Origin of the sequence: Kitasatospora sp. NPDC051170 (assembly GCF_044455705.1) — a bacterium.
In the GTDB taxonomy this organism is placed as follows: Bacteria; Actinomycetota; Actinomycetes; order Streptomycetales; family Streptomycetaceae; genus Kitasatospora.
The window spans coordinates 223,483-280,609 of the sequence record NZ_JBITFA010000010.1 but is presented as its reverse complement, the minus strand read 5'-3'; the positions used below and the strand labels follow the sequence as shown (position 1 = coordinate 280,609).

General features: G+C 72.5%; 50 protein-coding genes and 7 tRNA genes (1 of these 57 cut by a window edge). 17 read left to right on the top strand and 40 right to left on the bottom strand.

The genetic code is table 11. The features are described from left to right. The 3 genes in view from alaS to ACIBCA_RS22365 are tightly spaced (at most 4 nt apart) and all read right to left on the bottom strand, a layout consistent with a single transcriptional unit that may run on beyond the window. Positions 1-988, bottom strand: the 5' end (the start) of a protein-coding gene (gene alaS / locus ACIBCA_RS22375) for an alanine--tRNA ligase (RefSeq protein ID WP_396284692.1). The gene continues 1,682 nt to the left of window position 1, outside the view; only the first 988 of its 2,670 coding nucleotides appear in the window; the start codon lies at positions 986-988; its stop codon lies off the left edge, out of view. Beyond that, positions 988-1,449: a DUF6167 family protein gene (locus ACIBCA_RS22370; RefSeq protein WP_396284691.1), complete on the bottom strand. Its 462-nt coding sequence runs from the start codon at positions 1,447-1,449 to the stop codon at positions 988-990. Before ACIBCA_RS22370 ends, alaS begins: the two co-directional genes overlap by 1 nt. A gap of 4 nt (positions 1,450-1,453) precedes the next feature. Next, positions 1,454-1,933 carry a DUF948 domain-containing protein gene (locus tag ACIBCA_RS22365; protein WP_396284690.1) on the bottom strand — a complete coding sequence of 160 codons (480 nt, stop codon included), beginning with the start codon at positions 1,931-1,933 and terminating at the stop codon, positions 1,454-1,456. 422 nt (positions 1,934-2,355) lie between these two features. Between ACIBCA_RS22365 and ACIBCA_RS22360 the strand changes: the two genes are divergently transcribed. Together ACIBCA_RS22360 and ACIBCA_RS22355 are read left to right on the top strand one after the other, a co-directional pair. Further along, the gene (locus ACIBCA_RS22360) at positions 2,356-4,578 is read left to right on the top strand and encodes an ATP-binding protein (protein WP_396284689.1); all 2,223 of its coding nucleotides are present in this window, start codon (positions 2,356-2,358) and stop codon (positions 4,576-4,578) included. 48 nt (positions 4,579-4,626) lie between these two features. After that, positions 4,627-4,944, top strand: a complete 318-nt coding sequence (locus ACIBCA_RS22355; RefSeq protein WP_396284688.1) for a tetratricopeptide repeat protein — start codon at positions 4,627-4,629, stop codon at positions 4,942-4,944. 85 nt (positions 4,945-5,029) lie between these two features. On the opposite strand, the gene rpsD is transcribed toward ACIBCA_RS22355, so the two are convergent. From rpsD to ACIBCA_RS22315, 8 genes are all read right to left on the bottom strand, one after another. Further along, on the bottom strand, positions 5,030-5,644 hold the full coding sequence (rpsD, locus tag ACIBCA_RS22350) for a 30S ribosomal protein S4 (RefSeq protein WP_031072556.1): 615 nt from the start codon (positions 5,642-5,644) through the stop codon (positions 5,030-5,032). Positions 5,645-5,950: 306 nt separating this feature from the next. Continuing rightward, the gene (locus ACIBCA_RS22345; protein WP_396284687.1) at positions 5,951-7,405 is read right to left on the bottom strand and encodes a replication-associated recombination protein A; all 1,455 of its coding nucleotides are present in this window, start codon (positions 7,403-7,405) and stop codon (positions 5,951-5,953) included. A 32-nt stretch (positions 7,406-7,437) separates the two neighbouring features. Beyond that, entirely contained in the window at positions 7,438-8,052 is a 615-nt protein-coding gene (locus ACIBCA_RS22340; protein WP_396284686.1) for a hypothetical protein, read from the bottom strand. Positions 8,053-8,144: 92 nt separating this feature from the next. Beyond that, positions 8,145-8,951, bottom strand: coding sequence for a polyphosphate kinase 2 (gene ppk2, locus ACIBCA_RS22335; RefSeq protein WP_396284685.1), 807 nt, complete (start codon positions 8,949-8,951; stop codon positions 8,145-8,147). Positions 8,952-9,156: 205 nt separating this feature from the next. Further along, positions 9,157-9,699 carry a GNAT family N-acetyltransferase gene (locus ACIBCA_RS22330; protein ID WP_396284684.1) on the bottom strand — a complete coding sequence of 181 codons (543 nt, stop codon included), beginning with the start codon at positions 9,697-9,699 and terminating at the stop codon, positions 9,157-9,159. Positions 9,700-9,770: 71 nt separating this feature from the next. Further along, positions 9,771-11,561, bottom strand: a complete 1,791-nt coding sequence (aspS, locus tag ACIBCA_RS22325) for an aspartate--tRNA ligase (RefSeq protein ID WP_396284683.1) — start codon at positions 11,559-11,561, stop codon at positions 9,771-9,773. Further along, complete coding sequence (gene hisS / locus ACIBCA_RS22320) at positions 11,558-12,820, bottom strand: histidine--tRNA ligase (RefSeq protein WP_396284682.1); 1,263 nt, start codon at positions 12,818-12,820, stop codon at positions 11,558-11,560. The genes aspS and hisS overlap by 4 nt, the downstream gene beginning before the upstream one ends. 12 nt (positions 12,821-12,832) lie before the next feature. Continuing rightward, positions 12,833-13,540 (bottom strand): MBL fold metallo-hydrolase, encoded by a 708-nt coding sequence (locus ACIBCA_RS22315; protein WP_396284681.1) that lies wholly within the window; start codon positions 13,538-13,540, stop codon positions 12,833-12,835. 280 nt (positions 13,541-13,820) lie between these two features. Here ACIBCA_RS22315 and ACIBCA_RS22310 point away from each other — a divergent pair, with 280 nt between their 5' ends. Beyond that, on the top strand, positions 13,821-14,669 hold the full coding sequence (locus ACIBCA_RS22310; protein WP_396284680.1) for a peptidylprolyl isomerase: 849 nt from the start codon (positions 13,821-13,823) through the stop codon (positions 14,667-14,669). A gap of 266 nt (positions 14,670-14,935) precedes the next feature. Continuing rightward, entirely contained in the window at positions 14,936-16,165 is a 1,230-nt protein-coding gene (locus ACIBCA_RS22305) for a DUF349 domain-containing protein (protein ID WP_396284679.1), read from the top strand. A gap of 66 nt (positions 16,166-16,231) precedes the next feature. Here ACIBCA_RS22305 and ACIBCA_RS22300 read toward each other — a convergent pair whose 3' ends face one another. The 16 genes from ACIBCA_RS22300 to pgsA all read right to left on the bottom strand — a co-directional run bounded on the left by ACIBCA_RS22300 (position 16,232) and on the right by pgsA (position 32,497). Further along, positions 16,232-18,646 (bottom strand): RelA/SpoT family protein, encoded by a 2,415-nt coding sequence (locus tag ACIBCA_RS22300; protein ID WP_396284745.1) that lies wholly within the window; start codon positions 18,644-18,646, stop codon positions 16,232-16,234. A gap of 223 nt (positions 18,647-18,869) precedes the next feature. Further along, positions 18,870-19,421 carry an adenine phosphoribosyltransferase gene (locus ACIBCA_RS22295; RefSeq protein WP_396284678.1) on the bottom strand — a complete coding sequence of 184 codons (552 nt, stop codon included), beginning with the start codon at positions 19,419-19,421 and terminating at the stop codon, positions 18,870-18,872. A 25-nt stretch (positions 19,422-19,446) separates the two neighbouring features. Continuing rightward, positions 19,447-20,550 carry a protein translocase subunit SecF gene (secF, locus tag ACIBCA_RS22290; protein WP_396284677.1) on the bottom strand — a complete coding sequence of 368 codons (1,104 nt, stop codon included), beginning with the start codon at positions 20,548-20,550 and terminating at the stop codon, positions 19,447-19,449. A gap of 4 nt (positions 20,551-20,554) precedes the next feature. Beyond that, on the bottom strand, positions 20,555-22,393 hold the full coding sequence (gene secD / locus ACIBCA_RS22285) for a protein translocase subunit SecD (RefSeq protein ID WP_396284676.1): 1,839 nt from the start codon (positions 22,391-22,393) through the stop codon (positions 20,555-20,557). Between the two features lie 148 nt (positions 22,394-22,541). Beyond that, positions 22,542-22,964 carry a preprotein translocase subunit YajC gene (gene yajC, locus ACIBCA_RS22280; RefSeq protein ID WP_396284675.1) on the bottom strand — a complete coding sequence of 141 codons (423 nt, stop codon included), beginning with the start codon at positions 22,962-22,964 and terminating at the stop codon, positions 22,542-22,544. 257 nt (positions 22,965-23,221) lie between these two features. After that, positions 23,222-24,313: a Holliday junction branch migration DNA helicase RuvB gene (ruvB, locus tag ACIBCA_RS22275; RefSeq protein WP_396284674.1), complete on the bottom strand. Its 1,092-nt coding sequence runs from the start codon at positions 24,311-24,313 to the stop codon at positions 23,222-23,224. Between the two features lie 56 nt (positions 24,314-24,369). After that, on the bottom strand, positions 24,370-24,981 hold the full coding sequence (gene ruvA / locus ACIBCA_RS22270) for a Holliday junction branch migration protein RuvA (protein ID WP_396284673.1): 612 nt from the start codon (positions 24,979-24,981) through the stop codon (positions 24,370-24,372). Beyond that, positions 24,978-25,529 carry a crossover junction endodeoxyribonuclease RuvC gene (gene ruvC / locus ACIBCA_RS22265; protein WP_396284672.1) on the bottom strand — a complete coding sequence of 184 codons (552 nt, stop codon included), beginning with the start codon at positions 25,527-25,529 and terminating at the stop codon, positions 24,978-24,980. The genes ruvA and ruvC overlap by 4 nt, the downstream gene beginning before the upstream one ends. A 157-nt stretch (positions 25,530-25,686) precedes the next feature. Further along, positions 25,687-26,445 carry a YebC/PmpR family DNA-binding transcriptional regulator gene (locus tag ACIBCA_RS22260; protein ID WP_396284671.1) on the bottom strand — a complete coding sequence of 253 codons (759 nt, stop codon included), beginning with the start codon at positions 26,443-26,445 and terminating at the stop codon, positions 25,687-25,689. A 79-nt stretch (positions 26,446-26,524) separates the two neighbouring features. After that, entirely contained in the window at positions 26,525-27,145 is a 621-nt protein-coding gene (pdxT, locus tag ACIBCA_RS22255; protein ID WP_031072589.1) for a pyridoxal 5'-phosphate synthase glutaminase subunit PdxT, read from the bottom strand. A 297-nt stretch (positions 27,146-27,442) separates the two neighbouring features. After that, positions 27,443-28,354 (bottom strand): pyridoxal 5'-phosphate synthase lyase subunit PdxS, encoded by a 912-nt coding sequence (gene pdxS / locus ACIBCA_RS22250; protein ID WP_396284670.1) that lies wholly within the window; start codon positions 28,352-28,354, stop codon positions 27,443-27,445. A gap of 129 nt (positions 28,355-28,483) precedes the next feature. Beyond that, positions 28,484-28,984 (bottom strand): hypothetical protein, encoded by a 501-nt coding sequence (locus tag ACIBCA_RS22245; protein WP_396284744.1) that lies wholly within the window; start codon positions 28,982-28,984, stop codon positions 28,484-28,486. Between the two features lie 74 nt (positions 28,985-29,058). Continuing rightward, entirely contained in the window at positions 29,059-29,427 is a 369-nt protein-coding gene (locus ACIBCA_RS22240; RefSeq protein ID WP_396284669.1) for a 5-carboxymethyl-2-hydroxymuconate Delta-isomerase, read from the bottom strand. Positions 29,428-29,603: 176 nt separating this feature from the next. After that, positions 29,604-30,788, bottom strand: a complete 1,185-nt coding sequence (locus ACIBCA_RS22235) for a glycosyltransferase family 4 protein (protein WP_396284668.1) — start codon at positions 30,786-30,788, stop codon at positions 29,604-29,606. Between the two features lie 88 nt (positions 30,789-30,876). Continuing rightward, positions 30,877-31,833 carry a phosphatidylinositol mannoside acyltransferase gene (locus ACIBCA_RS22230; RefSeq protein ID WP_396284667.1) on the bottom strand — a complete coding sequence of 319 codons (957 nt, stop codon included), beginning with the start codon at positions 31,831-31,833 and terminating at the stop codon, positions 30,877-30,879. Positions 31,834-31,849: 16 nt separating this feature from the next. After that, complete coding sequence (pgsA, locus tag ACIBCA_RS22225) at positions 31,850-32,497, bottom strand: phosphatidylinositol phosphate synthase (RefSeq protein ID WP_396284666.1); 648 nt, start codon at positions 32,495-32,497, stop codon at positions 31,850-31,852. A 232-nt stretch (positions 32,498-32,729) separates the two neighbouring features. Here pgsA and ACIBCA_RS22220 point away from each other — a divergent pair, with 232 nt between their 5' ends. Then, entirely contained in the window at positions 32,730-34,778 is a 2,049-nt protein-coding gene (locus tag ACIBCA_RS22220; protein WP_396284665.1) for an elongation factor G-like protein EF-G2, read from the top strand. Positions 34,779-34,836: 58 nt separating this feature from the next. Here ACIBCA_RS22220 and ACIBCA_RS22215 read toward each other — a convergent pair whose 3' ends face one another. Beyond that, complete coding sequence (locus ACIBCA_RS22215; RefSeq protein WP_396284664.1) at positions 34,837-35,292, bottom strand: thiol-disulfide oxidoreductase DCC family protein; 456 nt, start codon at positions 35,290-35,292, stop codon at positions 34,837-34,839. Positions 35,293-35,516: 224 nt separating this feature from the next. Between ACIBCA_RS22215 and ACIBCA_RS22210 the strand changes: the two genes are divergently transcribed. Continuing rightward, positions 35,517-37,163, top strand: coding sequence for a hypothetical protein (locus ACIBCA_RS22210; protein ID WP_396284663.1), 1,647 nt, complete (start codon positions 35,517-35,519; stop codon positions 37,161-37,163). A gap of 58 nt (positions 37,164-37,221) precedes the next feature. Here ACIBCA_RS22210 and ACIBCA_RS22205 read toward each other — a convergent pair whose 3' ends face one another. The 4 genes from ACIBCA_RS22205 to ACIBCA_RS22190 all read right to left on the bottom strand — a co-directional run bounded on the left by ACIBCA_RS22205 (position 37,222) and on the right by ACIBCA_RS22190 (position 41,704). Further along, complete coding sequence (locus tag ACIBCA_RS22205) at positions 37,222-37,782, bottom strand: HIT domain-containing protein (protein ID WP_031078671.1); 561 nt, start codon at positions 37,780-37,782, stop codon at positions 37,222-37,224. 81 nt (positions 37,783-37,863) lie between these two features. Further along, positions 37,864-39,843 carry a threonine--tRNA ligase gene (gene thrS / locus ACIBCA_RS22200; protein ID WP_396284662.1) on the bottom strand — a complete coding sequence of 660 codons (1,980 nt, stop codon included), beginning with the start codon at positions 39,841-39,843 and terminating at the stop codon, positions 37,864-37,866. Between the two features lie 104 nt (positions 39,844-39,947). Next, a complete protein-coding gene (locus ACIBCA_RS22195; RefSeq protein WP_396284661.1) occupies positions 39,948-41,114 on the bottom strand; it encodes a hypothetical protein in 1,167 nt (388 codons plus the stop codon). A 32-nt stretch (positions 41,115-41,146) separates the two neighbouring features. Further along, positions 41,147-41,704 carry a DUF4365 domain-containing protein gene (locus tag ACIBCA_RS22190; RefSeq protein WP_396284660.1) on the bottom strand — a complete coding sequence of 186 codons (558 nt, stop codon included), beginning with the start codon at positions 41,702-41,704 and terminating at the stop codon, positions 41,147-41,149. 149 nt (positions 41,705-41,853) lie between these two features. On the opposite strand from ACIBCA_RS22190, the gene ACIBCA_RS22185 reads away from it, so the two are divergent. Further along, positions 41,854-42,621: an exonuclease domain-containing protein gene (locus ACIBCA_RS22185; RefSeq protein ID WP_396284659.1), complete on the top strand. Its 768-nt coding sequence runs from the start codon at positions 41,854-41,856 to the stop codon at positions 42,619-42,621. Positions 42,622-42,698: 77 nt separating this feature from the next. On the opposite strand, the gene ACIBCA_RS22180 is transcribed toward ACIBCA_RS22185, so the two are convergent. Both ACIBCA_RS22180 and ACIBCA_RS22175 read right to left on the bottom strand, forming a co-directional pair. Then, a tRNA-Val gene (locus ACIBCA_RS22180) sits at positions 42,699-42,770 on the bottom strand. Positions 42,771-42,991: 221 nt separating this feature from the next. After that, a tRNA-Val gene (locus ACIBCA_RS22175) sits at positions 42,992-43,063 on the bottom strand. A gap of 369 nt (positions 43,064-43,432) precedes the next feature. Between ACIBCA_RS22175 and ACIBCA_RS22170 the strand changes: the two genes are divergently transcribed. Both ACIBCA_RS22170 and ACIBCA_RS22165 read left to right on the top strand, forming a co-directional pair. Then, complete coding sequence (locus ACIBCA_RS22170) at positions 43,433-43,846, top strand: SsgA family sporulation/cell division regulator (protein WP_030056266.1); 414 nt, start codon at positions 43,433-43,435, stop codon at positions 43,844-43,846. A 444-nt stretch (positions 43,847-44,290) separates the two neighbouring features. Further along, a complete protein-coding gene (locus ACIBCA_RS22165) occupies positions 44,291-44,860 on the top strand; it encodes a CGNR zinc finger domain-containing protein (protein ID WP_396284658.1) in 570 nt (189 codons plus the stop codon). A 28-nt stretch (positions 44,861-44,888) separates the two neighbouring features. On the opposite strand, the gene ACIBCA_RS22160 is transcribed toward ACIBCA_RS22165, so the two are convergent. Then, on the bottom strand, positions 44,889-45,350 hold the full coding sequence (locus ACIBCA_RS22160) for a hypothetical protein (protein ID WP_396284657.1): 462 nt from the start codon (positions 45,348-45,350) through the stop codon (positions 44,889-44,891). 91 nt (positions 45,351-45,441) lie between these two features. On the opposite strand from ACIBCA_RS22160, the gene ACIBCA_RS22155 reads away from it, so the two are divergent. Further along, positions 45,442-45,942 carry a DsbA family protein gene (locus ACIBCA_RS22155; protein ID WP_396284656.1) on the top strand — a complete coding sequence of 167 codons (501 nt, stop codon included), beginning with the start codon at positions 45,442-45,444 and terminating at the stop codon, positions 45,940-45,942. A 7-nt stretch (positions 45,943-45,949) separates the two neighbouring features. Here the strand turns inward: ACIBCA_RS22155 and ACIBCA_RS22150 are convergent, their stop codons facing one another. The 3 genes from ACIBCA_RS22150 to ACIBCA_RS22140 form a co-directional block, all read right to left on the bottom strand. Beyond that, positions 45,950-46,798: a GNAT family N-acetyltransferase gene (locus tag ACIBCA_RS22150; RefSeq protein ID WP_396284655.1), complete on the bottom strand. Its 849-nt coding sequence runs from the start codon at positions 46,796-46,798 to the stop codon at positions 45,950-45,952. A gap of 73 nt (positions 46,799-46,871) precedes the next feature. Continuing rightward, entirely contained in the window at positions 46,872-47,702 is an 831-nt protein-coding gene (locus tag ACIBCA_RS22145; protein WP_396284654.1) for an aminotransferase class IV, read from the bottom strand. A gap of 61 nt (positions 47,703-47,763) precedes the next feature. Beyond that, positions 47,764-48,822, bottom strand: coding sequence for a chorismate-binding protein (locus ACIBCA_RS22140; protein ID WP_396284653.1), 1,059 nt, complete (start codon positions 48,820-48,822; stop codon positions 47,764-47,766). A gap of 308 nt (positions 48,823-49,130) precedes the next feature. On the opposite strand from ACIBCA_RS22140, the gene ACIBCA_RS22135 reads away from it, so the two are divergent. From ACIBCA_RS22135 to ACIBCA_RS22115, 5 genes are all read left to right on the top strand, one after another. Beyond that, a tRNA-Gly gene (locus tag ACIBCA_RS22135) sits at positions 49,131-49,203 on the top strand. Positions 49,204-49,243: 40 nt separating this feature from the next. Then, positions 49,244-49,317, top strand: a tRNA-Cys gene (locus ACIBCA_RS22130). A 34-nt stretch (positions 49,318-49,351) separates the two neighbouring features. Then, positions 49,352-49,423 (top strand) — tRNA-Val (locus ACIBCA_RS22125). Positions 49,424-49,464: 41 nt separating this feature from the next. Beyond that, positions 49,465-49,536: transfer RNA gene (locus ACIBCA_RS22120), tRNA-Val, on the top strand. A 41-nt stretch (positions 49,537-49,577) separates the two neighbouring features. Next, a tRNA-Val gene (locus tag ACIBCA_RS22115) sits at positions 49,578-49,649 on the top strand. Positions 49,650-49,908: 259 nt separating this feature from the next. Here ACIBCA_RS22115 and ACIBCA_RS22110 read toward each other — a convergent pair. Further along, entirely contained in the window at positions 49,909-50,109 is a 201-nt protein-coding gene (locus tag ACIBCA_RS22110; protein ID WP_396284652.1) for a hypothetical protein, read from the bottom strand. Between the two features lie 408 nt (positions 50,110-50,517). Between ACIBCA_RS22110 and ACIBCA_RS22105 the strand changes: the two genes are divergently transcribed. Then, positions 50,518-52,335 carry a protein kinase gene (locus ACIBCA_RS22105; RefSeq protein WP_396284651.1) on the top strand — a complete coding sequence of 606 codons (1,818 nt, stop codon included), beginning with the start codon at positions 50,518-50,520 and terminating at the stop codon, positions 52,333-52,335. 1,120 nt (positions 52,336-53,455) lie between these two features. On the opposite strand, the gene ACIBCA_RS22100 is transcribed toward ACIBCA_RS22105, so the two are convergent. Continuing rightward, positions 53,456-54,259: a TrmH family RNA methyltransferase gene (locus tag ACIBCA_RS22100; protein ID WP_396284650.1), complete on the bottom strand. Its 804-nt coding sequence runs from the start codon at positions 54,257-54,259 to the stop codon at positions 53,456-53,458. A gap of 88 nt (positions 54,260-54,347) precedes the next feature. On the opposite strand from ACIBCA_RS22100, the gene ACIBCA_RS22095 reads away from it, so the two are divergent. Further along, positions 54,348-56,996, top strand: a complete 2,649-nt coding sequence (locus tag ACIBCA_RS22095; protein ID WP_396284649.1) for a SpoIIE family protein phosphatase — start codon at positions 54,348-54,350, stop codon at positions 56,994-56,996. Positions 56,997-57,127: the final 131 nt, after the last annotated feature.

Sequence of the window (57,127 nt, the reverse complement as noted above, 5' to 3'; positions counted from 1 at the left end):
CCTTGGCGACCGGCTCGGTGGCGCCCAGCAGGCGCATGTTGCGGATGGCGCGGCGCAGGATGCGGCGCAGCACGTAGCCGCGGCCCTCGTTGCCGGGGGTGACGCCGTCGCCGACGAGCATCAGCGCGGTGCGGATGTGGTCGGTGACCACGCGCAGCGAGACGTCCGACTTGTGGTCGGCGCCGTAGGTGTGGCCGGTGAGCTCGGCGGCGCGGTCGAGGATCATCCGGCTGGTGTCGATCTCGAAGAGGTTGTCGACGTCCTGCAGGATGGCGGCCAGTCGCTCCAGGCCGAGGCCCGTGTCGATGTTCTTGCTCGGCAGGTCGCCGAGGATCTCGAACCCGTCCTTGCCGTCGCCGTGGCCGCGCTCGTACTGCATGAAGACCAGGTTCCAGATCTCCAGGTAGCGCTCGCCGTTGACGGCCGGACCGCCCTCCTCGCCGTACGCGGGGCCGCGGTCGTAGTTGATCTCCGAGCACGGGCCGCAGGGGCCGGGGACGCCCATCGACCAGAAGTTGTCCTTCATGCCGAGGCGCTGGATGCGCTCGGACGGCACGCCGATGACGTCGCGCCAGATCTGCTCGGCCTCGTCGTCGTCCTTGTAGACGGTGATCCAGAGCTTCTCCGGGTCCAGGCCGTAGCCGCCGTCCGCGACGGGAGTGGTGAGCAGCTCCCACGCGAACTTGATGGCCCCTTCCTTGAAGTAGTCGCCGAAGGAGAAGTTGCCGCACATCTGGAAGAAGGAGCCGTGCCGGGTGGTCTTCCCGACCTCCTCGATGTCCAGGGTGCGCACACACTTCTGCACGCTGGTGGCGCGCGAGAACTGCGGCTTGACCTCGCCCAGGAAGTAGGGCTTGAAGGGCACCATGCCGGCGTTGACGAGCAGCAGGGTGGGGTCGTCGGCGACCAGGGACGCCGACGGAACGACGGTGTGGCCGCGCTCCTCGAAGAAGCGCAGCCAGCGGCGGCGGATCTCAGCCGACTCCATTAGTGGTCCTTCCGGTTCGTACCGCCCCGCGGCAGGGCTCTGCGGGGCGTTTCATCGATGGTCTGTGGGGTGGTGCGCGTGCTGGTGGACGGAGGCAGGGCGGCGGCCGGGCTACCGGGCGCCGCCGAGATAGCTCGGTACTGCGGCTCCGGGAGGGGCAACGCGGAGCGTTTCCCAAGAAGGGCGGCGGTGGGCGACGGGCGGGCGCGGCCGGTGCGCCGGGGCTCCACGACGGCCGTGCCGTGCAGTCCGAGGTCGTCCTTCAGCTGCTCCTCGCGCTCGGCCATGCCGGCCCGCACGTCCTGTGCGAACTGCTTGGCCAGGTCCCCCAGTTGGAGGGCGCCGCGGGCGGCCGTGCCGGAGAGGCTGTCCGGGGTGAGCCGGTGGACGGCCTCGTTGGCCTTCTTCATGGCCCAGACGGTGGCGCCGGCGCCGACCGCCATCCAGAAGATGCGTGCCATGCCGTCAGCCCCTCACCGCGCGCCGGACCCGCGAGAGCAGTCCGTTCCTGGGCGCCGTGGCGGCGCGCACCTCGGCCCGGATGAGCCGGGCCAGCTCCTCGCGCTCGCTCGCCTGGGCGGGCACCGGCGGCAGCGTTCCCTGCTGCCGGGCGACGGCCTTGCGCACGCCGTAGCTGAACGCGGCGACCTTCACCAGGGGGCCGCCGAGGGTGGCGGCGACGGTGGAGGAGAGCGCGTTGGCGTTGGCGGCGGCGTCCTGCACGTTGGCGGTGATCTCGTCGACCCGCTCGAGCTGCTCGTTGGCGCTGCGCACGGCGGCGCCGGCGTCGCTCAGCAGCGGGACGGCCTGTTCGGTGACGGCGGAGACCAGGACGGTGGCCTCCTTGAGCACCCGGGAGAGGCGCACCAGCACGACCGCGAGCAGGGTGACCAGGACCGCCCAGAACACGGCGACGAGCAATCCGGCCAGCTCTCCCACGGACACCTTTGCGCGCTCCCTCGCCTTGCTGTTCTCCGAAAGGAACCCTATCGCGCCGACACCCGATTCCCGGACCGGGTTCAGGGCCCGTCTTCGGACTCCCGCCTGCGGGGCGACGCCGGGGCACGCACCTCGCCGCGTTGTCGTCGGTCGCCAATGTCCCCCAGCCTGGCGGCTGGGAGGTGCCCCGCAGTGGCTCCCTCCTCCGCCTTGCGATGCACGCACCCCAACGCCGCCCCGCCCGCCCTCCGGGCGAACGACGGGAGTCCGAGGACGAGCCCTGGGCCCGTCCGACCGGTCGGGTGTGCGATCCCCGCGCGTAACCTACCCTCCGGTCACCTCGTTCTGCCAGGCGGGCCGACAGCCGTACGGCCCGGACACGCGTCCGGACCGCTGCGGTCCGGGCCGGGAACGACGGGGAGCAACGCTTGGCCGGCGACTGGACACCACATCCCGCGGCGCAGCCGCGCGCTCCGGAGCCCGGCCGGCTGCCGGCCGAGGTGACGGGCTTCGTCGGGCGGCGGCGCGAACTGTCGGAGCTGGCGGCCCTGCTGGCCGGCGCCCGGCTGGTGACGGTGACGGGCCCCGGCGGGGTCGGCAAGAGCCGGCTGGCGCTGCGCGCGGCGGCCCGCGCCGCCGGGGCGTTCCCGGACGGCACCTGGCTGGTGGACGTGGCCCCGGTGCAGGACCCCCTGCTCCTCGGCCACGCCGTCCTGGAGGCGCTGCGCCTGACCGACGGCACCGCCCGCCCCCCGCTGGACGTCCTGACCGGGGCGCTGGAGGGCCGGCGCCTGCTGATCGTCCTGGACGGCTGCGAGCACCTGGTCGAGGCGTGCGCCGATCTCGCGAACGCCCTGCTGCGCGCCCTGCCGGGCCTGCGGGTGCTGACCACCAGCCGCTCCGCCCTGCGCGCCGGCGGCGAGCACCTGCTCACCCTGGCCCCGCTGCCGGTCGGCCCGGCCGCGCCCGAGGCGCCCGTACGGGCCGCCGCGCCGCCGGACGCGGTGCGGCTGTTCGCCGACCGGGCCCGCGCGGTGCTGCCGGGCTTCGAGGTCACCGACGCCAACGTGGAGGCCGTCGCCCTGCTGTGCCGCCGCCTGGACGGCATCCCGCTGGCCGTGGAGCTGGCCGCCGGGCGGCTGCGGGCGCTGTCCGTGGAGCAGATCACCGCCCGGCTGGACGACCGCTTCCGGCTGCTCACCGGCGGCTGCCGCACGGCCCTGCCGAGGCACCAGACGCTGCGCACCACGATCGGCTGGAGCCACGAGCTGTGCACGGTGCAGGAACGTTTACTCTGGGCCCGCCTTTCGGTTTTCGCCGGCGGTTTCGATCTGGAGGCCGCCGAGTACGTCTGCGCCGGCGACGGCCTCGAACCCGAGGACGTCCTCGACCTCCTGGCCGAACTCGTCGGCAAGTCCGTCCTGCTGCGCGAGGACAGCGCCTTCGGCGTCCGCTTCCGGCTGCTGGACACCCTGCGCGAGTACGGCGGCCACTGGCTGCGCGCCGCCGGGGAGGAACAGCGGCTGCTGCGCCGCCACCGGGACTGGTACCTCGGCGTCGCCACCTGGGGCGAGGTCGAGTGGTTCGGCCCCCGCCAGGCCGAGACCGCCGAGCGCACCGAACTGGCCCACAGCAACCTGCGCGCCGCCCTGGAGTTCTGCCTCGCCGAGCCCGGCGAGGAGCAGATCGGCCTGCTGCTCGCCGGCACCCTGTGGTTCTACTGGGTCGGCTGCGGCCACCTCGGCGAGGGCCGCCACTGGCTGGACCGCGCCCTGGCCCTGGACCGCGAGCCCACCGAGGCCCGCGCCAAGGCCCTCTGGGTCACCGGCTACATGGCCACCCTCCAGGGCGACCTCACCGCCGCCGGCCCGGCCCTGGAGGAGTGCCGCCGCCAGGCCCTGGACACCGGCGACGACCGGGCCCTGGCCTACGCCGTCCACCGCCAGGGCTGCGCCGCCCTCATCGGCGACGACCCCGAGCGCGCCTCCGAGCTCTTCGAGGAGGCCCTGTGGCACTACCGGACGATCGGCGAGCTGAACAGCAACGTGGTGATGGCCATGTTCGAGCTCGGCCTCGCCTACGTCTTCCAGGGCGACCTCGACAGCGGCGAGCTCTGGTTCGGCCAGGCCCGCGAGCTGTGCGAGGAGCACGGCGAGCAGTGGGCGTACGCGTACGTGCTCTACGCGATGGCGTACTCGCAGTGGCTGGACGGCGCCGTCGAGCCGGCCCGGGTGCTGGCCCGGGAGTGCGTCCGGCTCAACCACCGCTTCCACGACCTGCTCGGCATCGTCATCGGCATCGACCTGCTGGCGCTGCTGGAGACGGAACCGAGCGTCCCCGGCGGCAGCGGCAACCTGCGCGAGGCCCGGGTGCTCCAGGGCGCCGCCCACCGGATCTGGCGCACGGTCGGCAACCCGTTCCTGGGCTCGCGCTCCTTCTTCGGCCCCCACCAGGAGTGCGCCGAGCGGGCCCGCGCCGGGCTCAGCGAGCAGGAGTACGAGGGCTGCTACGAGGCCGGCGCCCTGCTGGACCTCGACGCGGCCGTCTCCCGGGCGCTGGGCGGCGGCGGCTCCCCGGAGGGCCCGGAGCGCGGCCCGGGGCCCTGTTCCGTACCGCCCGCACCCGCGCCCGCGCCGGTCCGGAATAGCTGAAGCTTGCCGATTGCTTGAGGAGGCAAGCAACCATCCGGAAGGAGCACCATGGCCATCCACGACGAGTACCGCCTCGCGAACTTCTACTTCGACTCCAAGGCGTACGCGGACGCCGCCCGCATGCTCGAGGGCGTGCTCGCCGAGGAGCCGGCCAACCTCTCCGTGCGCCTGCTGCTCGCCCGCAGCTACTTCCACTCCGCCCAGCTGCGCCGCGCCGAGGCCGAGCTGCTGCGGATCCTGGAGGCGGACCCGGCCGAGGACTACGCCCGCCTGATGCTCGGCCGCACCCTGGAGCGCCAGGGCCGCGCCGAGGAGGCCCGCCCGCACCTGCGGCTGGCCGCCGCGATGGCCGGCGAGGAGCTGTAAGCCGGGAAAAGGGGCGAGCCCCCGTCGCCTCGAAAGGCGGCGGGGGCTCGCTGGTGGTTTCGCGAAGTGCGGAACCGCTCGCGGGTCAGCGCGAGTAGTACTCGACGACCAGCTGCTCGTCGCAGATCACCGGGATCTCCTTGCGCTGCGGCGCACGGTCCAGGCGGAAGGCCAGGGCCTTCAGGTTGACCTCGAGGTACTTCGGGGTCTGGCCCTCACCCGCGTAGCCACCCTCACGGGCGACCTGGAAGGGGACCTTCTCCTTGCTGCGCTCGCGGATGGTCACCACGAAGCCCGGCTTCATCTGGAACGACGGCTTGTTGACCTTGCCGCCGTTGACCTCGACGTGGCCGTGGACGACCATCTGACGGGCCTGGTAGATGGTGCGGGCGATGCCCGAACGCAGGACCAGGGCGTCGAGGCGGGTCTCCAGCTCGGCGACGAGCGCCTCACCGGTCTTGCCCTCGGCCTTCTTCGCGCGGTCGAACGCGCGGGCCAGCTGCTTCTCGCTCAGGTCGTACTGGGCGCGAAGACGCTGCTTCTCGGTCAGACGGACCTTGTAGTCCGAGTTCTGCTTGCGACCACGGCCGTGCTGGCCGGGCGGGTACGGGCGGGCCTCGAAGTACTTGACGGACTTCGGGGTCAGCGGCACGCCGAGCGCACGCGCGATCTTGACCTTGGGGCGCTTCTGGTTCGCCATGAACCAAACCTTCCTTGCTTACGAATACGGCTTTCACCAGGTGTTGACGGAGGTCGCTCGTCGCGACCCGGAGAAAACCCCGCCGCCTGCGCGATGGGATCAGCCGCTCTCCGGAGCCGGGCACGGAAGTGCTTGTCACACGGGGAGCCCGAGGGCCCGCCCGCGACACCGAAACGGTGCGCGACGCTCCTGGTGCGGACCTCCCGGAGGAGGTCTACGGCCATCGCCCCGCTGGTGCGGCCGGTCGGTGGGGTCTCCCCCGCCGCCGTCCCGGGACATGGCACTCCGACCGAGTATACCCGTGGATCACTCGCCCTTTTCCGCAGCCTTCTGCTCGCCGGCCTTCTGCTCGCCGGCCTTCTTCTCCCCCGGCTTCTCCCCCGGCTTCTCCCCGGCCTTCCTCTCCTTGGGCCGCTCCCCCCGCAGCCGCCCCCGCGTCCACTCCACCGTGTCCGCGTAGCGCACCTCGCCGCCGCGCCGGTTGGGCCGGTAGTACTCCTTGCCGTGCACCGAGTCCGGCGCGTACTGCTGCGTGGCGATGCCCTCCGGCAGGTCGTGCGGGTACTGGTAGCCCTGCCCGTGGCCCAGCTTGCCCGCGCCGCCGTAGTGCGCGTCCCGCAGGTGCGGCGGCACGGCGCCCGCCAGGCCCTGCCGTACGTCCGCCAGCGCCGCGTCGATCGCCAGGTAGGCGCTGTTGGACTTGGGCGCCAGGGCGAGGGCGATCGCCGCCTGGGAGAGGATGATCCGCGCCTCCGGGAAGCCGATCAGCGCCACCGCCTGGGCCGCCGCCACCGCCGTCTGCAGGGCGCTCGGGTCGGCCAGGCCCACGTCCTCGCTGGCGGAGATCATCAGCCGACGGGCGATGAACCGCGGGTCCTCCCCCGCCTCGATCATCCGGGCCAGGTAGTGCAGGGTCGCGTCCACGTCGCTGCCGCGGATCGACTTGATCAGCGCGCTGGCCACGTCGTAGTGCTGGTCGCCGTCCTTGTCGTAGCGCACGGCGGCCTGGTTGACGGCCGTCTCGGTGGTGGCCAGCGTGATGCTCGCCTCGCCCTTCTCCAGCGCCGCCCCGGCCGCCGCCTCCAGCGTGGTCAGCGCCCGCCGGGCGTCCCCGCCGGCCAGGCGCACCAGGTGGTCCTCGGACTCGGCGGTCAGCTCCAGCGCGCCCTCCAGGCCCCGCTCGTCGGCCACCGCGCGGCGCAGCAGCGCCCGGATGTCCTCGTCGGTCAGGGACTCCAGGGTGAGCAGCAGCGAACGGGAGAGCAGCGGGGAGATCACCGAGAAGTACGGGTTCTCGGTGGTCGCCGCGATCAGCGTGACCCAGCGGTTCTCGACGGCGGGCAGCAGCGAGTCCTGCTGGGCCTTGGAGAAGCGGTGGATCTCGTCCAGGAAGAGGACCGTCTCCCGGCCGGACATGCCGACCGCCCGCCGGGCGCCGTCGATCACCGCCCGGACCTCCTTGACCCCGGCGGTGATCGCGGAGAGCTCGACGAAGCGGCCCTCCACGGCCTGGCTGATCACGTGCGCGAGGGTGGTCTTCCCGGTGCCGGGAGGCCCCCACAGGATCACCGAGCTGGTGGCGGCCGGCCCGCGCGTGGCGGAGACCAGCCGGCGCAGCGGCGAGCCGGGCTTCAGCAGCTGCCGCTGCCCGGCCACCTCGTCCAGGGTGCGCGGGCGCATCCGTACGGCCAGCGGGGCGCGCCCGGGCTCCCTGCTCTGGCGTTCCTCGGCGGCTGCGGTGAAGAGGTCCGGTTCGTCCACACCGGAAGCCTATGCGAGGGCCCCGACACGTCCTACGCCTGCGTGCGGCGGTCCAGCAGCACCACCTCGAACTCCTCCAGCGAGCGCAGGGCGCCGCCCACCGCGGCGACCGCCTTCGAGCGGGCGTCGGCGTTGGGCCCGCGCGAGGCCTCGAAGCTCGCCCGGTCGGCGAAGATCAGGCCGGTCGAGAGCCGGCCGGCCGCCCGGTGGGCCAGCATCGCGCCGGTCACGAAGCCGGGCGCCTTCTGCAGCATCGGCAGTGCCTGGTCGCGGAAGACCCCGGCCGCCTCGTCCACCCGCTCCGGGTCGACGTCGACCCGCGCCAGGCGGAAGCCCGCGCCCGGTCCGGCGACTCCCGGCGGGGCCGCGGCCACGACCTCCCAGACGTCGGTGGTCACGGTGCCGGCCAGCGGTGCCAGCAGCTCGGCCCGGCGCGCCCGCAGGGCCGAGTCGCTGTCGCGCTCGGCCTGGGCGGACTCCCACCAGGAGCCCATCGCGATCTTGCCGAGGGCCCGGTCGACGTAGAGCCCGTAGCCGCGGTAGCCGGGCTGCCCGGAGAGCAGCTCGACGGCCTCGGTGGCCAGGCCGTCGAGGGCCGGCCCGATCCGGTCGGGGTTCCCCGTGGCGTAGACGGTACGGACGAACATGAGCGCGCCTCCTGTGGACGCCCGGGCGCCACACGGGGCCGTTCGCACAGTGGAGTCGCCACAGTGGAATCGCAGCGCCCGGAGGGCCCCGTCTACTCCAGTGTGGCAGTGCGGTCCGGAACGTACTTCTGCAGGTCGCGCGGGGGCCGCTGGTAGCCGCGCGGGGCCGGGCGGGGCGGCAGGTCGATCTTCGGCGGGGAGATCTCGTGGTACGCGACGGTGGAGAGCAGGTGGGCGATCATGTTGATCCTGGCCCGGCGCTTGTCGTCGCTCTCGACCACGTGCCAGGGCGAGTCCGGGGTGTCGGTGTAGACGAACATCTCGTCCTTGGCCCGGGAGTAGTCCTCCCAGTGCCGGATCGACTCCACGTCCATCGGGGAGAGCTTCCAGCGCTTCATCGGGTCCTCCAGGCGGTCCCGGAAGCGCCGTTCCTGCTCGGTGTCGCTCACCGAGAACCAGTACTTGCGCAGCAGGATCCCGGACTCGATCAGCATCCGCTCGAAGGTCGGGCACTGGCGCAGGAACTGCCAGTACTCCTCGTCGGTGCAGAAGCCCATCACCCGCTCGACGCCGGCCCGGTTGTACCAGCTGCGGTCGAACAGCACGATCTCGCCGGCGGCCGGGAGCTGCTCCACGTAGCGCTGGAAGTACCACTGGGTCTTCTGCCGCTCGGTCGGCGTCGGCAGCGCGACGACCCGGGCGATGCGGGGGTTCAGGTACTCGGTGACCCGCTTGATCGCGCCGCCCTTGCCGGCCGCGTCCCGCCCCTCGAAGATCACCACGACCCTGGCGCCCTCGACCCGCACCCACTCCTGGAGCTTCACCAACTCCTGCTGCAGGCGCAGCAGTTCCCTCTCGTACGCCTTCTTGCCGAACCGCTGCCGCTGCTCCTCGGCCACCCCGGGCCCTCCCGTCCGCCTGTCACTGATGATCCTTCACCGTATGCACAGGCGGACCGGTTCCGCAGGTCGGGCCGTGGGGTTGGGCCGTGGGGTTGGGCCGTGGGTCGGCCCGGGGAGAGGGGGGCCGGAGGCCGGGGTGGGGCCTCCGGTGGGAGAGGGTGGCGCGGTGGCGCACGGTGAAGGGGTTGTACGGGGCGGTGGGCTACACGCCGACGAACGGCTCCGGGTAGCGGCAGAGCCCGCGCGGGCCGCCGTCGTACGCCGTCAGGGGCAGCACCTGGAAGTACGCCTCCGGCACCTCGAAGGGGCCGGTGACCTCGTGCCGCCCGGCCGGCGTGAAGCCGAACCGGCCGTAGTACTCCGGGTCGCCGAGGACGACGACCAGCTTCTCGCCCGCCGTCTCGGCCGCCGACAGCACGGCCCGGACGACGAGTTCGCCGACGCCCTTGCGCTGCCACTCGGGGGCGACCGCCACCGGCGCGAGCGCCAGCGCGTCACCGAGGGCGCCGCCGTCGCCGACCCGCAGCCGGGTCAGCAGGGCGTGCCCGATCACCAGGCCGGCGCCGTCTATGGCCACTATCGACAGCCCGGGCAGCCAGGCGGGGTCGCGGCGCAGCGCGTCCACCAGGTCCGCCTCGTCCGGGCCGGGGAACGCGGCCATCAGGACGCGTCTGATCTCCGGGGCATCGTCCGGACGTTCTGTTCTCGTTCTGACCTGCAAGGGTCGACCCTTCCTCTGTCGCACGCCGTTGTGGACCGGCCCCGAACGGACTGGTGTCCGTTCGGGGCCGTTGAAGGTTAGCGGATGACGCGCCGTCAGCTCTCCGGCTGCGCCTCCGGCTTGGCGTCCTCGCGGACCTTGGGCTTGGCGTCCACGCCGGCCTCGCGGCGCTGCGCCGGGGTGATCGGCGTCGGGGCGCCGGTCAGGGGGTCACCACCGGTGGAGGTCTTCGGGAAGGCGATGACGTCCCGGATGGTGTCGTACCCGCCGAGCAGGGTGACCACGCGGTCGAGGCCGAAGGCGACGCCACCGTGCGGCGGCGGGCCGTAGTTGAACGCGTCGAGCAGGAAGCCGAACTGCGAGGCCGCCTCCTCCTCGGAGAGGCCGATCGCGTCGAACGCCCGCTTCTGCACGTCCCGCTGGTGGATACGGATCGAACCGCCGCCCAGCTCCGAGCCGTTGAGGACCAGGTCGTAGGCGTTGGACAAGGCCGTGCCCGGGTCGGTGTCGAAGGTGGCCAGCGACTCGGCGGTGGGGGCGGTGAAGGGGTGGTGCACCGCGTGCCAGCCCTGGAACTCGCCCTTGTCGTCCTCGATCGGCTCGAACATCGGGAAGTCGACGACCCAGAGGAAGGCCCACTGGGACTCGTCGATCAGCTCGCAGCGCTTGCCGATCTCCAGACGGGCGGCGCCGAGCAGCTCCTGCGAGGGGCGCTCCTTGCCGGCGGCGAAGAAGATCGCGTCGCCGTTCTTGGCGCCGGCCGCGGCGGCGAGGCCGGCCAGGTGCTCCTCGGAGAGGTTCTTGGCGACGGGGCCGCGCAGCTCGCCGGTCTCGGCGTCGATGAGCACGTAGGCCAGGCCGCGGGCGCCGCGCGCCTTGGCCCAGTCCTGCCAGGCGTCGAGCTGCTTGCGCGGCTGCGAGGCACCGCCGGGCATGACCACGGCGCCGACGTACGGGGCCTGGAAGACGCGGAAGTCCGTGCCCTTGAAGTACTCGGTGAGGTCGGTGAGTTCCTGGCCGAAGCGCACGTCCGGCTTGTCGGAGCCGTAGCGGCCCATCGCGTCCGCGTAGGTCATGCGCGGCAGCGGGTTGGGGATCTCGTAGCCGTGGACCTCGCGCCAGATCGCACCGATGATCTTCTCGCCGAGGGCCAGGATGTCCTCCTGGTCGACGAAGGACGCCTCGATGTCCAGCTGGGTGAACTCCGGCTGCCGGTCGGCGCGGAAGTCCTCGTCGCGGAAGCAGCGGGCGATCTGGTAGTAGCGCTCCATGCCGGCCACCATCAGCAGCTGCTTGAACAGCTGGGGCGACTGCGGCAGCGCGTACCAGTGACCGGGCTGCAGGCGGACCGGGACGAGGAAGTCGCGGGCGCCCTCGGGGGTGGAGCGGGTGAGGTACGGCGTCTCGATGTCGAGGAAGTCGTTCTCCTCCATCACCCGGCGGATGATGTTGCTGACCTTGGAGCGCAGCCGCAGGCCCTTGGCCGGGCCCTCGCGGCGCAGGTCCAGGTAGCGGTAGCGCAGCCGGACCTCCTCGTTGACGGTGCCCGGCTCGTACTCGGCGACGGGGAAGGGCAGCGGCGCGGCCTCGGAGAGGACCTCGATCCCGCTGACGACGACCTCGACGGCGCCGGTCGGGATGTCGGGGTTCTCGTTGCCCTCGGGGCGCACCCGGACGTCGCCGACGACCTTGACGCAGTACTCGGCGCGCAGGCCGTGCACCGAGTCCAGGTCGCGGACCACGATCTGCACGGTGCCGGAGGCGTCGCGCAGGTCGATGAAGGCCACGCCGCCGTGGTCGCGGCGGCGGGCGACCCAGCCGGCCAGGGTGACGGTGGTGCCTGCGTGCTCCGGGCGGAGCGTGCCCGCGTCGTGCGTGCGGATCACAGCTGCTTCTCCTTCAGGGTGGTGACGAGTGCGTCGAGGACGACGGGGGTCTGTTCGCCGGTGGACATGTCCTTGAGCTGGACGACGCCTTCGGCGAGGTCCCGGTCCCCGGCGATCAGGGCGAAGCGGGCGCCGGACCGGTCGGCGGACTTCATGGCGTTCTTGATGCTCTTGACGCCGAAGGCGAGGTCGGTGGCCACGCCGGCCCGGCGCAGCTCGACGACCTTGGCGAACAGGACGTTCTTGGCCTCCTCGCCGAGCGCGACGGCGTACACGGCGGTGGCGGCCGGCAGGTCGAGGGTGACGCCCTCGGCCTCCAGGGCCAGGTAGGTGCGGTCCACGCCGAGGGCCCAGCCGACGGAGGGCAGCGCGGGGCCGCCGATCATCTCGGAGAGGCCGTCGTAGCGGCCGCCGCCGCCGATGGCGGACTGGGCGCCGAGGCCGTTGTGGACGAACTCGAAGGTGGTGCGGGTGTAGTAGTCCAGGCCGCGCACCAGCTTGGGGTCGTCGACGAAGGCGACGCCGGCCGCGGTGAGCAGCTCGCGGACCTTCTCGTCGTACGCCTTGCAGTCCTCGCACAGGTGGTCGCGCAGCACCGGGGCGCCGACCAGCTGGTCCTGCACGTCCTTGCGCTTGTCGTCGAGGACGCGCAGCGGGTTGATCTCCGCGCGGCGGCGGGTCTCCTCGTCCAGGTCCAGGCCGGAGAGGAACTCGATGAGCGCGGCGCGGTAGACCGGGCGGCACTGCTTGTCGCCGAGGCTGTTGAGCAGCAGCGAGTAGTCGCTCAGGCCCAGCGCGCGGAAGGCGTCGTCGGCCAGGATGATCAGCTCGGCGTCCAGCGCCGGGTCCTCCGCGCCGATGGCCTCCGCGCCGACCTGGGAGAACTGGCGGTAGCGGCCCTTCTGGGCGCGCTCGTAGCGGTAGTACGAGCCGGAGTACCAGAGCTTGACCGGCAGGTTGCCCTGCTTGTGCAGGTTGGCCTGGAGGGCCGCGCGCAGCACCGAGGCGGTGCCCTCCGGGCGCAGGGCGAGTTCGTCACCGCCCTTGGTGGTGAGGTTGTACATCTCCTTGGTGACGATGTCGGTGGACTCGCCGACACCGCGGGAGAACAGCTTCACGTCCTCGAACACCGGGGTCTCGATGTAGCCGTAGCCGGCCCGGCGGGCTGGGGCGGCGATGCGCTCGCGGATCGCCAGGAAGGTCGCGGAGCTGGGGGGCAGCAGGTCGTAGGTGCCCTTGGGGGCGGTGAAGGTGCTCAACTTCTCTATCCGTCACATTCCTCGTCGCGGGAAAGCCGGGGCGCCGGTCGCCCCCGCTGCCTGTCGGAGGTAGGGGTTGGTGGCGCGCTCGCGGCCGATGGTCGTCTGTCCGCCGTGGCCGGAGAGGACCACGGTGGAGTCGTCGAGGGGCAGGCACACCCGGGCCAGCGAGCGCATGATCGCTTCGCCGTCCCCGCCCGGGAGGTCGGTACGCCCTATGGAGCCGGCGAACAGCAGGTCGCCCGAGAACAGCACCGGGGGGAGGTCCTCGGCACCGGGCGTCCGGAAGGTCACCGACCCCCCGGTATGGCCGGGGGCGTGGTCGACGGACAGGCTCAGACCGGCCAGTTCCAGCACGGCGCCGTCGGTCAGCTCGCGCACGTCCTCGGGCTCGCCGACGGTCAGTTCGCCCATGAGCGGGGCGCCGATGGAGCGGCCGAGCGCCTTCTCCGGGTCCGACATCATGTACCGGTCCTCGGGGTGGATCCACGCCGGGACGCCACGGGCGCCGCAGACCGGGACCACCGAGGCCACGTGGTCGATGTGGCCGTGCGTGAGCAGCACGGCGACGGGCTTGAGCCGGTGCTCGCGGACCAGTTCCTCGACTCCTGCGGCGGCCTGGTGCCCCGGGTCGACGATGACGCACTCCTCGCCCGCCGCCGGGGCGACCAGGTAGCAGTTGGTGCCCCAGGCTCCAGCGGGGAATCCGGCGATGAACACGCGCGTCCTCTTGTGATGTCGGTCAGCGGCTACGGAGTACGGCTACGGAGTACGGCTTCGAAGGGTCTCTGAAGGTGTACGGGCAGCCTACCGGCGGTGCGGGCCCGGTCGCGAACCGGTATACGGGTGACGCCGCGGGCCGCGTGACAGGTTCACCGCGTTCTTACGGTCCGGGTCCCTACACTGGGCCGCCGATGGATGCGATGATCCGCATCGAGTCCCTCTCGAATCCCTTCCGATTCCATCCACTCTTTCCGCACATCCCCAGGAGACACGGCCGGTGGTCAGCAGCGAACAGCGGCGGCGGCAGCTCGCCCGCGAGAAGTACGAGCGCCAGATGGAGCGCCGGGTCGCCCAGGAGGCCGCCCGCAGGCGCCGCACCGCGATCCTGAGCGCCTCGCTCGCCGTCGTGGTCCTGGCCGGCGGCGGCGCGCTGGTCGCGGGCGGCGCGTTCAGCTCGGACGACGACAAGTCGACCACCGCGGCCTCCGACACGGCGAAGCCCGGGCAGACCAACCCGGCCGCCGAGCCCACCACCCCGACCCGCAAGCCGGTCGACGGCTGCGCGGCCCCGGCGGAGGGCAAGCCCAACGGCAAGCAGTGGAAGGACGAGCCGGCGATGACCGTCGACTCCTCCGCCGCGTACACCATGACGATGGACACCAACTGCGGCAAGGTGACGGTGGCGTTGGACGCGGCCAAGGCGCCGCACACCGTCAACTCCTTCAACTTCCTGGCCGGGGAGCAGTTCTTCGACCACACCAAGTGCCACCGCCTCACCACCGACGGCATCTTCGTGCTCCAGTGCGGTGACCCGACCGCCAGTGCGACCGTCCCGGGCGGCACCGGCGGCCCCGGTTTCAAGTTCAAGGACGAGAACCTGACCGGCGCGACGTACCCGGCGGGCACGGTGGCGATGGCCAACTCCGGCCCGGACACCAACGGGAGCCAGTTCTTCCTGGTCTACAAGGACACCAAACTGCCGCCGAGCTACATCCCGTTCGGCAAGGTGACCGGCGGCCTGGACGTGCTGAACAAGATCGCCGCCGCGGGCACCCTGGAGGGCGCGACGGACGGCCACCCGATGGCCGACGTCACCTTCAACTCCGTTACGGTGTCCAAGGGTTGATCCACACCGGGGCCTCCCGCCGCAGGCGCTCCACGCGCCCCGGCGGGGCCCCGGACCGAAATCGCCCGGCCCGGATGCGGACAGCACCGGGCCTGGTCGCCTATGTTGGCGTTGTGTAGGGTGCCCGGACCCGCCCTGCCGTTCACCCTCGGCAGCACGACTCGGCGGACGGGGACGGCGGACTTCTTCGGTCCGCCGCACATCAACTGTGGACGACGAACGCGCACCGCCCCGACGCGGGCGCGACGTCATGTGGAGGACGCGCTATGAGCAGCGACCCGTGGGGCCGTGTCGACGAGCAGGGCACGGTCTACGTCAGGACGGCCGACGGCGAACGCGCCGTGGGTTCCTGGCAGGCCGGCTCGCCCGAGGAGGCGCTGGCGTACTTCGAGCGCAAGTTCCAGGGCATCGAGGTGGAGATCGGCCTGCTGGAGAAGCGGGTGCGCACCACCGACCTGGCCGCGAAGGACGCCCTGACCGCGCTGGAGCACCTGCGCGCGCAGGTGACCGAGGGCCACGCCGTGGGTGACCTGGCCGCGCTGGCCGCGCGCCTGGACACGCTCGCCGGCGAGATCGAGAACCGCCGCGAGGAGCGCAAGGCCGCCCGCGCCAAGGCGCAGGACGAGACCCGCGTCGCCAAGGAGGCCCTGGTCACCGAGGCCGAGCAGCTCGCCGAGTCCACCCAGTGGCGGGAGGCCGGGGACCGGCTGCGCGCCCTGGTGGACATCTGGAAGGGCCTGCCCCGGCTCGACCGCAAGAGCGACGACGAGCTGTGGCACCGCTTCTCGCACGCCCGGTCCGTCTTCTCCAAGCACCGCAAGGCGCACTTCTCCGCGCTGGACTCGGAGCGCGACCAGGCCCGCCAGACCAAGGAGGCGCTGGTCGCCGAGGCCGAGGCCCTGTCCTCGTCCACGGACTGGGGCAGCACCGCCGCCGCCTACCGCGACCTGATGGCCCGCTGGAAGGGCGCCGGCCGCGCGCAGCGCGACGTCGAGGACGAGCTGTGGGCCCGCTTCCGCGGCGCGCAGGACGTCTTCTTCCAGGCCCGCTCCGCCGTGTTCAGCGAGCGCGACGCCGAGCAGGTCGAGAACCAGAAGCTCAAGGAGGCGCTGGCCGCCGAGGCCGAGACGATCCTCCCGATCACCGACCTCAAGACCGCCAAGGCGGCCCTGCGCGAGATCAACGAGCGCTGGGAGGCCATCGGCCACGTGCCGCGCGACATCCGCCCGAAGCTGGACGGCCGGCTGAACGCCGTCGAGCGGGCGATCCGCGAGGCCGAGGACACGGAGTGGAAGCGCTCCAACCCGGAGGCCAAGGCCCGCGCGGCCGGCATGGTGGGCCTGTTCCAGGCGAAGGCCGACAAGATCCAGGCCGACCTGGACAAGGCCCGCGCGGCCGGCAACTCCTCCAGGACCGCCAAGCTGGAGTCCGAGCTGGCCGGTGTGCAGACCCTGCTGGAGCAGGCGCACAAGAGCCAGGAGGAGTTCAGCGGTTGATCCCGTGAGCCGGTGAACGAAGGAAGCCCCCGTCGCGTGCGACGGGGGCTTCCTCGTGTCCGGGCGCTACTTGCGGGCGGAGGTGACGCGGTAGACGTCGTACACGCCCTCGACGCCTCGCACCGCCTTGAGCACGTGGCCCAGGTGCTTCGGGTCGCCCATCTCGAAGGTGAACCGGCTCATCGCCACCCGGTCCCGGGAGGTCTGCACCGCCGCCGACAGGATGTTGACGTGCTGGTCGGAGAGCACCCGGGTGACGTCCGAGAGCAGCCGGGAGCGGTCCAGCGCCTCGACCTGGATGGCCACCAGGAAGACGGAGGACTGGGTGGCCGCCCACTCGACGTCGATCATCCGCTCGGGCTGCTGGCTCAGCGCCTCGACGTTGACGCAGTCGGCGCGGTGCACCGAGACGCCGTTGCCGCGGGTGACGAAGCCGACGATCGGGTCGCCCGGCACCGGGGTGCAGCAGCGGGAGAGCTTGACCCAGACGTCCTCGACGCCCTTGACGATCACGCCCGGGTCGCCCTTGGCCCGGCGGCGCACCGCCCGGCGGTTGTCGTGCGTCGGGGTGGCGGTCTCCGCCAGGTCCTCGGTGGCGCCCTCCTCGCCGCCGAGCGCCTGGACGAGCTTCTGCACGATGTTCTGCGCGGCGACGTGCCCCTCGCCGATCGCGGCGTAGAGCGAGGAGATGTCGGGGTAGCGCATCTCGTGGGCCAGGGTCACCAGCGAGTCCCCGGTGAGGATGCGCTGGATCGGCAGGCCCTGCTTGCGCATCGCCCGGACGATCGCCTCCTTGCCGTGCTCGATCGCCTCCTCGCGGCGCTCCTTGGAGAACCAGGCGCGGATCTTGTTGCGGGCGCGCGGGGACTTGACGAAGCCGAGCCAGTCCCGGGAGGGCCCGGCGTTCTCCGCCTTGGAGGTGAACACCTCGACGGCGTCGCCGTTCTCCAGCGTCGACTCCAGCGGCACCAGGCGGCCGTTGACCCGGGCCCCTATGGTCCGGTAGCCGACCTCGGTGTGCACCGCGAAGGCGAAGTCGACGGGGGTGGCGCCGGCGGGCAGCGCTATCACGTCACCCTTGGGGGTGAAGACGAAGACCTCGTTGCTGGCCAGGTCGAAGCGCAGCGACTCCAGGAACTCGCCCGGGTCGGCCGTCTCCTTCTGCCAGTCCAGGAGCTGCCGCAGCCAGGCCATCTCGTTGACGGCTCCGGCCTTGTCGTCCTTGCGGACGGCGTCCGGGGTGTCGGTGCGGACCTTGGAGGCCCCGGCGACGGCGCGCTGCTTGTACTTCCAGTGCGCGGCGATGCCGTACTCGGCCCGCCGGTGCATGTCGAAGGTGCGGATCTGGAGCTCGACGGGCTTGCCGCCGGGGCCGATCACCGTCGTGTGCAGCGACTGGTACATGTTGAACTTGGGCATCGCGATGTAGTCCTTGAACCGCCCCGGCACCGGGTTCCACCGCGCGTGGATGGTGCCCAGCGCCGCGTAGCAGTCGCGGACGGTGTCGACCAGGACCCGGATGCCCACCAGGTCGTAGATCTCGGCGAAGTCCCGGCCCCGGACGATCATCTTCTGGTAGACCGAGTAGTAGTGCTTCGGCCGGCCGGTGACGGAGGCCGTGATCCGGGCCCCGCGCAGGTCCGCCTGGACCTGGTCGATGACGGTCGCCAGGTACTCGTCCCGCTTGGGGGCCCGCTCGGCGACCAGGCGCACGATCTCGTCGTACATCTTGGGGTAGAGGATCGCGAAGGCGAGGTCCTCCAGCTCCCACTTGATGGTGTTCATGCCCAGCCGGTGCGCCAGCGGGGCGTAGATCTCCAGCGTCTCGCGGGCCTTCTTCTCCTGCTTCTCCCGCTTGAGGTAGCGCATGGTGCGCATGTTGTGCAGGCGGTCGGCCAGCTTGATCACCAGGACGCGCGGGTCCTTGGCCATCGCGACGACCATCTTGCGGACGGTCTCGGCCTGCGCGGCCTCCCCGAACTTGACCCGGTCGAGCTTGGTGACGCCGTCGACCAGCAGGGCCACCGAGTCGCCGAAGTCCTTGCGCAGGGTCTCCAGGCCGTAGTCGGTGTCCTCGACGGTGTCGTGCAGCAGCCCGGCCATCAGCGTCGCCGCGTCCATGCCCAGCTCGGCCAGGATGGTGGCCACGGCCAGCGGGTGGGTGATGTACGGATCCCCGCTCTTGCGCTTCTGCCCGCGGTGCCACTTCTCGGCGACGGCGTAGGCGCGCTCGATGTCGCGCAGCAGCGCCGGGTCGGCCTTGGGGTCGTTGGCCCGGATCGAGCGGAACAGCGGCTCCAGCACGGGGTTGAGGACGCTGGAGCGCTGGCCGCCGAGGCGGGCCAGCCGGGCGCGCATCCCGCCGGAGGAGCCGCGGCCGGAGGAGCCGGGCGAGCGCGGGGAGGTCGGAGCCGGACGTGCCGGGGTGGCCCCCGAGGGCGCGGGAGTGGCGTCGGGGGCGGCCGCTGCGGCCGTGGGCACAACCTCGTCGGGCAAGGACACTCCTCGGGGCACCGGGCCGACCCTGCCGGGGACCGTACGGTCGCCTGCGCCGGGAGGGCCGCCGGGAGGGGATGAATCTTCATCGTACCGAGCCCGGCCGCCCGGTGTTCAGTCGGCCGGGCCGCAAACGGAAGAGCGGTGGTCGGATGATCCGACCACCGCTCTCAAGGTCCCGTCCGGAGTCCCGTCCGGGTCCCGTCGTTCAGACCGTGACCAGGGTCTCCAGCGGAGCGCCGTTCAGGTGCCCGGCGAGGCGCTCACGGCCGTCCAGGAAGCCCAGCTCCATCAGCACCACGACGCCCACCAGCTCGGCGCCGGCCTCCTTCACCAGGTCCAGCGAGGCGCCGATGGTGCCGCCCGTGGCCAGCACGTCGTCCACCACCAGCACCTTCTCACCGGGCCCGAAGGCGTCGCACTGCACCTCCAGCGTCGCCGAGCCGTACTCCAGCTCGTAGCTGCGCCGGAACACCTCGCCGGGCAGCTTGCCCGCCTTGCGGATCGGCACGAAGCCGAGCTCGGCCGCGAAGGCCGCCGGGGCCGCCAGCACGAAGCCGCGCGCCTCCAGGCCCACCACCTTGGTCGCCCCCAGCTCCTTCGCCCGCTGCGCCAGCGCCCGGGTCAGGGCGCCGAACGCCTCGGCGTCGGCCAGCAGCGGCGCGATGTCCTTGAACAGCACGCCCGGCTTCGGGTAGTCGGGGACGTCCCTGATCCGGCTGTTCAGCAGCTGGGCCAGATCGGTGTCGGCGGTGGTCACGGTGGTGTCCTCAATCAATCGGGGTTCAGCGCTTGGTGGACGGACGGCCCTTGGCACGCGAGGTGCCGGCCGACCGGCCGCGCTGACCGACCATACCCGCCGGCTGGCCGTCCTCCTCGCCCTCGGCCGGGGTGTCAGCCCCCGCCTCGGACTCGGCCTTGGCCGCGGCCGCCGCCCGGTGCTGCAGGACGCGCTTGCGCAGCGCCTTCATCTCGGGCTGCTCCTCCTTGAGCTGCGCCAGCAGCGGGGTGGCGACGCAGATCGAGGAGTAGGCACCGGCCGCGAGGCCGATGAACAGCGCGAGCGAGATGTCGTTCAGGGTGCCGGCGCCCAGGATGCCGCCGCCGATGAACAGCAGCGCGGCCACCGGAAGGAGCGCCACCACGGTGGTGTTGAGCGAGCGCACCAGGGTCTGGTTGAGGCCCGCGTTGGCCGCCTCGCTGTAGGTGAGCTTGTTCTGCTTGGTGATCCCCTTGGCGTTCTCCTTCACGGTGTCGAAGACGACGACCGTGTCGTAGAGCGAGTACCCGAGGATCGTCAGGAAGCCGATCACCGTACCGGGGGTGACCTCGAAGCCCACCAGGGCGTACACGCCGATGGTGATCAGGAGGTCGTGGATCAGCGCGACCAGGGCGGCCACCGCCATCCGCCACTCGAAGGCGATCGCCATGTAGACCGTCACCAGGATCATGAAGACGATCAGACCAGTGAGTGCCTTGTCGGAGATCTGCTTGCCCCAGCTGGGGCCGATCACCTGGGCCTCGACGGTGTCCAGCGGCACGGAGAGCTTCTGCGAGAGCTCGGTGCGGACCTGGTCCGAGCTCTTCGTCTCGTCGGTGCTGACCTGGATGCGGATCTTGCCGTTGTCCGTCGACTGCACCAGCGGGTGCGAGGAGACGACCTCGTCGGCCGTCGTCTGCGCCTGCGAGACGGTGAGCCCGGGCTTGCTGACGGTGTAGACCGACCCGCCCTTGAACTCGATGCCCAGGTGCAGGCCCATGGCCAGGCCGATCGCCGCGACGAGCACGATCACGCCGGAGATGGAGTACCAGATCTTGCGGCGCCCGACGAAGTCGAAGCTGACCTCGCCCTGGTAGAGCCGGTGGCCCAGATTGGAGAAGCGTGACACGGTGTCATGCCTCCTTAACGGCGGCGGAGGAGGAGCTACGGCGACGGGTGCTGCGCAGCGGCGGGCGGGCGCCCAGGCGCTTGGGGTCCAGGCCGGACCACGGGTGGCCGTCCGAGAAGAACTTGCGACGGGCCAGCAGCGTGATCATCGGCTTGGTGAAGAGGAAGATCACCACCACGTCGAGCAGGGTGGTCAGGCCGAGCGTGAACGCGAAGCCCTGGACCTTGCCGACCGAGACCACGTAGAGCACCGCGGCACAGAGGAACGACACGAAGTCCGAGACCAGGATGGTGCGCCGGGCGCGCGGCCAGGCCCGCTGGACGGCCGGGCGCAGCGGGGCGCCCTCGCGGACCTCGTCGCGGATGCGCTCGAAGTACACGATGAAGGAGTCCGCGGTGATACCGATCGCGACGATCGCACCGCAGACGGCCGGCAGGTTCAGCGCGAAGCCGATCCCGCCGCCGAGCAGGCTCATGATCGCGTAGGTCAGGATCGCCGAGACGATCAGACCGGCGATCGAGACCAGGCCGAGGCCGCGGTAGTAGACCACCGAGTAGGCGATGACCAGCAGCATGCCGATCATGCCGGCGATCAGGCCGGCCTTGAGCTGGTCGCTGCCGAGCTGCGGGGAGACGGTGGTGACGTCGCCCTTGCTGAAGTCCAGCGGCAGGGCGCCGAAGCTCAGCACGTTGGCGAGGTCCTGCGCCTCGGTCTGGCCGAAGCCGCCGTTGATGACGGCGTTGCCGCCCGGGATCGGGCCGCGGACCATCGGGTGCGAGACGACCTGGTTGTCCAGGACGATCGCGAACTGGTTGGTCGGCGCGGGCGAGGCCGCGAGCTTGGTGGTGATGTCGGCGAAGGCGCTGGTGCCCTTGTCGTTGAACTGCAGGGAGACCTGCCAGCCGCCGGCGCCCTGGGTGTCGATGGACGCCTGGGCCTTGGTGATGTCCGTGCCCTTGACGACCGCCGGGCCGAGGATCAGCTTCGCCCAGCCGCCCTGCTCCTCCTTCTGGGAGCAGGCGATGACGGGCTTGTCCTCGGGGCCGGTCTGGGCGGCGCGGACCTCGGGCTTGGAGCAGTCCAGCGTGGCGAAGGCCGTGGCCAGCTCCGGCGGGATGCCGGCCTGGGCCGCGGCGGCCGCGACGTTCGGGTCCAGCGGGTTCGGCTGGCCCGGGGCCGGGGCCGTGGGCGCGCCGGTCGCGGGGGCCGGAGCAGCCGGGGCGGAGGCCCCACCGGTCGCGGCGGCGGTCGGGGCGGCCGGGGCACCCAGCGCCTCGCCGACCGGGCGGCCCTGCTTGGTGGCCGACGGGGAGGCCGCGCCGGTGGCCGGAGCACTGGCGCCCGTGCTCGCCGGGGCGGAGGCCGTGCCCGAGGCGCCCGCGGACGGGGTGGCTCCAGGGGTGCCGGTGGCACCGGGCGTGGGCGTCGTGGTCGGCGTGGCCTGCGGACCGCTCGCCGCGACGGCCAGGACCGGGCGGAAGAACAGCTTCGCGGTGGTACCCACCTGGTCCGCCGCGTTCTGCCGGTCACCGCCCTTGGGGATGTTCACGATGATCGTGTCCGAGCCCTGGGTCTGGACCTCCGCCTCGGAGACACCCATGCCGTTGACCCGGCGCTCGATGATCCCCACCGCGATGTCCATGTTGGACTTGGTGAGCGCCTTGGGGTCGGTCGACTTCGCGGTCAGCGTGATGCTGGTGCCGCCGGCGAGGTCGATCCCGAGCCGGGGCTTGGTGTTGCCCGTCCCGAACATGAGGGCGACCAGCCCGACGGTCACGACCAGGATGAGGGCCAGCGCCCGCCCTGGGTAGCCGTCGCGCGGGCGCGACTTGGGTGTTGCCACCTTGCTCGTTTCTCCCTGTCCATGCCACGTACCCGTACCGGTCCCCCGGCCGACTCGTGGTTGGACGGGGGACATGGCGGTTCTGCGGCCCTGAGGTCCTGTGGGCTCGCGGCACTGTGCCGCGCGACCGGGCGGGTGCCCGACCGTCTTACTTGCCGGCGGGAGCCCCGCCCTCAGCGTCGCCCTTCTCGGCGCCGTCCTTGCTGAGCGACAGCGGCTTCTCCTCGACGGCGTCCACGGCCGGAGCCGCGTCCTCCGCCTCCACCTCGGACTCCGACGCCTCGTCCTCGGCCGGGCGGCCGTTGATGATCGCGTCGTACTCCTGGAACTCCATGACCGCCGCGATGGCGCTCTTGGTGTAGTGGGCGACCACGCCCGGCGCGACCTCGAGCTCGACGGTCTCGTCGTTGACGGCCTTCACCAGGGCGTACATACCACCGATGGTGCGCACCCCGGCCCCGGGCACGAGCGCGGTCCGCGTCTCCTGCATCTGCGCCTGGCGCTTCTTGTTCGCCCGGAACATGGCCACGACCATGAAGATGAGGGGCAGGAGGATGATGTATTGCAGCACGGTAGCCAGAGTCCTTTACGGGCCGCCGGTCGGCGGCCTGTGGTATTGGTCGGCCCGTCAGGTGAGAGGGGCGGTCCGGCGGAGTCTAGGCGACCCCGAACTGATCGGACAACGCCAAGCATCGCATCCTGTCGCCGAAAGTGGCGACCCTCCGTCCGCAGGGTTTCCACGGACATCTCCCCAGGGCCCCCAGGGCCCGCCGGGCGGCGCGGACGGGGAACCGGGCGGTCCGTCTCACTCGTTCGGACCAGCGGCGCTCAACTTCCGTCGGGGCTACCGTCCTGCTTGAACAGCTGCGGCTGCGCCGGCGCGACCGTGCCGCGCGTGGTCTGGACCGGCGGGGTCAGGCCCAGGTGCTGCCAGGCCGCCGCGGTGGCGATCCGCCCGCGCGGGGTACGGGCCAGCAGGCCCTCGCGCACCAGGAACGGCTCGGCCACCTCCTCGACCGTCTCCGCCTCCTCCCCCACGGCCACGGCCAGGGTCGACAGGCCGACCGGGCCGCCGCCGAACAGCCGCAGCAGCGCGTGCAGCACGGCCCGGTCCAGCCGGTCCAGGCCCCGGGCGTCCACCTCGTACACGTCCAGCGCCTGCGCGGCGATCCCGGCGGTGACCAGGCCGTCGTGCCTGACCTGCGCGTAGTCGCGCACCCGGCGCAGCAGCCGGTTGGCGATGCGCGGGGTGCCGCGCGAGCGCCCGGCGATCTCGGCCGCGCCGGCCGGGTCTATCTCCACGTCCAGCAGGGTGGCCGAGCGGCGCACCACCTTCTCGAGCTCGGCGGGGGCGTAGAACTCCATGTGCCCGGTGAAGCCGAAGCGGTCGCGCAGCGGCGGCGGCAGCAGGCCGGCCCGGGTGGTGGCGCCGACCAGCGTGAACGGCGGCAGCTCCAGCGGGATGGCGGTGGCGCCCGGGCCCTTGCCGACGATCACGTCGACCCGGTAGTCCTCCATCGCCATGTAGAGCATCTCCTCGGCCGGCCGGGACATCCGGTGGATCTCGTCGAGGAAGAGCACCTCGCCCTCGGTGAGCGAGGACAGGATCGCCGCGAGGTCACCGGCGTGCTGGATGGCCGGGCCGGAGGTGATCCGGATCGGGGCGCCCAGCTCGGCGGCGATGATCATCGACAGGGTGGTCTTGCCCAGCCCGGGCGGGCCGCTCAGGAGCACGTGGTCGGGCGCGCTGCCGCGCTTGCGCGCCGCCTGGAGCACCAGGGACAGCTGCTCGCGCACCCGCTCCTGGCCGATGAACTCGTCCAGCAGCTTGGGGCGCAGCGCCGCCTCCACCGCCTGGTCCTCGCCGTCGGCGGCGGACGTGACCAGACGGTCGGCGGGCTCGGAGTCGTACGGACTCATTCTCTGCGGGCTCCCGGGTCAGCGGTCGACAAATGGACAGATCGTCAAGTGGGTTGTCAGCGGGCGCGGTTGAGGCCGCGCAGCGCCAGCCGCAACAGGGCGCCCACGTCCGTCACGGCCTGGGCCTCGGCCTCCGGCGTGACGGCGGCGACCGCCTCGTCCGCCTCGCGGGGGGCGTAGCCCAGGCCCGTCAGCGCGGAGTGCAGCTGCTCGGTCCACGGCGCGGGGCCCGAGGCGATCGGCTTCTGCGCGGGCACCGCGCCGTGCGGGGCGCCCAGCTTGTCCTTGTACTCCAGCAGCAGTTTCGCCGCCTTCGCCTTGCCGATGCCGGGGACGGCGACGAGCGCCTTCTCGTCCCCGCCCGCCACCGCGGCGCGCAGCGCGTCGGGGCTGTGCACCCCGAGGATCGCCTGGGCCAGCTTGGGGCCGACGCCCGGCGCCGCCTGGAGGATCTCGAAGATCCCGCGCTCGTCGTCGTCGGCGAAGCCGAAGAGCGTCAGCGAGTCCTCCCGGACGACCAGCGAGGTCGCCAGCCGGGCCGGCTCACCGAGCCGCAGGCCGGCCAGGGTGTTCGGGGTGCACTGGACGGCCATGCCGACCCCGCCGACCTCGATCACCGCGACGCCGGAGGAGACGGCCGCCACGGGCCCTTGGACGAAGGCGATCACCGGGTCGTTCCTTTCAGGGTTTGCACGGGGGTGGCGCGGGCGGCCTGGACGGCGGCCTGCAGCCGGTTGGTCGTCCCGCCGCGCCAGATGTGGCAGATGGCCAGCGCCAGCGCGTCGGCGGCGTCGGCGGGCTTGGGCGGGGCGTCCAGGCGCAGCAGGCGCTGCACCATGGCCGTGACCTGCGCCTTGTCGGCCCGGCCGGAGCCGGTGACGGCCGCCTTGACCTCGCTGGGGGTGTGCAGGGTGACGGGGATGCCCCGCCTGGTCGCGCAGAGCATCGCGACGGCGCTGGCCTGGGCGGTGCCCATCACTGTGCGGACGTTGTGCTGGGCGAAGACCCGCTCGACGGCGACCAGGTCGGGCCGGTGCTCGTCCAGCCACGCCTCGATGCCCTGCTCGACCAGCAGCAGCCGCTGCCCGATCTCGGCCTCGGCCGGTGTGCGCACCACGCCGACCCCGGCCATCCGCAGCGGCCGGCCCGGCGCGCCCTCGACCACGCCGACCCCGCACCTGGTCAGCCCCGGGTCCACGCCCAGTACCCGTACCACTAGCCCCGCCTCTCGCCGCGTCGCCGCTCGCTGCCCTGCCACTCGCCTGGGGCGACCTGCGAAGGCTACCGCCAGGGTCCGACAACCCCGCCGACGACACCGGCCCGGCGGTCCTGGGACCACCGGGCCGGGCAGTGAGAACGATCACTCAGGACCGTTACTCGGCGTCGAGCTCGGCCTCGACCTCGGCGGGGATGTCGAAGTTGGCGAACACGTTCTGCACGTCGTCGCTGTCCTCGAGCGCGTCGATCAGCTTGAAGATCTTGCGGGCGCCGTCCGCGTCCAGCGGGATCTGCAGGTCGGCGACGAAGTTGGCCTCGGCCGAGTCGTAGTCGATCCCCGCGTCCACCAGCGCCGTGCGGCAGGCCACCAGGTCGGTCGCCTCGCTCATGACCTCGAAGCTGTCACCGAGGTCGGTGACGTCCAGCGCGCCGGCCTCGAGGACGACCTCGGTCACCTTGTCCTCGTCCACACCGTCCGCCTTGGGCACGATGATGACGCCCTTGCGGTTGAAGAGGTACGAGACCGAGCCCGGGTCGGCCATGTTGCCGCCGTTGCGGGTCATGGCGACGCGGACGTCGGAGGCGGCGCGGTTGCGATTGTCGGTGAGGCACTCGATGAGCACCGCGACACCGTTCGGGCCGTAGCCCTCGTACATGATCGTCTGGTAGTCGGCGCCACCGGCCTCGGTGCCGGCGCCGCGGCTGACCGCGCTGTCGATGTTCTTGTTCGGGACCGAGCTCTTCTTGGCCTTCTGAATGGCGTCGAAGAGCGTCGGGTTGCCCGCCGGGTCGGCACCGCCGGTGCGCGCCGCCACCTCGATGTTCTTGATCATCTTGGCGAAGAGCTTGCCGCGCTTGGCGTCGATCACGGCCTTCTTGTGCTTGGTGGTAGCCCACTTAGAGTGGCCGGACATCGCCAGCTCCTTTACGTCGCCAAAGGGAAATGAAACAGCTGAGATCCTACCGGTGTCGTCACCGGTGGAGCGCACACGGCTACGAGGCGGCGGCCAGGTGCTCCTCGACCATCTTCACGAAGTAGGCGTGCACCCGGTGGTCGCCGGTGAGCTCCGGGTGGAACGAGGTGGCCAGCAGGTTGCCCTGGCGCACGGCCACGATCCGGCTGTCCGGGCCGTCCGCGGCGGGCAGCTCGGCCAGCACCTCGACGCCCGCGCCGACCTCCTCGACCCAGGGGGCGCGGATGAACACGCCGTGCACCGGCTCCTCGCCCAGGCCCTTGAAGGAGATCCCGGACTCGAAGGACTCGTTCTGGCGGCCGAAGGCGTTGCGGCGCACGGTCATGTCGATGCCGCCGACGCTCTCCTGGTCGTCCCGGCCGTCGAGGATCTTGTCGGCCAGCATGATCATGCCCGCGCAGGTGCCGTAGACGGGCATCCCGGCGGCGACCCGGTCGCGCACCGGCTGCATCACGTCGAACAGCAGCGCCAGCTTGGACATGGTGGTGGACTCCCCACCGGGGATCACCAGCGCGTCGACCTCGGCCAGCTCCTCGGCACGGCGCACCGGACGGGCGAGCGCGTCGGCCTCGGCCAGTGCCACGAGGTGCTCGCGGACGTCGCCCTGCAGGGCGAGGACGCCGATGACTGGAGTGCTCACGGTCTTCAACCTCTATCGATCGTTACTACGGGCGTAGTGCCACTACCGACGTAGTGGCGCGGCCCCCCCCCCCCCCCCGGGGGGGGGGGGGCGGCGCGGGGGGGGGGGGGGGGCGCCCCCCCCGGCGGGGGGGGGGGCGGGGGCCCGCGGGGGGGGGGGCGCGCCCGCAGTCGTGGGGCGTGCCCCCGAAAACACACCTCTTGCGCGTTTCCCCCGGGGGGGGGCCCCCCCCCGCCGGGGGGGGGGGGCCCCGCCGCGCCCGGGGGGGGGGGGCGGCCCGACGGTGGAAACGGGTGACTACCAGCCGCGGTTGGCGTAGCGCTCGGTCTCCGGCAGGGTGTCGCAGTTGATGCCGACCATGGCCTCGCCCAGGTTGCGGGAGGCGTCGGCGATGATCTTCGGGTCGTCGAAGAAGGTGGTGGCCTTCACGATGGCGGCGGCGCGCTTGGCCGGGTCGCCCGACTTGAAGATGCCCGAGCCGACGAAGACGCCCTCGGCGCCCAGCTGGCGCATCAGCGCGGCGTCGGCCGGGGTGGCCACGCCACCGGCGGAGAACAGCACGACCGGCAGCTTGCCGAGCTCGGCGACCTCCTTGACCAGCTCGTACGGGGCGCGCAGCTCCTTGGCGGCGGCGTACAGCTCGTTGTTGTCGAAGCCGCGCAGCTTGGCGATCTCGTTCTTGATCTGGCGCAGGTGGCGCACCGCCTCGACGACGTTGCCGGTGCCGGCCTCGCCCTTCGAGCGGATCATGGCCGCGCCCTCGGCGATGCGGCGCAGGGCCTCGCCCAGGTTGGTGGCGCCGCAGACGAAGGGGGTGGTGAACGCCCACTTGTCGGAGTGGTTGACCTCGTCGGCCGGGGTCAGCACCTCGGACTCGTCGATGTAGTCGACGCCGAGCGACTGCAGCACCTGGGCCTCGACGAAGTGGCCGATGCGCGACTTGGCCATCACCGGGATGGAGACCGCGCCGATGATCTCCTCGATCATGTTCGGGTCGGACATGCGGGCCACGCCGCCGTCCTTGCGGATGTCCGCCGGAACCCGCTCCAGCGCCATGACGGCCACCGCGCCGGCGTCCTCGGCGATCTTCGCCTGCTCGGCGTTGACCACGTCCATGATCACACCGCCCTTGAGCTGCTCGGCCATGCCGCGCTTGACCCGGGCGGTACCGATCTGCGGCTGGTCTGCGGTGGTGGGGGTGGTGGACACGTGAGACCTCACTCGAAGATGAACCAGTGCTATCGCCCTATGGTAGGCAGAACGAGTGACCCAACCATGCGCCACGAAGTCCAGCCCGGACGACGGGATGCGACAAACGGGCCGTATCCGGGGGACAGCCTAAGCAGGCGCGCCCTCCGGCGTGAGGGCGGGCGGCGGGGCGTCGTCCATCTCGAACGCCATCGGGAACGGCGCACTCCCCGCCAGCCGGAAGTACCTCACCAGACGGTGCTCGCGCACCGCTCGCGCCGCCCGCACCGCGTCGTTGTGGAAGCGACGGGCCATCGGCACCCGCCGCACCGTGGCCGTCAGCTCACGAACCGCTTCCTCCCCGCCCGGCTCCGCCCGCAGCGCCGCCACCTGCTCAGGCTCCTCCAGCACCGCCCGCAGCGCCAGGCTCAACTGACTCTCCGCCACCTCGCGGTGCTCGTCCTCCGCCTGCCGGGCCGCGTGCGCCGCGTCCAGCAGCAGCAGCGAGGCCGCCGGGTCCAACAGCGAGGACGTCGCCAGCTCCATCGCCACCGACGCCCGGCGGACCAGCTGCGCGTCCAGCGCCGCCCGCGCGGCGTCGATCCGGGCGTGCAGCCGGTCCAGCCGTCCTGCCGTCCAACTCAGGTACATGCCGAACAGCACCACGGCCACGCCGGCCCAGATCCAGGTAGTCACGGGCCGCTACGTTACCGGGTGTCACCGGCTCACCCCTCGACGGACGTCACCCGGTAGCTGTCCCGGTCGATGTCCTCGACGTTCACCGCCGTGAACAGCCGGCTGCCCGGCTCCGGCCGCACGAACGCGGCGACCAGCTCGATCACGCCCTCGCTCAGCGCCGCCTTCGCCTCCGGGGTCCGCCCCGGGAAGATCTGGAACTGCACGTACACCTGCGCGTCCGCGGCCCGCCCGCTGGTGCCCACCACCAGCGCCTCCACCTGCCGGAACACCGTCTTGCAGGCGTCCGGCTTCGCGTCGATCGCCTCCACCGCCAGCCGGTTGATCGCCAGCCCCAGGCCACGGCGGTCGAAGGTCCCGGCCAGCGACGACGAGTACTCCACGGAAATCTGCGGCATCGAACTGCCCCCATGCGATCGAACGTTGTACGGACGGCCCGACCCTAGACCCCCTGACGCGGCGATCCGGTCACGGGGCCCCGGTCACGGGGCCCCGGTCACGGGGCCCCGGTCACGGGGCCCCGGTCACGGGCCCTCAGTCGCGCGCCTCAGTCGCGGGCCTCAGTCACGGCGCCTCAGTCGCGGGCCAGCCCGAAGCGGCCGCGCCGACCGCCGCGCACGTCCTCGTCCACCACGGCCGCATGCCCGGCCGTCACCGTCTCGTACACCGCCAGGATGTCCGCACCCACCGTCGACCAGTCGAAGCGCCGCACGTGCCGCGAGGCCGCCTTGCTCAGCTCCGCCAGCCGCCCCGGGTCCCCCAGCAGCCGCAGCGCCGTACGCGCCAGCGCGTCCGCGTCCTCCACCGGGAACAGCTCCCCCGCGTCCCCGCCGTCCAGCACCTGCTTGAACGCGTCCAGATCGCTCGCCAGCACCGGCGCCCCCGCCGACATCGCCTCGACCAGGATGATCCCGAAGCTCTCGCCGCCCGTGTTCGGCGCCACGTACAGGTCCACGCTGCGCAGCAGCCGCGCCTTCTCCCGGTCCGACACCATCCCCAGGAACTCCACCTGCCGGCGGACCTCCGGCGCCAGGCCCGCGACGGCCTCCTCCTCGTCGCCCTTGCCCGCCACCAGCAGCCGCACCCCGGGGCGCTGCTCCAGGATCCTCGGCAGCGCCGCCAGCAGCGTCGGCAGGCCCTTGCGCGGCTCGTTGATCCGCCCGATGAACCCGATCGTGCCCGGCTCCCCGGCCGCCGCACCGCCCGTCCAGCGCTCGTCCGGCTCCGCCTCCGCGAAGAACCCCACGTCCACGCCGTTGGGGATCACCACCGCGTCCCCGCCCAGGTGCTCCACCAGCGTGCGGCGCGCGTACTCCGACACCGCGATCCGCGCCCGGATCTTCTCCAGGCCCGGCTGCAGGATCGGCGAGGCCGCGATCATCGCCCGCGAGCGCGGGTTCGAGGTGTGGAACGTCGCCACCATCGGCCCGGTCGCCGACCACGCGGCCAGTATCGACAGACTCGGCGAGGCCGGCTCGTGCACGTGCAGGATGTCGAACCGCCCGTCGTGCAGCCACCGCCGCACCCGGGCCGCCGACAGGATGCCGAAGCTCAGCCGCGCCACCGACCCGTTGTACGGCACCGCCACCGCCCGCCCCGCCGACACCACGTACGGCGGGAGCGCCTCGTCGTCCTCGGCCGGCGCCAGCACCGACACCTCGTGCCCCAGGCCGATCAGGTGCTCGGCCAGGTCCCGGATGTGGAACTGCACCCCGCCGGGGACGTCCCAGTCGTACGGGCAGACGATGCCGATCTTCACGAGCTCCTCGGATTCCCTGTGACGTTCCTGGTGAAAGGTGAAAGGTGAAGGTGAAAAATGAACGGTGAAAAAGGTGACAGCGGCCGGATCAGGACCCGGTCGCCTCCGCCGCCGGCTCCCCCGCCGGCACCGGCACGGCCTTCCCCGCCACCGTCTCGCGGACGGGCAGATCGGCCAGCCAGAACTTCTGCAGCATGTGCCAGTCCTGCGGGTGCTCGGCGATCCCCCGCTCCCAGATGTCCGCCATCGCCTGCGTCATCGCCAGCGTCCGCTCCTTGCGGTCGCCCACCTGCGGCTCCACCACCTCCGGGTGGATGCGCCCGCGCAGCACCGGCCCGTCGTACCAGAGCGTCACCGGCAGCAGCGCCGCCCCCGTCCGCTGGCACAGCGCCGCCGGGCCCGCCGGCATCCGGGTCCTCTCGCCGAAGAACGACACCTCGATGCCCGCCTCCGAGAGGTCCCGGTCCCCCACCAGGCAGACCATCTTCCCCGCGCGCAGCCGCCGCGCCAGCGTGCCGATCACGTTCACCGAGCCGCCCGTCAGCGCCAGGACCTCCATGCCCTGGCCCTCCCGGAACTCCACGAACCGGTCGAACAGCCGCTCCGGCTTCAACCGCTCCGCGACCGTCGTGAACGGGTGGCCCTTCTGCGCCACCCACGTCCCCGCCAGGTCCCAGTTGGCCATGTGCGGCAGCGCTATGACCGCGCCCCGGCCGTTCTTCAGGTTCTCCTCGAGCAGCTCGAAGCCGTCCACCTGGACGTCCCTCGCCACCCGCTCCCGGCTCCACACCGGCAGCCGGAACGACTCCATCCAGTAGCGCAGGTACGAGCGCATCCCGGCCTTGGACAGCTCCCGCAGCCCGGCCTCGTCCAGCCCCGGACGGACCCTGCGCAGGTTCGCCTCCAGCTGCAGCACCCGCTTGCCGCGCCGACGCCACGCGTAGTCCGCCAGAACGTCGAACAGCGCCCGCGCCCAGGACTCCGGCAGGTGCTTCAGCACCGCCCAGCCCGCCGCGTACGCCCAGTACACCAGTCGGTCCGTCACCGCCGGACTCCCCCCATCAGCTGCCGGCCGCCGCACGGTCGGCCTCGAACGCCTCACGGCGCACCGTCACCATGCGCTGCACCACCGTCACCAGACTGCCCGCCGCGACCAGCCACAGCGCCGCCGGCAGCAGCCACTCCACGTACGACACCCCGAAGGTGTGCAGACCCGCGATCCCGGCCGCCACCAGGCTGATCACCAGCCGCTCGGCCCGCTCCACCAGCCCCGACACGTCGCACGGCAGCCCCTGGCTCTGCGCCCGCGCCTTGGTGTACGAGACGATCAGACCGCTCGCCAGGCAGAAGATCGCCACCGCGCACAGCAGGTCGTCGTCACCCCTGCCCGCGTACCACATCGCGATCCCGCCGAAGATCGCCGCATCGGCGACCCGGTCCAGCGTGGAGTCCAGGAAGGCCCCCCACTTCGAGGTCCGGCCCAGCTGGCGGGCCATGTTCCCGTCCACCAGGTCCGAGAAGATGAAGAGCGTGATCGTGATCGTGCCCCAGAAGAACTCCCCGCGCGGGAAGAACACCAGCGCACCGGCCACCGAACCGGCCGTACCGATCAGCGTCACGGCGTCCGGGCTCACACCCAGGCGGATCAGGAACGCGGCGAACGGGGTCAGGACACGTGTGAAGAAGGCACGCGCGTATTTGTTGAGCATGGCCTTCCCAGCCGCTCCGATCTTCCTGGTACCCGCCTGGCGCAGGACACGCGGCAGACGGCCGGACGGATCAGCCCGACCGGCCCACCCATCGTAGCCACGCCCGGGACACCCTCCGTCGCACGCACCGCCGCACGGCACACCGGCCACGGCCCGCCGTCCCCGAGCGTCCCCACGAGGACCGCCCCTACACTGCGAAAGGACAGCCTCGGCGCCACGGGAGGAGACCCCGATGCCCGACCGCAGCACGGCACGATCCGGCCAGGCACCCGCCGTCACCGGTCCGAAGGACCTGCGCAACGTCGCCCTCGTCGGAGCGAGCGGTGTGGGCAAGACCACCCTCGCCGAATCCCTCGCCCTCGCCGCCGGAGCCACCGGCCGCCCCGGCCGCGTCGCCGACGGCACCACCGTCTCCGACCACGAGGACATCGAGCACCAGCAGCAGCGCTCCGTCCAGCTCTCCCTGCTCCCCCTCGAATGGAAGGGCGTCAAGATCAACCTGATCGACCCGCCCGGCCACCCCGACTTCACCGCCGACCTGCGCGCCGCCCTCCACGCCGCCGACGCCGCCGTCTTCGTCGTCTCCGCCACCGACCCCGTCACCGCCCCCACCCGCGCCCTCTGGCGCGAATGCGCCGCCCAAGGCATCCCCCGCGCCATCGCCGTCGCCAAACTCGACCTCGCCCGCGCCGGCTTCGACGACATCCTCGACCTCTGCCACGACGCCTTCGACCTGGGCCCCGACACCCTGCGGCCCCTCTTCCTGCCCGTCCTCCACGACGGACACCCCGACGGCAGCGTCGACCTCATCACCGGCGACACCTACGGCGACACCACCGCCGCCCCCGACACCGGCCCCGCCCACGACAGCCTCGTCGAAGCCATCTCCGGCCAGGACGACACCCTCATGGAGCGCTACCTCACCGGCGACACCCTCGACCCCGACGCCCTCGAAGCCGGACTGCGCCGCGAAGTCCTCGCCTGCGCCCTCCACCCCGCCGTCCCCACCAGCGACAACGGCCTCGGCGCCGCCGAACTCCTCGACCTCATCGCCCACACCTTCCCCGACCCCACCGAACGCACCCGCCCCGCCCCCGCCTGCGACCCCGACGCCCCCCTCGCCGCCCAGGTCGTCCGCGTCACCGGAGACGCCTACGTCGGCCGCATCAGCCTCCTGCGCGTCTACGCCGGCACCCTGCGCCCCGACACCCGCATCCACCTCAGCGGCCCCGCCCACACCGCCGGCCAGAACGGCGACGAACGCGTCACCACCCTCACCAGCCCCTTCGGCAAGCTCCAGCGGCCCGTCCCCCACGCCGTCGCCGGCGACCTCGTCTGCGCCGCCAAACTCACCACCGCCCGCGCCGGCGACACCGTCCACGACCCCGGCCACCCCGTCGACCTCGACGGCTGGACCCTCCCCGAACCGCTGCTCCCCGTCGCCGTCGAAGCCCACAGCAAGGCCGACGACGACAAGCTCTCCCAGGCCCTCACCCGCCTCGCCGCCGAAGACCCCGCCCTGCGCGTCGAACAGAACCCCGACACCCACCAGCTCGTCCTCTGGTGCACCGGCGAAGCCCACGCCGACGTCGTCCTCGACCGCCTGCGCACCCGCCACGGCGTCCACGTCGACACCGTCGAACCCAAGGTCGCCCTGCGCGAGACCTTCGGCACCGCCGCCGCCGGCCACGGCCGCCTCGTCAAACAGTCCGGCGGCCACGGCCAGTACGCCATCTGCGAACTCGAGGTCGAACCCCTCCCCGCCGGCTCCGGATTCGAGTTCCAGGAGAGCGTCGTCGGCGGCGCCGTCCCCAAGCACTTCATCCCCTCCGTCGAGAAGGGCATCCGCGCCCAACTCGCCAAGGGCGTCGCCACCGGCCACCCCCTCGTCGACGTCCGCGTCACCCTCACCGACGGCAAGGCGCACTCCGTCGACTCCTCCGACAGCGCCTTCCAGACCGCCGCCGCCCTCGCCCTGCGCGACGCCGCCGGGCACGCCGTCATCCGCCTGCTCGAACCCGTCGCCGCCGTCACCGTCCTCCTGCCCGACGACTACCTCGGCGCCGTCCTCGGCGACCTCTCCGCCCGCCGGGGCCGCGTCCTCGGCACCGAGACCGGCGGCCCCGCCCTCACCCTGCTGCGCGCCGAGGTCCCCGAACTCGAACTCGCCCGCTACCCCGTCGACCTGCGCTCACTCACCCACGGCACCGCCGAGTTCTCCCGCGCCCACCTGCGCCACGAACCCATGCCCGCCGCCCTCGCCGAGCGCTACACCGACTGACCGGGCTGTACGGCCTCAACGGGCTGTGCGGCCTAAACAGTCTGGCCGGACTGGACGGCTAAACGGACTGGACGGACTGGGGCTTGCGCGGCGGCAGCGCACACGCCGCCGTACCCCCCGGCATCCGGTGCCGGTTCCGCGCCACCCAGCGGTACACCACCGCCGCCACCGGCCGCACCGGCGCCAACGCCGCCACCGCCCCCAGGTACGCCCACGCCCCGCCCGTACGCATCAACAGCCGCGCCACCGCCTGCGCACCCCCGTACACCGCACCCGAAGGCGTCACCCACAGCACCTCGCGCCCGGCCCGCTCCGCCGACACCTCCCCCCGGCCACCCGCCAGCGCGTCCAGCTCCGCCAGATCCGCGAACTGGAACGGCACCGCCTCCCAGCCCCCCGAGGCCAGCGTCTGCCGCAGATACCGCTCACCCCACCGCACACAGGACGAACAGAACGCGCAGTCCCCGTCGAAAACCAGCACCGGATCCTTCACCACGGCCTCCCCTGTCTCCACCTGTCTCCACCACGCCTGACACCCCCATCCTCCTCCACCCCCACACCACCGCGCCCAGCGGGCCCACCGGGTATCGAACCCCCGGAACCTGGGCATCATGCCCCTCGGGCCCGCCGGCCCCGGGCCCGATCCAGCCAGCACTGACGGCACTTCAGACGATCATCGGCGCACCGGTGCCACGGCACGGTAACCTGCCGCTGACAAGGGGAGGAGGGGACGCCACCGTGACCACACTCGACATGACCCCGGGTGCGCAGATACCCCGGACGGACACCGGCCCGCAGACCGCCGTCAGCCTGGCACTCGCCTCCGCCGCCTACCGCGACGGCGAGGTCACCGGCTTCGTCGACGCCCTGGCCTCGGGCACCGCCAAGAAGGGCCGCTTCGCCCTCTTCCGCCCCAACGTCGGCGAGGCGTTCAGCAAGGCCCTCATCGCCCGCACCATCGGCGGCGGCCGCAAACCCCTCGTCCCCGCCTTCGGCGTCGACACCCGCCAGATCGTCGAACACTGCCTCGCGGCCGAGGAACTGCGCCACGCCCGCGACCGGAAACTCAGCGGCGTCACCGTCCTCACCGCCCTGCTCTTCCTCCCCGGCACCCTCGTCTGGCTCGGCGCCTTCCAACTGCGCGCCTGGCTCAAGCGCGACAGCCGGCGCGGCGCCGACACCTACGGCGCCTTCGCCCTCATCGCCGCCGCACTCCTCGCCGTCGTCCTCGCGCTGCGCCCCCCGGCCGACGGCCTCCTCGGGTTCTACCTGCGCATCACCATGCTCGCGCCCGTCATCGGCTGGTACCTCGCCCGCCGCATCGTCGACCGCTCCGCCGTCGACCTGCGCAGGCGCTGGGAGGACCTCGTCGGAGGCAGTGCCGTCGCCGCCACCGTGGCCAAGGCCGTCCCCCGCGACGACCTCGACAAGAAGGCCAACGAACTGCGCGACAGCCTCGGCCGCCTCGAGGCCGAGCAGGAGACCAACATCCAGCACTACGCCGTCCCCAAGGGCATCCTCGGGGCCGGCCGCCGCTGGGGCGAATGGCGCCTCGCCGACACCCTCCACCCCGCCGAGGGCCACGTCGACTTCCGCGCCTTCCACCCCTGGGACCTCGTCCGCCGCATCTCCACCCACCTCAAGGGCCTCGGCGTCAGCCACGTCGCCAACAGCGGCATCCCCAACGTCGCCATCAAGCAGTGGGTCGTCTACGACATCAGCGACGGCGCCGACGAGATCAGCCGCCCCGGCAGCGCCGACATGGACGGCGAGCGGATGCGCGACTTCGCCGTCCAGAGCATCGCCGACAAGCAGACCTTCCCCGGCGGCCCCCGGCACTACATCGCCACCCAGTTCATCACCCACGACGGCAAGTTGGTCCTCACCTTCACCGTCACCGTCACCCTCCTCGCCAACGTCCTCACCATCTCCGTCGCCGGCTACGCGCTCGGCCCGGTCAAGGGCGTGTTCTTCGACAAGCCGAAGGACAAGGAGAAGAAGATCCCCAAGACCGTGAAGTTCTGGGAGGAACGCACGGTCAAGCTCCCCCTGATCGACAACGACGAGGTCGTCCGCCAGGCCGTCCGCGCCCCCTTCCACAAGATCCCCGGCCTCCTCCGCTGGCTCGGCGGCGGCCTCGACCTGCCCGAGCCCTTCGGCCTGCGCCACGCCTGGGTCGGCCGGGCCTGGGACAGCCGCACGATGATCGACAACGCGACCAACGCCTCCGTCCCCGTGCTCAACGCCGTCCACGCGGCCACCCTCGAGTTCCTCGAGGAGCACGACCTCGACGCGGACCGCTTCTTCAAGACCCGCACCTCGATCATCAAGTCCGAGGCCCAGGGCACCCGCCCCTACGAGGCCGACGTCTACAACGCGAACTAGGGCGTACAAGAGGGGCCCGCCACCGAATTCCCCGGTGGCGGGCCCCTCTTGTCACGTCTCAGCCCTGCGGCCAGACCTCGGCCAGCATCTTGCGGGTGTCCGCCAGCAGCTGCGGCAGCACCTTGGTGTGGCCGACCACCGGCATGAAGTTGGTGTCCCCGCCCCAGCGCGGCACCACGTGCTGGTGCAGGTGCGCCGCGATCCCGGCCCCCGCCGCCGCGCCCTGGTTCATCCCGATGTTGAACCCGTGCGCCCCGGAGGCCGCACGCAGCGCGGTCATCGCCTTCTTGGTGAAGTCGGCCAGCTCCGCCGTCTCGGCGGCGTCCAGCTCCGTGTAGTCCGCGACGTGCCGGTACGGGACCACCATCAGGTGCCCGCCGTTGTACGGGTACAGGTTCAGCACCGCGAACACCGAGGACCCGCGCGCGACGACCAGCCCGTCCTCGTCGCTCAGCGACGGGATCGAGCAGAACGGGCAACCGTCGTCCGGAGCCGGGCCGGTGGGCTTGTTCTCACCCTGGATGTACGCCATCCGATGGGGCGTCCACAGGCGGCGGAAGCCGTCCGGCTCCCCGACGCCCCGCTGCAGTTCCGGCTCAGTCGTCATGCTGATCAGCATATTCGCCCGACCGGGCTCGCAAAGCCCTGCGGGGCAGACTCATCAAGAGCCTGCCCCGCACGTGATCGTCCGACTACCGCGTCACACCTGCACGCGGTTCTTCACGGCCTCGACGATCTCCTGCACCGCGTCCGCCACCGGAACGCCGTTCTTCTGCTCACCGTTGCGGTAGCGGAACGACACGGCGCCGGCCTCGACATCGTCATTGCCAGCGATGATCATGAACGGCACCTTGGTCTTCTGTGCGTTCCTGATCTTCTTCTGCATCCGGTCGTCCGAGGTGTCCACCTCGACCCGGATCCCCTGCTTCTTGAGCTCGGCCGCGACCTCCAGCAGGTACGGCACGTGCTCGTCGGTGATCGGGATGCCGGTCACGGTGACCGGGGCCAGCCACGGCGGCATGGCACCGGCGTAGTGCTCCAGCAGCACCGCGAAGAAGCGCTCGATGCTGCCGAACAGCGCCCGGTGGATCATGACCGGCCGCTGACGCGAGCCGTCCGCAGCGGTGTACTCAAGATCGAAACGCTCGGGCAGGTTGAAGTCGAGCTGGATGGTGCTCATCTGCCAGGTCCGGCCGATGGCGTCCCGCGCCTGCACCGAGATCTTCGGCCCGTAGAAGGCCGCGCCACCCGGGTCCGGCACCAGCGGCAGACCCTGCTTCTCGGCCACCGCCGCCAGAACGCGGGTGGCCTCCTCCCACGCCTCATCCGAGCCGACGAACTTCTCCGGGTCCTTGGTCGACAGCTCCAGGTAGAAGTCCGTCAGACCGTAGTCCCGAAGGAGGTTGAGCACGAAGGTCAGCGTGGAGTCGAGCTCCTCCGCCATCTGCTCGCGGGTGCAGTAGATGTGCGCGTCGTCCTGCGTGAAGCCACGCGCACGGGTCAGGCCGTGCACGACGCCCGACTTCTCGTACCGGTACACCGTCCCGAACTCGAAGAGGCGCAGCGGCAGTTCACGGTACGAGCGGCCGCGCGCGTCGAAGATCAGGTTGTGCATCGGGCAGTTCATCGGCTTGAGGTAGTAGTCCACGCCCTCGTCGAGCTGCATGGGCGGGTACATACCGTCCGCGTACCAGTCGAGGTGGCCGCTCTTCTCGAAGAGCTTCCCCTTGGTGGCGTGCGGGGTGTAGACGAACTCGTAGCCCTCTTCCTCGTGCCGCTTGCGCGAGTAGTCCTCCATGGCGCGGCGGATGATGCCGCCCTTGGGGTGGAAGACGGCGAGGCCGGAGCCGATCTCCTCGGGGATGGAGAAGAGGTCGAGCTCGTTGCCGAGCTTGCGGTGGTCGCGCTTCTCGGCCTCGACGAGGAAGTCCAGGTGGGCCTTGAGCTCGTCCTTGCTGGGCCAGGCGGTGCCGTAGATGCGCTGCAACTGCGGGTTCTTCTCGCTGCCGCGCCAGTAGGCGGACGCGTTGCGCATGAGCTTGAACGCCGGGATGTGCCGGGTGCTGGGCAGGTGGGGGCCTCGGCAGAGGTCGCCCCAGCACTGCTCGCCGGTCTTGGCGTCCAGGTTGTCGTAGATGGTGAGCTCGGCGCCGCCGACCTCGACGTCGGCGCCTTCGCCGGCGGTGGCGGCGGAGCCCTTGAGGCCGATCAGCTCGAGCTTGTACGGCTCGGCGGCGAGTTCCTCGGCGGCGGCCTCGTCGGTGACCACGCGGCGGGAGAACTTCTGCCCGCGCTTGATGATCTCCTGCATGCGCTTCTCGATGGCCTTGAGGTCATCGGGGTGGAAGGGCTTCTCGACGTCGAAGTCGTAGTAGAAGCCGTCCTTGACCGGCGGGCCGATGCCGAGCTTGGCCTCGGGGTAGAGCTGCTGGACGGCCTGGGCCATGACGTGCGCGGTGGAGTGGCGCAGGATGTCGAGGCCGTCCTTGCTGCCGATCTCGACGGGCTCGACCTCGTCGCCGTCCTGGACGGCGTAGGCGAGGTCCTTGAGCTGGCCGGCGACGCGGGCGGCGATGATCGAGCGGTCGTCGGCGAAGAGGTCGGCGGCCGTAGTGCCCGTCGTCACCACGCGCTCTTCCCGATCGGGTTCGCGGCTGATGATTACCCGGACGTCCGTCACCGGTCTCTCCTGACGTGCTGGATCGAGACGCAGCACAGCGCTGCGCGTGACGATGGTACCGAGAGCACCGCCTGCGCTGCGCACCTGCGTCCCCTACACCTCCGCTACGTCTCCTCCGTTCCTTCCTGGAGACCCTTGAGCAGCTGTTCGCGGTCGCCTTCCCCCCAGCCGCCCTCCTCCCACCCGCACGGTTCGAGTCCGTGGGGCCGGCCGAGCCGGCGGAAGCCGCCGTGGGGTTCGAGGCGGCCGGAGAGGCGGACGGGCAGGCCGGCGAGGTGGGCCTCGGCGGCGAGCCGGTAGTCGGGGTCGGGCAGGCGGATCTTGAGTTCGCGGACGTCGGCGCCGGAGAGCACCCGCAGCCGTACGGAGCCGGGCCCGGCGGGGTCGGCGCGCTTGAGGCGGACGACGAGGCCCGTGACGGTGACGGGTACGGCGGGTTCGAGGCTCTCCAGGAGGTCGGACGCCTCGGCGAGGGCGGGCAGGTCGCCGGGTGAGAAGTCGAGGACGATGCGGCGGTCGCCGAAGCCGCCGGGTGTCCCGGTGGCGGCGGACCAGGCGACGGTGAGCCGGGCGCCGGTGGTGCCGCGGACGAGTTCCTCGACGGACTGGACGAGTTCCCGGCTGACGCCGGCCTGGACGGCGTTCTCGAAGGCGTCGAGTCCCCCGCTGACCCGGCGGTAGTCGACGGCGTCGCGCAGCGCCTCGAGGGCGCGGACGAGGGTGGTGACGGCGGTGCGGCCCTCGGGGGCGGGGGTGTAGGCGGTGAGGGCGGGGCCCTGTTCGACGACGAGGACGCGGTCGAGGTACTCGCCGGCGGGTCCGTCGAGCCGGGCGCCGAAGTAGGCGGCGCGGGTGCGGCCGGCCTTGGCTGCGGCGGCGAGCATGGTGCGGGCGGCCCGCTGGAGGCGTTCGGCGTCGTCCCAGCCGGTGGCCTCGGCGGGGCCGGGCAGGTCGCGGTGCCAGCGCAGTTCGTCGCCGGGGAGGGCGAGGGCGAGGAGGATGGAGCGGGCGGAGGGGGTGCGGGAGCGGGAGAGGGTGGTGACGGCGTCGGTGAGGAGTTCGACGGCGTCGTCGAAGCCGTCTGCGGCGGGGACGAGGAGGCTGGTGCCCGGTTCCTGGTCGGGCGGGGTCCAGCGGCCGTAGCGGGCGGCGGGGCCTCCGCGGCGGATCCAGCCGTACCGGGCGAGCAGGGTGGCGAGCACCGCGGGGTCGACGGTGGCCGGGTCGGGCAGGGGGCGGGCGGTCTCGCCCGGTCCGTGCGGCGCAGTCATGGGGGTGATTCCTCGCTGCCGGGGCCGGGCGGTCACGGGCTTCCGCCCGCGCCGACCCGGGCCATGATGTCGCAGAGCGCGCGGTCGTCGAAGACCTGGTCGGTGGGGACCCGGACGTTGGTGCGCCGGCGGCCGGTGACGGGGTGGCCGGCGAGGTTGGTCCAGTAGCAGCAGTGCCTCAGTTCCAGTGCGTCGGGCCGGGCGTCGAGCCACTGGTCGACGCGGCTGGGGAGCAGCATGACGACCAGGAGGCGGGGGACGGCGACGCGGGTGCGGGCGAGTTTGCGCAGGTGCTCGTTGTCGAGGGTGAAGCTGAAGTGGGGCCCGGGCGGTGGGGCGGCGATCTGCTGGGTGGCCTTGAGCTGGATCTTGACGGTGACCTCGTCGTCGACCTCGTGGTCGCGGGAGCCGTGGCTGACGTGCCAGTCGATGCCGTTGTCCGGGAAGGGCTGGGAGAGCGAGCAGCCGGCCGCGGCGGCGACGGCGTGCAGGTAGCCGACCTGCAGGGTCTCCATGCAGGCGGTGACGGCCAGGTTTCCTCGGTGTGCGTCCGCCGCCGCCCCTTCGGGCTGCGGCTGGGTCAGTGCCATGGCCCCGTGGCCTCCCCCGGCTCCGGGCCCGCCCGGGCTCGGGCGGGACACCCTCCGTGAGGATCCCCGGTCGGGCCTGGGCCAAACGGTTGAACGGGTGTCAGAAGCGGGTATCAACCGGGCGCGGAACGCTCGCCTGAGGGGCAGTCATGCAGCAGATCTGGTACACCGGCCCACTCGCCTCCTTCGACACCGAGACCACCGGCGTGGACGTGGAGTCCGATCGGATCGTCTCGGCCGCCCTGGTCGTCCAACTCGCCCCGGGTGCATCGGTGCAGGGCACCACCTGGCTCGCCGATCCGGGCGTGCCGATCCCCGACGGCGCCCGTGCGGTGCACGGCATCAGCGACGAGCGGGTGCGGGCGCACGGCCGCCCGGCCCGTTCGGTGGTGGCCGAGGTCGCGCGGGCGCTGGCGGCGCAGGCGCGGTCGGGGCGTCCGGTGGTGGTGATGAACGCGCCGTACGATCTGACGCTGCTGGACCGGGAGTTGCGCCGTCATCTCGGGGTGACGCTGGCGGAGGCCCTGGGGCCGGCGCCGCTGGTGATACTCGATCCACGGGTGCTGGACAAGCACGTGGACCGCTACCGCAAGGGCCGTCGGACGTTGACGGACCTGTGTGCGCACTACGAGGTGGAGCTGACCGGTGCTCATGACGCGGCGGCGGACGCGACGGCGGCGCTGACGCTGACGCGGCGGATAGGCGCCCGCTATCCGGCGGCGCTGGGCGGGTTGTCGGCGGCGGAGCTGCATCTGCGGCAGGCGGTGTGGCACGCGGCGCAGGCGCGGGGGTTGCAGCGGTGGTTCGACCGGTCGGGGACGCCGGAGCGGGTGGACCTGTCCTGGCCGTTGCGGCCGGCGCGGTGCGGCTGCGGCCGCCGGATGGAGCCGGAGCACGGTTGCGAGGCGGCGGCGTAGGCGGCGTTGCGACCGGTCGGCCCGGGACGTGCAGCGGGCCCTGATCCTTTTCGGATCAGGGCCCGCGTGCTGTCCGGTGGGCGATACTGGGATCGAACCAGTGACCCCTTCGGTGTGAACGAAGTGCTCTCCCGCTGAGCTAATCGCCCGGGCAACGAGAAGAACTGTAGCACCATTGCGAGCCGGTCGTACAACTCGTCCCTTCCGGGGACGGCCGACGCTTCCGCAGAACTCGCGCTCCGCCGGGTTGCTGACTGATCCTCAGCCTGATTAACGGGTGATCTCCCGGCGATCTCCGGGGGATTCCCGGAAATACACGTGAGGCCCAGCCGATAATCGACTGGGCCTCACATATCACAATGCATTCCGGTGGGCGATACTGGGATCGAACCAGTGACCCCTTCGGTGTGAACGAAGTGCTCTCCCGCTGAGCTAATCGCCCGGGTGCAGGGAAAACATTACCGCATCCCGAGGGGTGGTCCGACCACCCCGGGGGCCGGCGGCCCCGGCGCGGGGCCCGCCCACGGGGCCGCCCGACGTCCGGAGGCGCGCCGTCCGGCCCTGCGGTGTCACCCGATCTCGTGTTCCCGGCCGTCTTGTCGTTTCGCACAGTCGTACCGGGAAACGTACCGAGAAGCGTCCCGCTAATGCCCGGCCCTCGCGCCGCGGGGCGATTCCGCAATGCGCCGTAAGGGGTACGACTCGCGCCCGAATCGGGACAGAGGGGTTTACATCGGTCTTGGGGGTGGGATGGTCCGTTCGCCGACGTGCGATTCCCCGAGCGCACACTGAGCGAAAGGCCATGGCGCTTATGAACACCACGGTCAGCTGCGAGCTGCACCTGCGCCTCATCGTGTCCAGCGAGTCCTCACTGCCCGTCCCCGCGGGCCTGCGCTACGACACCGCCGACCCCTATGCCGTGCACGCCACGTTCCACACGGGCGCCGACGAGACCGTGGAGTGGGTGTTCGCCCGAGATCTCCTCGCGGAGGGGCTGCACCGACCCACCGGTACCGGCGACGTCCGGGTGTGGCCGTCGCGCAGCCACGGGCAAGGGGTGGTCTGCATCGCGCTGAGCTCTCCGGAAGGAGAAGCCTTGCTGGAGGCCCCGGCGCGGGCGCTTGAGTCCTTCCTCAAGCGGACGGACGCCGCGGTGCCCCCCGGCACCGAACACCGCCACTTCGACCTCGACCGGGAGCTGTCCCACATCCTCGCCGAAAGCTGATTCCGACCGGAGGGCGGTCTGCCCCGCTGTCGGCGGGGCGCACTCCCTGCCGCCATCACTGCCGTCCTACTCGGGGGCACGGCAGCGGACCAAGCCGCGCACGACGCGGCCTCGGGGTCGGTGAGCGGCCCGCTCCCACCGGGGCGGGCCGGTGACACCGCAGGCGCCCGGCGCCGGAGCCGGTCATCCGTACGGGTGGCCGGTTCCGGTGCCGGGCGCCGTCGTGTTCTCCGGAGGGCGTTGCGAAGAGGGGTGCGCGAAGGGGAGTGTGCGAAGGGTGCGCCGAGGCGCGCGGGGGGCGTGCGCCCGGTTTGGGGGGCTCTGGCGGAATCCGTACACGCCTTCGAACGAACGCGCCACCCATCCCCGGCGGCGCCGGGTATGGTCTTGGGTTAACCGTGACCGCGGGGTACCACGAGTCCCCCTGCGCGAGGAGCCCCCACCGTGCTGATCACCCACGACACCGAGTGCGCTCTGAGCATCCTCGTCGACCTGCTCAACACCGCACCCGAGGTGTGCGGCGACGAGAAGCTGCCGGACGTCGCCGCGCTGGACGGCTTCGTGATCCGCAACGAGGTCAGCGAGATCGACTCGCTGACCGAGCACGACCTGCACCGGGTGCACGAGCTGCGCACCCGGCTGCGCGAGGTGTTCGCGACGGAGTCCACGGAGGACGCCGCCGAGCTGGTCAACGCGATCGTCACCGACGCCGGGACGACCCCGCGGCTGGTCAACCACGACCACCACGGATGGCACGTCCACTACTTCGCGCCGCACGCCGCGATCGGCGACCACCTGGCGGCCGAGCTGGCCATGGCGCTGGTCTTCATCCTCATGGCGGGCGAGCGGGAGCGGCTGCGGCGCTGCGAGGCGCCGGACTGCGCCCGGGTCTTCGTCGACCTCTCGCGCAACCGCTCCCGGCGCTACTGCGACAGCCGGACCTGCGGGAACCGGCTGCACGTGGCCGCGTACCGGGCGCGCCAGCGCTCGGCGGAGGCCGTTCCCTCCGTCTAGGCCGGCCTGAGCCCGCGCGTTCACGGGTTCAGATTCCGCGCTTGCGGAGGATCTCCTCGATGTCGTCGAAGTCGCCGCCGAGGCCGTCGTCGCGCTTGCCCGACCGCTTCCCGGGCTTCGGTTTCGGCGGGGCGGGCGTGACCGCGGGGCGCTCGGGGGCCGGGCCGGCGGCGGCCGGGCGGTCCGGGGCCTGCTCGACCTCGCCGCGGCGGCCGACCCAGCGGGTGGTCACCAGCAGGACGGCGGAGACGCCGAGCAGCGCGACGCCCGTCCACACCCGGGGGTCGAACACCAGCTTGGCGGCCCAGTGCCCGAACTCGCGGCCGATCGTGGTGGCCAGCGGGAACAGGCCCGTCAGGTAGAGCCCGGCCGGCAGCAGGGCGACGGCGAACCAGCGGGTCGCCGAGAGGAAGCGCCGGCGCCAGGCCCGCAGACCGGCGACGGCCACCCCGCCCGCCGTGAGCACGAAGCTGATCGCCGCCGTCAGCACGGGCGCACCCCTTCGCGTCCGCGTCCGGTGGTCCTGGTCATCGGTGCCTCCTGTGGCTGGTCGAGGTGCCCATTGATGGAACACTGGGGGGATGATCGATGGTTCCCTCCCCCGCCTCGAGTTCTGGTGCGACCTCCAGTGCCCGGACTGCCGCACCGCCCTGGACGACGTACGGGCGCTGCGCGAGCAGTACGGCGACGCGCTGTCCGTGGAGCTGCGGCACTTCCCGCTGGAGAAGCACAAGCACGCCTACGCCGCCGCCGAGGCAGCCGAGGAGGCGTTCGCGCAGGGGCTCGGGTGGCCGTTCGTCGAGGCGCTGCTGCTGCGGACCGAGGAGCTGGGCAAGGGCGGGCAGAAGGTGCTGCTGGACGTGGCCCGGGAGGTCGGGGTGGACGCCGAGGAGGTGGACACCGCGCTGATCGACGGGCGGCACATGCTGACCGTGGACGCCGACCAGGCGGAGGCCAGGGCGATCGGGGTCACGGGCACGCCCACGTACGTGATCGGCGGGCAGCGGCTGGACGGCGGGCAGAGCCAGGAGGGTCTGCGGGAGCGGATCGTGGCCATCGTCGAGGCGGCCAGGGCTTCTTGACCGGCCGTCAGAGAGGTTTGCCGTAGAGGCGCTCGGTCACCGTGTAGCCCAGCGACCGGTAGAGCCGGACGGCGACCTCGTTGCGGGAGAAGACGTTGAGCCCGAGGTTGTGGACGCCGGCGGCCAGGCACTCGCGTTCGGCGAGGAGCATCAGCGTGCGTCCGTGTCCCCGGCCCCGGTGGGGCGGGGACACCTCCACGCCCATCACCCAGGCGAGCGGTTCGCCGTCGGGCAGGTCGCGCAGGCGCAGCTGGAGCCAGAGCGAGCCGTAGGGGCCGTCCATGCCCTCCGTGCCGTCGGCGGCGTGGAGCCGGCGCAGGACGACGCCGGGGTTCCCGATGCTCTGCACGGCCGGGTCGACGGCGCAGGTCCTGGTGCGGGCCTGCTCCTCGGTGAGGCCCGACTCGACGAGTGCCTGGTGGTAGCGCTCGGTGGAGAGGGCGAACCAGTCGTCGAGGTCGGCGGGGTCGAACGGGCGCGCCTCCAGCCCGTGCGGCAGGGCGGGGAGGCCGGCCAGTCGCTTGGCCATGCCGAGGGTGCGCTCGGTGTAGCCGAGAGCCGCGGCGAGGCCCCGGGCCGCCTCGGCCGCGGCGGGGACGCTGACGTCGATCCGGAGGCAGCCCCAGCTGCGCAGGATCTCCTCGGCGGCCAGGGCTCCGAAGGTTCCGCGCCCCCGGCCGCGGCCTTCGGTGATCTCCAACTCGGATATCCTGCCCCAGAGTTGACGCCCCTGCGGATCCGCGGTGGTGCGCAGTGCGCCGACCTGGCGGCCGTTCGAGAGTATCCGCCAGCGTCTGGTGCGGCCTCCGGCCGCGGTGGGTGTCTCGGGGCCCTCGGGGCGCAGCGTGGTGGTCATGTGAGGGCCCCTTCCCCTCGTCGGGGAGGTTAGAACCGTTGGCTGCGCCCCCGGGCCCGGGCCGCTCGGGCGCTCACGGGTCGAGGTCGTCGCCGCTGCGCTCGGCGAAGACGGCCATGGCCTTGGCGGTGACGGGGCCGGTGCCGGGGAGTTCGCGGTCGTCGACGCGGGTGACGGCCTGGACGTCGCGGGTGCTGGAGGTCAGGAAGATCTCCTCGGCGTCCCGGAGGGCGTCGAGCGGGAGGTCGGCCTCCTCGGCGCCGCACCAGTCGAGGACGAGCTGCCGGGTGATGCCGGCGAGGCAGCCGGAGGCGAGCGGCGGGGTGAGCAGGCGGCCGCCGAGGACGAGGAAGACGTTGGAGCCGGTGCCCTCGCAGAGGCGGCCTGCGGTGTTGGCGAACAGGGCCTCGGAGGCGCCGGCGCGGTGGGCGGCGGCGAGGGCGACGACGTTCTCGGCGTACGAGGTGGTCTTGAGGCCGGCGACGGCGCTGTGTTCGTTGCGGCGCCAGGGGACGACGGCGACGGCCGTCTCGTCGGGGCGGCGGGTGATGGCGCCGAGGGCGGCGACCAGGGTGGGGCCGGCGGTGCCGCGTTCGGAGCCGAGCGGGGAGACGCCGCCGGTGTAGGTGACCCGCAGGCGGCCGAGCGGGACGGGGTCGGCGGCGAGGACCTGGGCGCAGGCTTCGCGGACCAGGTCGTGGTCGGGGTCGGGCAGGCCGAGGCCCCGGGCGGAGCGGGTGAGCCGGTCGAGGTGGCGGGTGAGGGCGAAGGTGCGGCCGTCGACGACCTTCATGGTCTCGAAGACGCCGTCGCCGGTGGTGAGTCCGTGGTCGAGGACGGAGACGGCGGCCCGGGCGGAGTCGACGAGCGCTCCGTTGACCCAGCTCGTGGTGGGGTGGTGCATCGGGCGCTGCTCCTCATCGGGGGTGTCAGGATCAGAGGGTTTCAGGGGGTGTCGGGGGGTGTCAGGAGGCGTCGGGGGTGTGGCCGCCCGACGCTATCGCGACGAGGCGGGCGGCCTTGAGTTCCGTCTCGTCCCATTCGCGTTCGGGGTCGGAGCCCCAGGTGATGCCGGCGCCGGTGCCGAAGCGCAGGACGGGGGCGCCGCGATCCTGCCGGTCGATCCAGAACGTGCGGATGCCGACGGCGAGTTCGGCCTCGCCGCGGTCGGCGTCGACCCAGCCGATCGCGCCGCAGTAGGGGCCTCGGGGGGCCGTCTCCAGGGCCTCGATGATCCGCAGGGCGCTGGACTTGGGGGCGCCGGTGACGGAGCCGGGCGGGAAGGTGGCGGCGAGGAGCTCGGGCCAGCCGGCGCTCTCGCGCAGGGTGCCCTCGACGGTGGAGACGAGGTGGACCAGGCCGGGGTGCTTCTCGACCACGCACAGGTCGGGGACGGTGACGCTGCCGGTGTCGCAGACGCGGCCGAGGTCGTTGCGGACCAGGTCGACGATCATCACGTTCTCGGCGTGGTCCTTGTCGAGGAGGTCGTGCTCCGTCCGGCCGGTGCCCTTGATCGGGCCGGAGGAGACGGTACGTCCGCTGCGGCGCAGGTAGAGCTCGGGCGAGGCGGTGGCGATCTCGACGCCGTGGTCGGGCAGCCGGATCGTGCCGGCGTACGGGGCGGGGTTGCCGCGGGCGAGCAGGCCCGTGAGGGCGTCGATGTCGGTGCGCGCGGGGTCGGGCAGCGGCGCGGACAGGACGCGGCAGAGGTTGGCCTGGTAGACCTCGCCGGCGGCTATGTGCTCGCGGATGCGGCGTACGCCCGCGGTGTAGGCGGCGCGGTCCAGGGAGCTGTGCCAGTCGCCGGCGGCCGGGCCCTGCCAGCCGGCGCCGGAGGGCGGGGCGGGGGCGGGGCGCACCTGTTCGAAGCGGGCGCAGGTGAGGCGGCCCTCGAAGTCGTACGCGACGGCCCAGTGGCCGGCGGAGTCCAGGGCGGCCGGGTCCGAGGTGACGTCGCGCAGCCCGGTGGCCAGGCGGCCGCCGAAGCGGGCGAGGGGGGTGCGGGGGTCGATCGGGCCGGACACGGTTCTCCTGCGCGGTGGTGCTGAGGGCGGTGCCTGAAGTGTAGGTCGGGGGCGCCCGCCGGGGCCGGGGGCGTGAGCAGGCGCGGGCGTCGCGCGGGTGTGCGCCGGGTGGCCTGCGGGTGATCGTCCGTGAGCGGTGCAGGTGGCGGCCGGTGGCCCCTCGCCGGGGCTGACGCGACGGCACGCGGAGGGCATCCCCTCGGCACGCTGCGGGAACGGATTTTTAGCTGGCCCGGGAATCCGCTAGAGTTCAACACGTCGCCAGGGAGCGCAGCCGAGAAAAAGCGGTGAAGATCCCCGGGAGACAGGCGGACGTAGCTCAGTTGGTAGAGCATCACCTTGCCAAGGTGAGGGTCGCGAGTTCGAATCTCGTCGTCCGCTCGATGGAGAACAGTGTAAGATCGTTCTTCGAGTGTTGCCTGGTGGAGTGGCCGAGAGGCGAGGCAACGGCCTGCAAAGCCGTGTACACGGGTTCAAATCCCGTCTCCACCTCCAAGAGGATCGCCCGGTTCCGCCGGGAGACCTCCCCGCGCGATTAGCTCAGCGGGAGAGCACTACCTTGACACGGTAGGGGTCACTGGTTCAATCCCAGTATCGCGCACGTCGGACTCCACGGGGTCCGTTGCAGGAACGCCTTACCAGGCGCGATTAGCTCAGCGGGAGAGCACTACCTTGACACGGTAGGGGTCACTGGTTCAATCCCAGTATCGCGCACGTCGGACTCCATGGAGTCCGTTGCAGGAACGCCTTACCAGGCGCGATTAGCTCAGCGGGAGAGCACTACCTTGACACGGTAGGGGTCACTGGTTCAATCCCAGTATCGCGCACAGTGACGGCCGGGGCCGCGATCCGTGAGGATCGCGGCTCCGGCCTTTTCGGCTTCCCCGTGGATCCGGAAAAAGGAGAAGCCGCGTACGGTCGCCCTCACCGACGTCCGTACGCGGCGTCTCCGCCTGCCGGGGCGCTCTGCGCACCGCTCTCGCCCGTCCGCGTGTCATCGCGGCCGCGGCTCTCCCCGGCGACACCGATCCCCGTCCCCAGGGGATCCGTGCCCGTTCTGTGGCCGGCCCCTGAGGGCCGGGTGTCTCAGCGGCCGAGCAGGTCGACGACGGCCTGGGCCTGGTTCGCCATCTGCTCCCAACCACCGAAGAGGATCACCAGCAGCACGGCGCACGGCAGGGCCATGGCCAGCGCCACGGCGGGGTGCCGCGTCCGCTGCTCGGTGGACCGGGACTGGACGAAGGCTGGGCGGCGGCGGCGCGGAGATCCCGTGACCTGCGGTGCCATTGGCCCTGCTCCTGATCCGGTCGAGTTGGCGCGGTGGACGGCTTACCTCGGGGGACGAGCTCCCCGTCCACCGCTGAGGACAACGCTATTGGTCAAGGGGCCTTTCGAGCGTCATGCCGTCGTACTGTTCCTCGGGCATCCCGGAGGATGACTGCCGTACTTAGGGCCTACTACCGCAGGGGGAGAGAGCCGCGATCCGGCCCCCGAGGGAACCCTGAGGGGGAACCCCGAGGCGGGATCGGCCACCCCTGTGACCTGCGGGTCAGCCCAAGATCGGACAATCGCACGGCCGCTTCAGGTGTTGCGTATCAGCACACCGCAGCGGGCAGTCCGTAAGCTGTGCCAGGCAGGAACTGACGATGCCCCAACCGACGGGGCCTCAACCACGGGCTGACGGGGAACGGGAACATGGCGATGATGCGGCTGAGGCGTGAGGACCCCCGCATCGTCGGGCCGTACCGACTGCACCGGAGACTGGGCGCCGGCGGCATGGGCGTCGTCTACCTCGGCTCCGACCGCAAGGGGCAGCGCGTCGCCCTCAAGCTGATCCGCGCCGAGCTCGCCGAGGACCAGGAGTTCCGCACCCGCTTCGCGCGCGAGATCGCCGCCGCCTCCCGCATCCGCGGTGCGTGCACCGCGCGCGTCGTCGGCTCCGACATCGAGGCCGAGCGGCCCTGGCTGGCCACCGCGTACGTGCCCGGGCCCTCCCTCTACAAGCGGGTCGGCGACGACGGCCCGATGGCCTGGCCCGAGGCCGCCCGGATCGGGGCCGCGCTCGCGGACGGGCTCGTCAAGGTGCACGAGGCCGGGGTCGTCCACCGGGACCTCAAGCCCTCCAACATCCTGCTGTCGCCGCGCGGCCCCAGGATCATCGACTTCGGCATCGCGTGGTCGCGCGGCGCCAGCACGCTCACGCACGTCGGCACCGCCGTCGGCTCCCCCGGCTTCCTCGCGCCCGAACAGGTGCGCGGCGCGGCCGTCACCCCGGCCACCGACGTCTTCGCCTTCGGGGCGACGCTCGCCTACGCGCTCACCGGGGACACGCCGTTCGGCTCCGGCGCCTCCTCGGAGGTCATGCTGTACCGGGTTGTCCACGAGGAGCCCGACCTGTCGGCCGTACCGCCGCAGCTCGCGCCGCTGATCCGGGCCTGCCTGGCCAAGGAGCCCGCCGAGCGGCCCGGCGCGGCCGCGCTGCACGAGCGGCTCAGCGAACTGGCGGCGCGCGGTGCGGCGTTGGCGCCCTCCGGGGGGCGCGCCGTGCGGGCCGGGCGGGGGGCCACCGCCTCGGGTGCCGCCGCCGCTCCGGCCGCCCCCGCCCACGGGGTGCCCGGGCCAGGGCGCTCCCCCGAGCCGCAGGCCGCGGCGCGGGCCGCCTCCGGTGCGGCCGCGCGACGGCCCGCCCGCGCCCCGCTCCCCCGGCCCGAGCCGACACCCGTCACCCGGCCGCTGCGGCCCCCGCGGCCGCACACCCCCCCGCCCGGACGGCCCGGCGGGCGCCCGCCCGGCAACGCCCGGCAGCGGCTGCTGCGGCAGCGGCTGGTGGTCTTCGTCACCGTCACGCTCGGGGTCGCCCTGGCGATCGCGGCCGCCCAGGGGTGCGAGGAGCGCGGCAACCAGGGGCACCGGGCGCCCGCGACCTCCTCTCCCGCGGTCGGAGGTTCGGCGGACGTGGCGCCGCAGTCCAGCGGCACGCCCGTACCGGCGGCGGCGCGCAGCGTCCCGCCCGCGGACTCCTCGCTCGCGGCGGCCCAGGGACCGGGGCCCGCGGTGGACTGGCCCAACCGCACCTACCCGGACGGCACCGGCGGGCCCGGCATCACCCTGCGCGAGGGACACTCGGCCGGGGCCGGACCGCAGGTCTCGCTCAGCGCGGTGCTCCCGGCCCGCTTCCGGGGGGCGCCGGCCTCGATCGTCGTCCTGCGGCGCACCGAGGGCTCGGTGCCGGTCGACCTCGTGCAGATGTACACCTTCGCGGCCGACAACACCCCGGTCGCCGCAGCCTCCCGCACCTCCGCCGCGGACCCGCAGGCCGCCCCCACCTGGCGCCTCGACGGCGGCACCGTCGTCCGCGAGGAACGCGTCCCCGCCACCGGCGCCACCACCTCCACCCGCTACGCCGTCCGCCCCGACGGCACCCTCGACGAATCCTGGCCCGGCGCCGGCGCCTCCGGCGGCACCCCACCCCCCGCCGCCGCCCCGGCCCCACCCACGGCCCCCACCGGCTGACCCGACCTCAGCGGAATCGATTTCCCCCGCACACACCCCGCCGACGCGAACCCGCACGACCACCCTGCTGCGCAGGAAACGCGGCGAGATGCGGCCGGCCGGCACACGAGGGTGACATCGCCGCGGGCTGCCCGGGAGGCGAGCAAAGCGACGCGACGGCGGGCCGGCGTGCCGTCGGCCGCAGGAGGGGTGGCAGCTGCCCTGCGGAGGATGCGGGGAGACTCACGGCGAACGCAGGAAGTCGGGCCGGCCGACTTCCAGCGCAAGCGGCGGGAATGTGGCCGCGCTGTGGGCCGCGCGCACAGGGTGTGAGGTGGGGCGTCGCTCGGGGCGCGCACTGGAAGTCGGGTGGGCCGACTTCCTGCGCAACCGGCGAAGCGCGGCCAGGCCGCAAGACAGCTGATGGGCCGCCACGCGGAGCGAGGGCACATCGGCTGGGGACGCCGTGCGGCGAGCGCTGGAAGTCGGCGCAGTCGACTCCCAGCGCGGAGGCACGAGAGCGCGCACAGGGGGACGCGGGGGGATTGATGGCGAGCACAGGAAGTCGGGGCGGCCGACTTCCTGCGCAAGGGGCGGAAGCGTGGCCGGGCTACGGGGCTGCGCGCACGGGGTGTGAGGTGAGGCCTCGCTCGGGGCGAGCACTGGAAGTCGGCTGGGCCGACTTCCTATGCGGAGGAGCGCGCGGCGCACGCGCGCAGGAGGGATGCGGGGCTGATCGCCTTGCGCAGAAGGCCGGGCTGGCCGACTTCCAGCGCAACCGGCGAAGCGCGGCCAGGCCGCAAGACAGCTGATGGGCCGCCACGCGGAGCGAGGGCACATCGGCTGGGGACGCCGTGCGGCGAGCGCTGGAAGTCGGCGCAGTCGACTCCCAGCGCGGAGGCACGAGAGCGCGCACAGGGGGACGCGGGGGGATTGATGGCGAGCACAGGAAGTCGGGGCGGCCGACTTCCTGCGCAAGGGACGGGAGTGTGGCCGGGCTGTGGGGCTGCGCGCGGGGTGCGGGGTGGGGGGCGTCGCTTGGGGTGGGTGTGGGAAGTCGGGTGGGTCGGCGCTGGGTGCTGGGGGGTTGACGGCGTTGCGTAGGGAGTCGGGGTGGTCGACTTCCTGTGGGGGTGGGGAGTCAGGGGGTGGTGGTGATGGCGTAGAAGGCTACGGCGGCGGCGGCGCCCACGTTGAGGGAGTCGATGTCGTGGGACATGGGGATGCGGACGGGGTGGTGGGAGGCGGCGATGGCTTGGGGGGTGAGGCCGTCGCCTTCGGCGCCGAGGAGGAGGGCGGTTTTGGGGTGGGGAGGGAGGGTGGGGAGGTCGAGGGCGGTTTCGGCGGGGGTGAGGGCGAGGAGAGTGAAGCCGGCGGCGCGGACGGTGTCGAGGGCGGCGGGCCAGGGGTCGAGGCGGGCGTAGGGGACGGCGAAGACGGCGCCCATGGAGACCTTGACGGCGCGGCGGTAGAGGGGGTCGGCGCAGTCGGGTGAGAGGAGGACGGCGTCCATGCCGAGGGCGGCGGCGCTGCGGAAGATGGCGCCGAGGTTGGTGTGGTCGACGAGGCCTTCGAGGACGGCGACGCGGCGGGCCGTGGTGAGGAGGGTGGCGGCGTCGGGGAGGGGCTTGCGTTCCATGGAGGCGAGGGCGCCGCGGTGGACGTGGTAGCCGGTGACGGCTTCGGCGAGGTGGGGGTCGACCACGTGGACGGGGGCGTCGGCCTCGGCGATGACGTCGGCCATCACGTCCAGCCACTTGGCGGTCAGCAGCATCGAGCGCATCCGGTAGCCGGCGGCGAGGGCGCGGCGGATGACCTTCTCGCCCTCGGCGATGAACAGGCCCTCGGCGGGTTCGCGGCGGCGGCGCAGTTCGACGTCGGTCAGGCCGGTGTAGTCGGCCAGGCGCGGGTCGGCGGGGTCGGTGACGGTGCTGGGTTCGGACACCCTGCGATCTTGCCAAGGCCGGGCGGGGAAGGCCAAACGGGCCAAGGGGCGGGTGGTCCCGGCGTGACGGGAGTGCCAACATGACCATATGGCCCGACCCCGCGCGAGGCGGCCCTGGCCGGTGCGGCTGCGGTCGGTGGCCGGGCAGGTGTTCGCGCTGCAGATCCTGGTGGTGCTGCTGCTGGTGATCGCCGCGGCGGTGGCACTGGTGGTGCAGTCGCGGGGTGACGCCGACCAGGAGGCGCGCGACCATTCGGTGGCCGTGGCCCAGACCTTCGCCAACGCGCCGGGCATCGTGGAGGCGCTGCGCTCCCCCGATCCGACGGCCGTGCTGCAGCCGAGGGCGGAGGCGGCGCGGGTGGCCTCGGGGGTGGACTTCGTGGTGGTGCTGAGCGATCAGGGCATCCGCTACACCCACCCGAACCCGGCCCGGATCGGCCAGATGTTCATCGGCACCTTCGAGCCCGCGCTGCACGGGAAGGTGGTGACCGAGCGCGTCAACGGCACGCTCGGGCCGCTGGTGCAGGCCGTGGTGCCGGTGTACGCGCCGGACGGTTCGGTGGCCGGGCTGGTCTCGGCGGGCATCACCGTCAAGAACGTGGACACCGCGAGCGAGCGCCAGCTGCCGGTGGTGCTGGCCGTGGCGGCGGGCGCGATCGCCCTGGCCACGCTGGGGACGGCGCTGATCACCCGGCGGCTGCGGCGCCAGACGCACGGGCTGGACCCGGCGGAGATGACCCGGATGTACGAACACCACGCGGCGGTGCTGCACGCGGTGCGCGAGGGCGTGGTGATCGTCGCCGGGGACGGGCGGCTGCTGCTCTGCAACGACGAGGCCCGCCGCCTGCTCGACCTGCCGCCGGACGCCGAGGGCCGCCCCGTCACGGAGCTGGGCCTGGAGCCCGCCCCGCTGGAGCTGCTGACCGCCGACCGCCCGGTGACCGACCAGGTGGTGCCCGCTGGCGAGCGGCTGCTCGCGGTGAACGTACGGCTGACGGACCAGGCGGGCGGACCGCCCGGCTGCGTGGCGACGCTGCGCGACTCCACCGAGCTGCTGGCGCTGAGCGGCCGGGTGGAGACCGTGCAGCGGCGACTGCGGCTGCTGTACGACGCGGGGATGACGGTGGGCAGCACGCTGGACGTGACGCGGACGGCGGAGGAGCTGGCGCAGGTCGCGGTGCCGCGCTTCGCGGACTTCGTCACGGTGGACCTGGCCGAGCAGGTGCTCACCGGCGAGGAGCCCCCGCCGGGCGGCCAGCTGGGGCGCGTGCGGCGCACGGCCTTCGCCGGGGTGCGCGAGGACGCGCCGTTCCACCCGGTCGGCACGGTGCTGGACGTGGTGCCCGCCACCCCGCTGGCCGGGGCGCTGGACAGCGGCGAGCCGGGCCTGGAACCGCACCTGGCGGAGGCGGAGGGCTGGCGGCGCCAGGACCCGGAGCAGTCGGAGCAGGTGCTGGCGTACGGGGTGCACTCGCTGCTGCGGGTGCCGCTGCGGGCGCGCGGGGTGCTGCTCGGGGTGGTCCGGTTCTGGCGGGCGCAGCGGCCGGAGCCGTTCGAGGCGGAGGACCTGGTGCTGGCGGAGGAGCTGGTGGCCCACGCGGCGGTGTGCGTGGACAACGCCCGGCGCTACACCCGGGAGCACGAGATGGCGGTGACGCTGCAGCACAGCCTGCTGCCGCGCAGCCTGCCGGAGCAGGACGCGCTGGACGTGGCGTACCGCTACCTGCCGGCGCGGGCCGGGGTGGGCGGGGACTGGTTCGACGTGATCCCGCTGCCGGGGGCGCGGGTGGCGCTGGTGGTCGGGGACGTGGTGGGGCACGGCCTGCACGCGGCGGCGACGATGGGGCGGCTGCGCACGGCGATCCACAACTTCTCGACGCTGGACCTGCCGCCGGACGAACTCCTGGGCCACCTGGACGAGTTGGTGAGCAGGATCGACCGGGAGGAGGCGGCCGGGGAGGGCTTCGGCCCGGCCGGGGCGACCTGCCTGTACGCGATCTACGACCCGGTCTCGCGCCGCTGCACGATGGCGGGCGCCGGGCACCCGGCGCCGGCGGTGGTGGACCCGCAGGGGCACGTGGAGTTCGCGCCGGTGCCGACCGGGCCTCCGCTGGGGCTGGCGGACCTGCCGTTCGAGTCGGTGGAGGTGGAGCTCGCCGAGGGCAGCCGGCTGGTGCTGTTCACGGACGGCCTGGTGGCGGACCGCACCCGGGAGGTCGGTGCGGGGCTGGAGCGGCTGCGGACGGTGCTGTCCGGGTCGGCGCGCACGCCCGAGCAGACCTGTGCGGACCTGCTGGGGGCGCTGCTGCCGGCCGAGCCGCAGGACGACATCGCGCTGCTGGTCGCGCGGACGAGGGTGCTGGCGCCGGACCACGTCGCGGAGTGGGAGGTGGCCTCGGACCCGGCGGCCGTCCGGGAGGTGCGGGCGGCGGTGGCGCGGCGGCTGGAGGCCTGGGGGCTGGATGAGGCGGCGTTCGTCACCGAGCTGATCCTCAGCGAGCTGGTGACCAACGCGATCCGCTACGGCTCCGGGCCGATCCGGGTGCGGCTGCTGCGCGACCGGGCGCTGATCTGCGAGGTGTCGGACGGCAGCAGCACCTCGCCGCACCTGCGGTACGCGGCGAGCGAGGACGAGGGCGGGCGCGGGCTGTTCCTGGTCGCGCAGTTCGCGGACCGCTGGGGGACGCGCTACACGGCGACGGGGAAGGTCATCTGGACGGAGCAGCCGCTGGAGTGACGGTGGGAACCGGGCGGAGTGGGGAGTCGGGCGGGCCCCCCTACCCCACCCCCCGGGGGCCAGGGGCGGGCGCCCATCCGGGAGGCGGCGGGGGGGGCCGCGGCCCCCCCCCCCCCACACCAGACCGCCCG

Coding starts and splice junctions, on each gene's coding strand:
- ACIBCA_RS22150 (WP_396284655.1), bottom strand. CDS start 46,798: ATGACCACCACGCTGCGCCCCGAGGGCCCCGAGACACCCACCGCGGCC.
- ACIBCA_RS22205 (WP_031078671.1), bottom strand. CDS start 37,782: ATGCTGATCAGCATGACGACTGAGCCGGAACTGCAGCGGGGCGTCGGG.
- ACIBCA_RS22095 (WP_396284649.1), top strand. CDS start 54,348: ATGGCCCGACCCCGCGCGAGGCGGCCCTGGCCGGTGCGGCTGCGGTCG.
- ACIBCA_RS22260 (WP_396284671.1), bottom strand. CDS start 26,445: ATGTCCGGCCACTCTAAGTGGGCTACCACCAAGCACAAGAAGGCCGTG.
- rpsD (WP_031072556.1), bottom strand. CDS start 5,644: ATGGCGAACCAGAAGCGCCCCAAGGTCAAGATCGCGCGTGCGCTCGGC.
- ACIBCA_RS22170 (WP_030056266.1), top strand. CDS start 43,433: ATGAACACCACGGTCAGCTGCGAGCTGCACCTGCGCCTCATCGTGTCC.
- ACIBCA_RS22145 (WP_396284654.1), bottom strand. CDS start 47,702: ATGCACCACCCCACCACGAGCTGGGTCAACGGAGCGCTCGTCGACTCC.
- ACIBCA_RS22105 (WP_396284651.1), top strand. CDS start 50,518: ATGGCGATGATGCGGCTGAGGCGTGAGGACCCCCGCATCGTCGGGCCG.
- ACIBCA_RS22355 (WP_396284688.1), top strand. CDS start 4,627: ATGGCCATCCACGACGAGTACCGCCTCGCGAACTTCTACTTCGACTCC.
- ruvB (WP_396284674.1), bottom strand. CDS start 24,313: ATGAGTCCGTACGACTCCGAGCCCGCCGACCGTCTGGTCACGTCCGCC.
- ACIBCA_RS22340 (WP_396284686.1), bottom strand. CDS start 8,052: ATGTTCGTCCGTACCGTCTACGCCACGGGGAACCCCGACCGGATCGGG.
- ACIBCA_RS22305 (WP_396284679.1), top strand. CDS start 14,936: ATGAGCAGCGACCCGTGGGGCCGTGTCGACGAGCAGGGCACGGTCTAC.
- ACIBCA_RS22370 (WP_396284691.1), bottom strand. CDS start 1,449: ATGGCACGCATCTTCTGGATGGCGGTCGGCGCCGGCGCCACCGTCTGG.
- ACIBCA_RS22185 (WP_396284659.1), top strand. CDS start 41,854: ATGCAGCAGATCTGGTACACCGGCCCACTCGCCTCCTTCGACACCGAG.
- ACIBCA_RS22240 (WP_396284669.1), bottom strand. CDS start 29,427: ATGCCGCAGATTTCCGTGGAGTACTCGTCGTCGCTGGCCGGGACCTTC.
- ACIBCA_RS22190 (WP_396284660.1), bottom strand. CDS start 41,704: ATGGCACTGACCCAGCCGCAGCCCGAAGGGGCGGCGGCGGACGCACAC.
- pgsA (WP_396284666.1), bottom strand. CDS start 32,497: ATGCTCAACAAATACGCGCGTGCCTTCTTCACACGTGTCCTGACCCCG.
- ACIBCA_RS22110 (WP_396284652.1), bottom strand. CDS start 50,109: ATGGCACCGCAGGTCACGGGATCTCCGCGCCGCCGCCGCCCAGCCTTC.
- ACIBCA_RS22155 (WP_396284656.1), top strand. CDS start 45,442: ATGATCGATGGTTCCCTCCCCCGCCTCGAGTTCTGGTGCGACCTCCAG.
- ACIBCA_RS22220 (WP_396284665.1), top strand. CDS start 32,730: ATGCCCGACCGCAGCACGGCACGATCCGGCCAGGCACCCGCCGTCACC.
- ACIBCA_RS22195 (WP_396284661.1), bottom strand. CDS start 41,114: ATGACTGCGCCGCACGGACCGGGCGAGACCGCCCGCCCCCTGCCCGAC.
- ACIBCA_RS22245 (WP_396284744.1), bottom strand. CDS start 28,984: ATGTACCTGAGTTGGACGGCAGGACGGCTGGACCGGCTGCACGCCCGG.